The organism is Streptomyces sp. FXJ1.172 (genome assembly GCF_001636945.3).
Taxonomy (GTDB): Bacteria; Actinomycetota; Actinomycetes; order Streptomycetales; family Streptomycetaceae; genus Streptomyces.
Window position 1 is genome coordinate 8,129,192 of sequence record NZ_CP119133.2, and the last position, 57,046, is coordinate 8,186,237.

49 protein-coding genes and 4 pseudogenes (2 of these 53 cut by a window edge) are annotated in these 57,046 nt (G+C 69.7%); 31 read left to right on the forward strand and 22 right to left on the reverse strand.

Annotated features, from left to right (window positions below; translation table 11 throughout):
* Positions 1-1,527: the 5' portion of an ATP-binding cassette domain-containing protein gene (locus A6P39_RS36750; protein ID WP_067051848.1), read on the reverse strand. The gene continues 423 nt to the left of window position 1, outside the view; only the first 1,527 of its 1,950 coding nucleotides appear in the window; the start codon lies at positions 1,525-1,527; its stop codon lies beyond the left edge, outside the window.
* A 617-nt stretch (positions 1,528-2,144) separates the two neighbouring features.
* On the opposite strand from A6P39_RS36750, the gene A6P39_RS36755 reads away from it, so the two are divergent.
* The gene (locus tag A6P39_RS36755; RefSeq protein ID WP_234379104.1) at positions 2,145-2,618 is read left to right on the forward strand and encodes an STAS domain-containing protein; all 474 of its coding nucleotides are present in this window, start codon (positions 2,145-2,147) and stop codon (positions 2,616-2,618) included.
* Between the two features lie 266 nt (positions 2,619-2,884).
* Positions 2,885-4,189 carry an ANTAR domain-containing protein gene (locus tag A6P39_RS36760; protein ID WP_234379102.1) on the forward strand — a complete coding sequence of 435 codons (1,305 nt, stop codon included), beginning with the start codon at positions 2,885-2,887 and terminating at the stop codon, positions 4,187-4,189.
* A 274-nt stretch (positions 4,190-4,463) separates the two neighbouring features.
* Here A6P39_RS36760 and A6P39_RS36765 read toward each other — a convergent pair whose 3' ends face one another.
* Complete coding sequence (locus A6P39_RS36765) at positions 4,464-5,711, reverse strand: S53 family peptidase (RefSeq protein ID WP_067051844.1); 1,248 nt, start codon at positions 5,709-5,711, stop codon at positions 4,464-4,466.
* A 1,079-nt stretch (positions 5,712-6,790) separates the two neighbouring features.
* Between A6P39_RS36765 and A6P39_RS36770 the strand changes: the two genes are divergently transcribed.
* From A6P39_RS36770 to A6P39_RS36780, 3 genes are all read left to right on the forward strand, one after another.
* On the forward strand, positions 6,791-7,933 hold the full coding sequence (locus A6P39_RS36770; RefSeq protein ID WP_067052124.1) for a globin domain-containing protein: 1,143 nt from the start codon (positions 6,791-6,793) through the stop codon (positions 7,931-7,933).
* Between the two features lie 173 nt (positions 7,934-8,106).
* Positions 8,107-9,240 carry a nitric oxide synthase oxygenase gene (locus tag A6P39_RS36775; protein WP_079133634.1) on the forward strand — a complete coding sequence of 378 codons (1,134 nt, stop codon included), beginning with the start codon at positions 8,107-8,109 and terminating at the stop codon, positions 9,238-9,240.
* Between the two features lie 122 nt (positions 9,241-9,362).
* Positions 9,363-9,818, forward strand: coding sequence for an RpiB/LacA/LacB family sugar-phosphate isomerase (locus A6P39_RS36780; RefSeq protein WP_067051843.1), 456 nt, complete (start codon positions 9,363-9,365; stop codon positions 9,816-9,818).
* Between the two features lie 130 nt (positions 9,819-9,948).
* On the opposite strand, the gene A6P39_RS36785 is transcribed toward A6P39_RS36780, so the two are convergent.
* Positions 9,949-10,314 (reverse strand): DUF6479 family protein, encoded by a 366-nt coding sequence (locus A6P39_RS36785; RefSeq protein WP_067051842.1) that lies wholly within the window; start codon positions 10,312-10,314, stop codon positions 9,949-9,951.
* 188 nt (positions 10,315-10,502) lie between these two features.
* On the opposite strand from A6P39_RS36785, the gene A6P39_RS36790 reads away from it, so the two are divergent.
* Entirely contained in the window at positions 10,503-11,681 is a 1,179-nt protein-coding gene (locus tag A6P39_RS36790; protein ID WP_067051840.1) for an acyl-CoA dehydrogenase family protein, read from the forward strand.
* Positions 11,682-11,804: 123 nt separating this feature from the next.
* On the opposite strand, the gene A6P39_RS36795 is transcribed toward A6P39_RS36790, so the two are convergent.
* Positions 11,805-13,040 carry a ThiF family adenylyltransferase gene (locus tag A6P39_RS36795; protein WP_199840922.1) on the reverse strand — a complete coding sequence of 412 codons (1,236 nt, stop codon included), beginning with the start codon at positions 13,038-13,040 and terminating at the stop codon, positions 11,805-11,807.
* 289 nt (positions 13,041-13,329) lie between these two features.
* Between A6P39_RS36795 and A6P39_RS36800 the strand changes: the two genes are divergently transcribed.
* The gene (locus A6P39_RS36800) at positions 13,330-13,755 is read left to right on the forward strand and encodes a hypothetical protein (protein ID WP_267893360.1); all 426 of its coding nucleotides are present in this window, start codon (positions 13,330-13,332) and stop codon (positions 13,753-13,755) included.
* 42 nt (positions 13,756-13,797) lie between these two features.
* Here A6P39_RS36800 and A6P39_RS36805 read toward each other — a convergent pair whose 3' ends face one another.
* The 3 genes from A6P39_RS36805 to A6P39_RS36815 form a co-directional block, all read right to left on the reverse strand.
* On the reverse strand, positions 13,798-14,430 hold the full coding sequence (locus A6P39_RS36805) for a UbiX family flavin prenyltransferase (protein ID WP_067051830.1): 633 nt from the start codon (positions 14,428-14,430) through the stop codon (positions 13,798-13,800).
* A gap of 308 nt (positions 14,431-14,738) precedes the next feature.
* Positions 14,739-16,241: a UbiD family decarboxylase gene (locus A6P39_RS36810; protein WP_067051828.1), complete on the reverse strand. Its 1,503-nt coding sequence runs from the start codon at positions 16,239-16,241 to the stop codon at positions 14,739-14,741.
* On the reverse strand, positions 16,241-16,840 hold the full coding sequence (locus A6P39_RS36815) for a non-oxidative hydroxyarylic acid decarboxylases subunit B (protein ID WP_079133631.1): 600 nt from the start codon (positions 16,838-16,840) through the stop codon (positions 16,241-16,243). Before A6P39_RS36815 ends, A6P39_RS36810 begins: the two co-directional genes overlap by 1 nt.
* 114 nt (positions 16,841-16,954) lie before the next feature.
* Here A6P39_RS36815 and A6P39_RS36820 point away from each other — a divergent pair, with 114 nt between their 5' ends.
* The 3 genes from A6P39_RS36820 to A6P39_RS36830 all read left to right on the forward strand — a co-directional run bounded on the left by A6P39_RS36820 (position 16,955) and on the right by A6P39_RS36830 (position 18,625).
* Positions 16,955-17,404, forward strand: coding sequence for a MarR family winged helix-turn-helix transcriptional regulator (locus tag A6P39_RS36820; protein WP_067051826.1), 450 nt, complete (start codon positions 16,955-16,957; stop codon positions 17,402-17,404).
* Positions 17,405-17,478: 74 nt separating this feature from the next.
* Positions 17,479-17,616, forward strand: a complete 138-nt coding sequence (locus tag A6P39_RS36825) for a hypothetical protein (protein ID WP_158916921.1) — start codon at positions 17,479-17,481, stop codon at positions 17,614-17,616.
* Positions 17,617-18,043: 427 nt separating this feature from the next.
* On the forward strand, positions 18,044-18,625 hold the full coding sequence (locus A6P39_RS36830; RefSeq protein WP_079133630.1) for a UbiX family flavin prenyltransferase: 582 nt from the start codon (positions 18,044-18,046) through the stop codon (positions 18,623-18,625).
* A 226-nt stretch (positions 18,626-18,851) separates the two neighbouring features.
* Here A6P39_RS36830 and A6P39_RS36835 read toward each other — a convergent pair whose 3' ends face one another.
* From A6P39_RS36835 to A6P39_RS36850, 4 genes are all read right to left on the reverse strand, one after another.
* Complete coding sequence (locus tag A6P39_RS36835) at positions 18,852-21,677, reverse strand: helix-turn-helix transcriptional regulator (RefSeq protein WP_067051824.1); 2,826 nt, start codon at positions 21,675-21,677, stop codon at positions 18,852-18,854.
* Positions 21,678-21,885: 208 nt separating this feature from the next.
* Positions 21,886-22,647 (reverse strand): SDR family oxidoreductase, encoded by a 762-nt coding sequence (locus A6P39_RS36840; protein ID WP_067051822.1) that lies wholly within the window; start codon positions 22,645-22,647, stop codon positions 21,886-21,888.
* Positions 22,648-22,699: 52 nt separating this feature from the next.
* On the reverse strand, positions 22,700-24,310 hold the full coding sequence (gene mdlC, locus A6P39_RS36845) for a benzoylformate decarboxylase (protein WP_067051820.1): 1,611 nt from the start codon (positions 24,308-24,310) through the stop codon (positions 22,700-22,702).
* Positions 24,311-24,599: 289 nt separating this feature from the next.
* The gene (locus A6P39_RS36850) at positions 24,600-25,760 is read right to left on the reverse strand and encodes an alpha-hydroxy-acid oxidizing protein (RefSeq protein ID WP_067051818.1); all 1,161 of its coding nucleotides are present in this window, start codon (positions 25,758-25,760) and stop codon (positions 24,600-24,602) included.
* A 107-nt stretch (positions 25,761-25,867) separates the two neighbouring features.
* Here A6P39_RS36850 and A6P39_RS36855 point away from each other — a divergent pair, with 107 nt between their 5' ends.
* The gene (locus A6P39_RS36855; protein ID WP_067051817.1) at positions 25,868-26,902 is read left to right on the forward strand and encodes an Lrp/AsnC family transcriptional regulator; all 1,035 of its coding nucleotides are present in this window, start codon (positions 25,868-25,870) and stop codon (positions 26,900-26,902) included.
* 362 nt (positions 26,903-27,264) lie between these two features.
* Here the strand turns inward: A6P39_RS36855 and A6P39_RS36860 are convergent, their stop codons facing one another.
* The 5 genes from A6P39_RS36860 to A6P39_RS36880 form a co-directional block, all read right to left on the reverse strand.
* The gene (locus A6P39_RS36860) at positions 27,265-28,194 is read right to left on the reverse strand and encodes an NAD(P)H-binding protein (protein ID WP_067051816.1); all 930 of its coding nucleotides are present in this window, start codon (positions 28,192-28,194) and stop codon (positions 27,265-27,267) included.
* A gap of 156 nt (positions 28,195-28,350) precedes the next feature.
* On the reverse strand, positions 28,351-28,650 hold the full coding sequence (locus tag A6P39_RS36865; RefSeq protein ID WP_234379100.1) for a hypothetical protein: 300 nt from the start codon (positions 28,648-28,650) through the stop codon (positions 28,351-28,353).
* 247 nt (positions 28,651-28,897) lie between these two features.
* The gene (locus tag A6P39_RS36870; protein ID WP_067051815.1) at positions 28,898-29,353 is read right to left on the reverse strand and encodes a hypothetical protein; all 456 of its coding nucleotides are present in this window, start codon (positions 29,351-29,353) and stop codon (positions 28,898-28,900) included.
* Complete coding sequence (locus A6P39_RS36875) at positions 29,350-30,351, reverse strand: metallophosphoesterase family protein (protein WP_067051813.1); 1,002 nt, start codon at positions 30,349-30,351, stop codon at positions 29,350-29,352. Before A6P39_RS36875 ends, A6P39_RS36870 begins: the two co-directional genes overlap by 4 nt.
* Positions 30,348-30,644, reverse strand: coding sequence for a plastocyanin/azurin family copper-binding protein (locus tag A6P39_RS36880; RefSeq protein WP_067051812.1), 297 nt, complete (start codon positions 30,642-30,644; stop codon positions 30,348-30,350). Before A6P39_RS36880 ends, A6P39_RS36875 begins: the two co-directional genes overlap by 4 nt.
* Positions 30,645-31,648: 1,004 nt before the next feature.
* On the opposite strand from A6P39_RS36880, the gene A6P39_RS36885 reads away from it, so the two are divergent.
* From A6P39_RS36885 to A6P39_RS36935, 12 genes and pseudogenes are all read left to right on the forward strand, one after another.
* On the forward strand, positions 31,649-32,251 hold the full coding sequence (locus A6P39_RS36885) for a sigma-70 family RNA polymerase sigma factor (protein WP_079133628.1): 603 nt from the start codon (positions 31,649-31,651) through the stop codon (positions 32,249-32,251).
* 25 nt (positions 32,252-32,276) lie between these two features.
* Positions 32,277-33,068, forward strand: coding sequence for an anti-sigma factor (locus A6P39_RS36890; protein WP_067051810.1), 792 nt, complete (start codon positions 32,277-32,279; stop codon positions 33,066-33,068).
* A gap of 349 nt (positions 33,069-33,417) precedes the next feature.
* Positions 33,418-33,609, forward strand: a complete 192-nt coding sequence (locus tag A6P39_RS36895) for a hypothetical protein (RefSeq protein WP_067051807.1) — start codon at positions 33,418-33,420, stop codon at positions 33,607-33,609.
* Between the two features lie 838 nt (positions 33,610-34,447).
* Positions 34,448-34,870 (forward strand): ATP-binding protein, encoded by a 423-nt coding sequence (locus tag A6P39_RS36900; protein WP_228623664.1) that lies wholly within the window; start codon positions 34,448-34,450, stop codon positions 34,868-34,870.
* A 578-nt stretch (positions 34,871-35,448) separates the two neighbouring features.
* Entirely contained in the window at positions 35,449-36,789 is a 1,341-nt protein-coding gene (locus A6P39_RS36905) for a vanadium-dependent haloperoxidase (protein WP_199840929.1), read from the forward strand.
* Positions 36,790-37,165: 376 nt separating this feature from the next.
* Positions 37,166-37,294, forward strand: a pseudogene (locus A6P39_RS45630) (carboxylesterase family protein); the annotation flags it as partial.
* A 503-nt stretch (positions 37,295-37,797) separates the two neighbouring features.
* Positions 37,798-38,199: a carboxylesterase family protein gene (locus A6P39_RS36910; protein ID WP_067051805.1), complete on the forward strand. Its 402-nt coding sequence runs from the start codon at positions 37,798-37,800 to the stop codon at positions 38,197-38,199.
* 458 nt (positions 38,200-38,657) lie between these two features.
* Positions 38,658-39,398, forward strand: coding sequence for an SDR family NAD(P)-dependent oxidoreductase (locus tag A6P39_RS36915; RefSeq protein WP_067052109.1), 741 nt, complete (start codon positions 38,658-38,660; stop codon positions 39,396-39,398).
* Positions 39,399-39,876: 478 nt separating this feature from the next.
* Positions 39,877-40,092, forward strand: a complete 216-nt coding sequence (locus A6P39_RS36920; RefSeq protein ID WP_067051804.1) for a ferredoxin — start codon at positions 39,877-39,879, stop codon at positions 40,090-40,092.
* On the forward strand, positions 40,076-41,458 hold the full coding sequence (locus tag A6P39_RS36925) for an NAD(P)/FAD-dependent oxidoreductase (protein WP_067051803.1): 1,383 nt from the start codon (positions 40,076-40,078) through the stop codon (positions 41,456-41,458). The genes A6P39_RS36920 and A6P39_RS36925 overlap by 17 nt, the downstream gene beginning before the upstream one ends.
* A gap of 35 nt (positions 41,459-41,493) precedes the next feature.
* Complete coding sequence (locus A6P39_RS36930; protein WP_067051802.1) at positions 41,494-42,711, forward strand: cytochrome P450; 1,218 nt, start codon at positions 41,494-41,496, stop codon at positions 42,709-42,711.
* A 232-nt stretch (positions 42,712-42,943) separates the two neighbouring features.
* The gene (locus A6P39_RS36935) at positions 42,944-44,134 is read left to right on the forward strand and encodes a Gfo/Idh/MocA family oxidoreductase (RefSeq protein WP_234379098.1); all 1,191 of its coding nucleotides are present in this window, start codon (positions 42,944-42,946) and stop codon (positions 44,132-44,134) included.
* Between the two features lie 81 nt (positions 44,135-44,215).
* On the opposite strand, the gene A6P39_RS36940 is transcribed toward A6P39_RS36935, so the two are convergent.
* Positions 44,216-45,172, reverse strand: coding sequence for an Lrp/AsnC family transcriptional regulator (locus A6P39_RS36940; RefSeq protein WP_331454175.1), 957 nt, complete (start codon positions 45,170-45,172; stop codon positions 44,216-44,218).
* A gap of 135 nt (positions 45,173-45,307) precedes the next feature.
* Between A6P39_RS36940 and A6P39_RS36945 the strand changes: the two genes are divergently transcribed.
* The 7 genes and pseudogenes from A6P39_RS36945 to A6P39_RS36975 all read left to right on the forward strand — a co-directional run bounded on the left by A6P39_RS36945 (position 45,308) and on the right by A6P39_RS36975 (position 50,913).
* Positions 45,308-46,762, forward strand: coding sequence for a carboxylesterase/lipase family protein (locus A6P39_RS36945; protein ID WP_067051797.1), 1,455 nt, complete (start codon positions 45,308-45,310; stop codon positions 46,760-46,762).
* A gap of 14 nt (positions 46,763-46,776) precedes the next feature.
* The gene (locus A6P39_RS36950; RefSeq protein WP_067051792.1) at positions 46,777-47,031 is read left to right on the forward strand and encodes a hypothetical protein; all 255 of its coding nucleotides are present in this window, start codon (positions 46,777-46,779) and stop codon (positions 47,029-47,031) included.
* A gap of 96 nt (positions 47,032-47,127) precedes the next feature.
* A complete protein-coding gene (locus tag A6P39_RS36955) occupies positions 47,128-47,673 on the forward strand; it encodes a hypothetical protein (RefSeq protein ID WP_234379096.1) in 546 nt (181 codons plus the stop codon).
* 22 nt (positions 47,674-47,695) lie between these two features.
* Positions 47,696-47,896, forward strand: a pseudogene (locus tag A6P39_RS36960) (alpha/beta fold hydrolase); the annotation flags it as partial.
* A gap of 586 nt (positions 47,897-48,482) precedes the next feature.
* The gene (locus A6P39_RS36965) at positions 48,483-50,102 is read left to right on the forward strand and encodes an amidohydrolase (RefSeq protein WP_067051786.1); all 1,620 of its coding nucleotides are present in this window, start codon (positions 48,483-48,485) and stop codon (positions 50,100-50,102) included.
* A 201-nt stretch (positions 50,103-50,303) separates the two neighbouring features.
* Positions 50,304-50,390, forward strand: a pseudogene (locus A6P39_RS36970) (phenazine biosynthesis protein PhzF); the annotation flags it as partial.
* A gap of 19 nt (positions 50,391-50,409) precedes the next feature.
* The gene (locus tag A6P39_RS36975; RefSeq protein ID WP_067051784.1) at positions 50,410-50,913 is read left to right on the forward strand and encodes a PhzF family phenazine biosynthesis protein; all 504 of its coding nucleotides are present in this window, start codon (positions 50,410-50,412) and stop codon (positions 50,911-50,913) included.
* Between the two features lie 329 nt (positions 50,914-51,242).
* Here the strand turns inward: A6P39_RS36975 and A6P39_RS36980 are convergent, their stop codons facing one another.
* Positions 51,243-51,767, reverse strand: coding sequence for a MarR family winged helix-turn-helix transcriptional regulator (locus tag A6P39_RS36980; RefSeq protein WP_234379095.1), 525 nt, complete (start codon positions 51,765-51,767; stop codon positions 51,243-51,245).
* Positions 51,768-51,937: 170 nt separating this feature from the next.
* Here A6P39_RS36980 and A6P39_RS36985 point away from each other — a divergent pair, with 170 nt between their 5' ends.
* Entirely contained in the window at positions 51,938-52,564 is a 627-nt protein-coding gene (locus A6P39_RS36985; protein WP_067051780.1) for an isochorismatase family protein, read from the forward strand.
* A 335-nt stretch (positions 52,565-52,899) separates the two neighbouring features.
* Here the strand turns inward: A6P39_RS36985 and A6P39_RS36990 are convergent, their stop codons facing one another.
* From A6P39_RS36990 to A6P39_RS37005, 4 genes and pseudogenes are all read right to left on the reverse strand, one after another.
* Positions 52,900-53,667 (reverse strand): NPP1 family protein, encoded by a 768-nt coding sequence (locus A6P39_RS36990; RefSeq protein ID WP_107304450.1) that lies wholly within the window; start codon positions 53,665-53,667, stop codon positions 52,900-52,902.
* Between the two features lie 27 nt (positions 53,668-53,694).
* Entirely contained in the window at positions 53,695-54,801 is a 1,107-nt protein-coding gene (locus A6P39_RS36995; protein WP_067051778.1) for a lectin, read from the reverse strand.
* A gap of 408 nt (positions 54,802-55,209) precedes the next feature.
* Positions 55,210-56,565, reverse strand: coding sequence for a beta-1,3-glucanase family protein (locus A6P39_RS37000; protein ID WP_067051776.1), 1,356 nt, complete (start codon positions 56,563-56,565; stop codon positions 55,210-55,212).
* Between the two features lie 298 nt (positions 56,566-56,863).
* Positions 56,864-57,046: pseudogene (locus tag A6P39_RS37005) on the reverse strand (substrate-binding domain-containing protein) (its annotated part continues 228 nt past the right edge of the window); the annotation flags it as partial.

A 57,046-nucleotide genomic window follows, 5' to 3' on the forward strand; every position in this document is an offset into this window, starting at 1 on the left:
CAGTTTCGCGACGACCGGACCGGCTCCCGCGTAGTCGACGGACGGCTGGAGGTCCTCGGGGCCGGCGTCCTGGCCGGGCCGGCCGATCCGGATGTTCAACGCCGCTGTCACGGGCCAGCGTTGGAAGTCCTGGGTGAGCAGCGCGACCCGGTCGAAGACTGCGGAGCGGTCCAGGGAGGCGACGTCGGCATCACCCCACCACACGGTCCCGCTCTGCGGCAGCAACAGCCCCGACAACACCTTCATCAAAGTGCTCTTGCCGGAGCCGTTCTCGCCGACCACGGCGGTCACCGAGCCCATGGGCAGGGTCAGTGACACCCCGTCCAGGGCGGGAACTTCGCGGTCCGGATAGCGGTAGCCGACCCGGTCGAGGACGACCTGTCTCACCTGCGCCGGCACGGGAGCACCCCCGCTGGGAATGGTGCGCCGCGCCGCCTCGTCCAGGAACCGGGCGTGGTCGCGGACGTAGAGGGACTCCTCGTGCAGCTGGTTCACGTTCATCACCAGCGCGCCCAGGCTCGCCGAGCCTGACCGGACGGCGACGACGGCGGTCCCGGCCACGGCCAGATTCATGTGCCCGGTCATGATCAGCAGGAACATGGCCCCGTACGTCGCCGCCATGGCGAGTCCGGACAGCGCGGCGGCCACCCACTCGGTGACGGCCTTGCTGGAGGCCAGCCGCTCCTGCTCGGCCTCGGCGCTCTCGGCCATACGCTCGTAGCGGCTGAGCAGGAACGGCCCGACGGCGTGGATGCGCACCTCCTGTGCGGCGGTCCGCTCCGTGAGCAGGTTGCCGATGAGGCGGCCGGCCCGCACGTGCTCGATCCAGCTCATCACCGACACATAGCGTTCCTGCGCCACCCGCATCGCGCCCCAGCCGCGTGGCGCCGCGATCAGGACCAGCATCGGCAGGAGGACCGGGTGCAGGATGGTGAGCACGCCCGCCGTGGAGACCAGGGAGATGGTCCCGTTCAGCGCGGCCACGCACGCGCCGATCATGCGGCGGGCGGATCCGGCACCGTACTGCGCGACGTCGATCAGCCGCCGGAACTCCGGGTCCTCGATGGCCTCCAGCTCGACTGACGCCGCGGCGGCGAGGTACTGGGTGGTGGCGATCCGCTCGACCAGCGGCTCCAGCCGGCCCGCCCGCGAGGTGGACCAGCCGGACAGGGCCGAGTTGACCACGGCTGCTGCCGCGGCTGCGAGCAAGCCCGGCAGCACTGCCTGCAACCGATGTGCGGGGGTGCCCGAGCCGAGCAGCGCCTGCATGACGGCGTTGACCGCGAGCAGACCGATCGCAGCGGCGAACCCCTGCCCGATCTCGCTGATCGCGACCGTGACCAAGGCCCGGCGGTCCGCGTGCCACGCCATCCGCAAGGTCGCCCCGACCAGCCTCGGCATGGAGCGCAGAGCGGACGTCATCGTCAGGTCGAGCGAGGCACCCTCGTGTTCGGACCAGCCGAAGTCATAGCGCAAAGGACCGCCGAACAGCTCCTGCTCGGCGTCCGAGACCGGGGGCTCGGCCATCCGCACACGTCGGAAGAACCTCTTCACAAGGCGCCTCCAGGACCGGGCCGGTTCAGCGCCCTGCACGAGGGGCCGTGGGTGTGCAGCTGGAAGGCGGTGGTGCCCGAGATGCCGGGAGCCGGCTGTTCTCCTGTGCTGTCCGCAGTCAACGTGGTCCCCCTTGACGGTCACACGGCTGGTTCGTGGGGTTCAACGACCCAGCCAGAATTTCGAACACATGTGTTTCGGCCGGGCTTGGAACCTTGGAATTGGGCGCGCACGGAAGCATGTGGGCTGCACCGACCCTTGCCGCGCAAGGTGCCAGGCCGGTGGCGGCGGTGGCCGAAACGCCGAGAGCGCGGCGGGCGGTCTTCGGTGACGACCGGACCGGTCTCCGTTCAACTCCCTTGCTGTCCCAACCCGTTGACCGGCCGACCGGACGCTCCCGGCACCGCCGCGCCGTCGGACCCGCTCCGGGCTCGGTGCCGGACCTTCCCCGTACGGCGGTGTGCCGAGCAGAGCCGCAGGCGTGCGACACGCCCGGGGAAAGTCGTTGCATCGCAGGGGCGCGCGGAGCACAGTGAAGCCCCGGTCAAGACGCGGCTGGCTGTCCTTCCCGACCCAGGGAGCCCGATCCCATGGATAACGGCCGGCCGTCCCGTGCCCGCGCCCGCCGCCGCGGCTCGGTTCCGCTGCTCCTGCAGACCGTGCACGAGCGGCGGCCCGAAGCCGGCGGGATCAGCGTCCTGAAGGCCAGGGGCACGGTCGACGCCGCCAACGCCATGGAGTTCTCCGAGGTGCTCGCCGCGCACATCGCACACGCCGACCAGGCCGGCGAACACCCCGTGCTGGACATGACCGAGATGTACCTCGCCTGCGCCGCAGCGGTGCGTTCCCTGGACCGGGCGACCGGCTCCCTCGCCTTCTCCGGCCGCGCCCTGCCCGTCGTACAGCCCAGGCCGCATGTCCGGGAGGCGCTGCGGGCCACGGGCCTGCCCGGCGTACGGGTACATGCCACGATGGCGTCCGCCCTGACCGCCCTGGAGGCCCGCCGCGAGGTACTGGAGACGGGAAGAGACCCCCTGACGGCCCGAAGACGGGCGAGCCCATGAGGCCCCCGCCGGACCCGACCGCCGGACAGGCGGCGTCTGCTGAGCCCGCCGGGGCTCCACTCGTCACGCCGCTCCAGTCCGCCACGGCGGCCCCACCGGGCACGCCGGCTCAAGCCGCGGCGCCGGCCGAGTCCGCCACGCCGGCTCAAGCCGCCACGCCGGCTCAAGCCGCGGCGCCGGCCGAGTCCGCCGCGGCGGTCCAGCCTGCCACGCCGGCCCAGTCGGCCGCGGCGGTCCCGTCAGTGACGCCGGCCCAACCTGCCCCCTTGCCCCAGCCGGCCTCCCAGGCCCAACCCTCCACCCCGTTCCCGCTCGTCATCGAGTCGTCCGTCGTCGAGGGGCTGCCCGCCGAGAAGGCGCTGCTGTTGCGTATGTCCGGCAGCCTCGGGGCCGAGGGGGCCGAGGCCTGGTCGGCGGAGCTGGGCGGTCATCTGGCCAAGGCGGACCTCGAAGGGCTGCGGCCCGTCCTCGACATGGCCCATGTGCAGCTCGGCGGTGCCGCCGTGCTGCGCGCGCTCAGCGAGACGACCCGGACGCGCACCGGCCGCCCGGACCTGATCATCGTCCGGGCCCGGCCCGGGGTGCGCGAGGCGGTGCACCTCGCGCGTCTGGACGGCGTACGGCTCTACGCCACCCTCGACGAGGCGCTGCGCGAACTGGCTCGCGCCGCCACCCGCACCGCGGACCTGCCCGCCTGGCGGTCGCAGATGGCGGACCCGCTGCGGCCCAGTTACGAGGACCTGCGCAAGGAGGTCCGCGCGCTGCGTGCCCGGGTGCGCACCGCCCCGGTCATCGGCATGGCACAGGGCCTGATCATGGTCCGCTACGGCCTGCCCGACTCCGGCAGCGCCTTCCAGGCGCTGCGCGAGGTCTCGCAGCGCTTCAACGTGCCGTTGCGCGTCCTCGTCTCCGCAGTGGTGGTCGCCCGGCCCCCGGACGGCCCGGCGTGGTTCCCGGGCCGGCACCCCCTGCCCGTCCCGCCGCTGCGGACCCTGGCCCGCGACGGCCGGGACCCCCGCTACCGGCGGCAGATGATCGACGCCGTACTGCACGAGGCGCTCGCCGTCGGCCGGGCGTCCGCCGGGTATCTGCGGTGCGTCGACCCGGCCGTGAACGCGCTGGTGCTGGAGTCCCACCACGGCTGTGCGGATACGTTTCTGGACCATCTGGTGCGCGGCTGGGAGGAGGGCACGGCCGACGCGGCCGCCCGGCTGCGCGGCCGCCCGGTGAGCGTGCCCGACGTGGCCGCCGACGGTCTCCTGTCCGAGGAGTCCCGGCGCGTCCTGCTGGCCACCGGCGCCCGCGCCCTGCAGAGCATCCCCGTCCTGTCCTCGGCCGGCGCCTGTACCGGTGTGCTCACCCTGCTCTGGCCCGAGGCCGGACACCGCCCGGGCGCCGACCGCACCGAGGCCCTCGGCCTGCTGGCCTGCGACACGGCGGCCTGGCTGAGCTGGTACCACCGCTCGGTCCTCCTCGACGCCCTCGAACACCTCCACCAGCTCCTGACCGGGCGCGTGACCACCCCGGACCCGCGGACCACCGAGGCCCACGACGGTGGATGCCGGAACTGATGCCGAGTTCGGATCGTCGTCGGGAATCCAGGCGTCGGGGTCGTTGGCGCATTTGTGGATGTGTGTTCCACGCCGAAAGGCGTGCGTTGCAACGCCGCCGCGCTCCGACACCGGTGGCAAGACCGTGTGGGTCGAACAGGCAGTCCCGGCCCGGACACCGGGGACCGGGAGTGGGGCCTTCGACCGGCTGGAGGACCGGGACGAGGGAAGGGCCGGGCCCGCGCCGCAGCAGTGCGGCGCGGGCCCAGCCCCCGTCGGTCGGACCGTGCCGCCGTCAGAAGGCGCCGGTGCCGTTGGGCGTACCGAGGCCGGTCGGCCCGTCGTACCCAGGCCCCGCGGTGCACAGGTAAGTGCCTCCGCAGGAGCCGTTGCTGCCCGAGGTGACATCGTTGAGCGCCGACGTGTGGCTGTACGGATACGAGCCGTTGACGACCTGAGAGGTGTTTCCGGCCAGCGCGTAGATGCTCGCGATGATCGGCGACGAGACGCTGGTGCCTCCGACTTCGACCCATCCGTCGGCACCCTGCGCGAGGCTGAGCTGAAGCTCGGTGTCGCACAGCATTCCGCCGCCGCAGTTGTCGTACGTGTCGTAGACCGCCACCCCGGTGCTGGGGTCGGCGACGGCCGACACATCGGCCACGGCGCGATGGGCACATCCGGAGTCATGCTGCCAGGACGGCTTGGCCTCGTACGCCGAGCAGCCCGAGCCCGCGCCGCTCCAGGCGGTCTCGGTCCAGCCGCGCGAGTTGGAGGCCTTCCTCAGCGAGGTGCCGCCCACGGCGGTGACGTACGGGGAGGAGGCGGGCCAGGAGACGCCGTAACCGGAGTCACCCGAACTCGCTGTGATCGCCACGCCGGGGTGCTTGAAGTGGGAGTCGAAGGAGGTGATGGTGTTGTCCTCGGACCCGCCCCAGCTGTTGGAGACGGAGACGACGCCCGGTGTGGTGGCGGCGGTGTCCTCGGCCTTCATGAGATCCGCGACGTTCGTCGAGTTCGCCTCGACCAGGAGGATGTGGCAGCCAGGGCACGTCGCCGAGACCATGTCGAGGTCGAGGCTGATCTCCTCGGCCCATCCGTAGTCACCGGAGGGCAGCGGCGATGCCTGGCCGCTCTGGTTCACCTTGTGGAAGCAGCCATTGGCGGTGGTGCACGAGGGCAGACCGTAGGCACTGCGGTAGGCGGCCAGGTCGGACTCGGCGTTCGGGTCGTCCATGGAGTCGACGATGGCCACCGTCCGGCCGGATCCCGAGGTACCGCCCAGTTTGTAGGCGGAACGCAGATCGGACGGCACGTACCCTGCCGTGGTCGGGGATCCGTTGGTGAACGGCGACAGGCGGCCGGAGGCGGTGCGGTGGGCCTTCAGGACACCGAAACAGCGGGCCTGTCCCGCTTGCGCGGGGTGGGCGCAGCCGAAGCCCGTGGTACCCGCGGAGGTGGACGCGCGCGGGGTGGACGAGAGGGCGGCGGCCGGAACACCGGTGGCCAGACCGATGGTGAGGGCAGTGCCGGTGAGTGTGAGCATCGCGGTGAGGGCAGCTGCAATCCGCCGCCCCCCGCGTCTTGGTTGGTGGCGGTGGATCACCGGGGATCCGGAGGGTATGTCGCGGCGGTGCATCAAGCCTCCGTGCGGTTTGAGGCAGTTGGGAACGTCCACATGGCGAAAAGCAGCATTGACAGACGGTGTGTCAGGTGAGCTGCGGGCCAGACGGATTCACCATGCGGCCGCCGTCGTGCGCTGGTCAAGGCCAGGTCAATGCAGGTCTTGTGAGGCTGCCGCGGTCAGCGAGTGAACCTCCGCTGGTGCCGACGCGTTTGCGGGAGTACTCACTACGGGGCCACGTTGTGCGTGCACCGGTGTGACATGTGGTTTTGAGTCAGGGAATGTGTGCGGGAAATGTGTTTCGAGACGGCGGAAATTCCTTCGCAGCCCAGGAACCCGAGTGTCCAGGTTATCCGGATTTACCGACAGAGATCACGTTCAGCTCTGTGAATTCACCTGGTATTACGCCGTCGTGAGCGATGCCATCTGAATGCACTTCCACACGCTTCCTCCGGCCCTGTGGGGAGAAAGTGCGCGAGTGGCGGCGAGGTCGTGGCCATCCTCTGGTTGACGGGTGAAAATTGTGTATTAGGGTGAATGCGTTCCTGCCGATCGCCGTCGAACGGCAGGACGTCCCAGGGGGTTCCGCCCCGTCCGTTCCCAAGTCGCCCGTGTGCGGCCGAGTTGATCAGTGGCGTCGTATCGCAACGGCACCACAGCTGAATGGCGGACCCTTTCTGGGCGCTGGGGTGGGTATCCGGCACAGCGGAACCCTGTGCCGGCCATCGGCCTGTCCCCGGCGGTCGCGACCGGTTGTGCAGCGGTCGCGGCGGTCCCCGTCCCCGACTGCTCTGACACCGAATTTCCCTCATGGTGATGACGATTCAATCTGAAGCGGGAGGCGCCCGGTGATATTCTCCCGGGCGTCGCGAGGACGCCGTGACGCAGCGGATGCCGCTGCGCAGTCGCCGGAATCAGCAGCGCCTCCCTCCACTCCCTCGCCACCGGCGCCGGGTCCGCTGCCGGACCTCGTGCCGCTGACCGCGGAGGAAATCGCCCTGATGCGTGCGAGCGTGGCCGTGGTCGGCCCGTACGCAGCGGACATGACGGTGTATTTCTACGCCATTCTGTTCGCACGCCATCCCGAGGTGCGCGGACTCTTCCCGGACAACCTGGACGTCCAGCGCGACCGCTTGCTGCGCGGGCTGCTGCAGATCGTCGACCTCGTCGACGACCCGGAGAACCTGATCCGGTTCTGCGGCCGGCTCGGCCGCGACCACCGCAAGTTCGGGGCGCTGGACGGCCACTACCCCGCGGTGGGCGAGTGTCTGCTCGCATCCCTGGCCCGCTACGCCGGCCCGGCGTGGAGCCCGGAGCTGGCCGCCGCGTGGACGCACGGATACGACGTCGTCGCGCAGGTGATGACCCACGCCGCGAGGGAGGACGCCCGCACGGCGCCCGCGGTGTGGGAGGCGGAGATCATCCACCACCTGCACCGCGGCCACGGCATCGCGGAGATCACCGTGCGGCCCGACGCGCCCTACCCGTACACGGCAGGCCAGTACGCGAGCGTGGAGACGCCCTGGCACCCCAAGGCGTGGCGCTACTACTCGCCGGCGCACGCGCCGCGGCCGGACAACACCGTGACCTTCCACGTGCGTGCGATCGCCAAGGGCCAGGTCAGCCAGGGCCTGGTCTACAGCGCCAAGCCCGGGGACGTGGTGCGGCTCGGACCCACGCAGGGCGACATGACGCTCGACCCGCGCACCGACCGGGATCTGGTGTGCGTGGCCGGCGGGACCGGCATGGCCCCCATCAAGGCCCTGGTCGAGGACGCGGCCCGCACCGGGACGGAGCGCTACGTCGACGTCTTCGTCGGCGCGCGGACCGCCGAGGAACTCTACGGCCTGGACGACATGCTCAGGATGTCCCAGCGGCACCACTGGCTCTCCGTGCGGGCCGCGGTGTCGCACGAGCGCATCGCGGGGCTGGAGGGCACCCTGCCGCGGGTGCTGAACGAGTTCGGGCCGTGGTACCGGCACGAGGCGTTCCTCTCCGGGCCGGTGGACATGGTCACGCAGGCCAGCGCCGCCCTGGCCCGGCAGGGCATCCCGCAGGAGCGGATCCACTACGACCCCTTCGACGTGCCCGCACTCGAGGCCGCGTTGCTGCCCCGGCAGTTGCGGGAACCACCCGAGGACTGAGCGTCCGGCCCGATCCGGCCGACCCGGCCCCGGCCGTGCGGACACACGCCTGCCGCGCCCGCCCGCCCGCCGGACCCGGCCTCGACCCGTCCGCTCCCGGCCGGGCGGCCGCCGGACCACCGCCGGCCCGCCGGGCCCGTGTGAGAACCAGACCCCGAGCAGGAGAGAATCCGGTGCAACTCCCCCCTTCGTCCGACCCGGCTCGGCGCCGCCCGCCGGCGCACGAGGCCGTCCTGGCGGCCGCCGAGGTGTTCATCCGCCAGTACGCCGCCGAGAACCCGGGCGACGGGGATCCGCGCCGGCGGCTCGCGGAGGTCACGGCGGAGGTGGAGCGCTTCGGCACGTACGAACACACCCCGGCGGAGGTGGCGTTCGGCGCGCGGGTGGCCTGGCGCAACGCGGCGCGCTGCATAGGCCGGCTCTACTGGAACAACCTGATCGTGCGGGACCTGCGGCACGTCACGCATCCCGACGACATCGCCAGTGAGTGCTTCGAGCATCTGCGGATCGCGACCAACGGAGGCCGTATCCGGCCGGTCATCAGCGTCTTCGCCCCCGACCGCCCCGGCCGCCTCGCCGCCACGCTGCTGGGCGAGCAGTTGGTGCGCTACGCCGACGACCCACGCAGCGCCCACCGGGTGGCGCTGGCCAGGGACTTGGGCTGGAAGGGCGGCGAAACCCCCTTCGAGGTACTGCCGTTGCTGGTGCAGCCCGGCCCCGGCCTGACCCCCGAGTTCTACGAGGTGCCCGAGGACGCCGTGCTGGAGGTGCCGTTGACGCATCCGCGCCATCCCGGCTTCGCGGACCTCGGTCTGCGCTGGTACGCGGTGCCGGCCGTCAGCGACATGTCGCTGGAGATCGGCGGGGTCACGTACCCGGCCGCGCCCTTCAACGGCTGGTACATGGGCACCGAGATCGGCTCGCGCAACCTCGCCGACACCGACCGCTACAACCTGCTGCCGGCCGTCGCCGAGCTGTTCGGCCTCGACACCCGCAACGAGCGCACCCTGTGGCGCGACCGTGCCCTGGTCGAACTCAACCTGGCGGTCCTGCATTCCTACGAGCAGGCGGGGGTGAGCATGGCCGACCACCACACGGAGTCGCGGCGGTTCCTCGCGCACGTGGACCGCGAGAGGCGGCACGGGCGCCCGGTGCCCACCGACTGGAGCTGGATCGTCCCGCCCCTGTCCGGAGGGGCGACCGCGGTGTTCCACCGCTACTACGACCCCGAGGATCCCGACCTGCGGCCGGCCTTCGTGCACCGGACCGCAAGGGCGCCGGAGGGATGCCCCTACGGCGCGGCCTGAGAGGGCAGAGCCGGTGCCCGTGCCGGGCTGCGGTGACCGCGAACACGGCCACGTCGAGGAACATCGCCCGCAGCGCACCGTCTCGTGGGAAGTTCTCCCGCCGGCGCGTAACGTGAAGCGGCATGAAGATCTCCGTCTCCTCCGACATGGACGAACCCGTTGCCCGGCTCCTCCTCGCCGAGCTGGAAGAACGCGGGCACGAGGTGCGCGCGCACGGTGCACTGCAGGCCGGGGCCGACCCCCAGTGGGCGGTCTGCTCGGAGGCGGCCGCCCGGGACGTGGCCGACGGCGCCGCCGACCAGGCGGTGGTGTGCTGCTGGACCGGCACCGGCGCGTCCATCGCGGCCAACAAGGTGCCCGGCGTCCGCGCGGCCCTGTGCACGGACGCCGTGACGGCGGACGGCGCCCGCCGCTGGAACGACGCCAACGTCCTCGCCCTGAGCCTGCGCCTGACCTCCGGGCCGCTGCTGAAGGAGATCCTCGACGCCTGGTTCGCCGCCGAGCCGAGCCAGGACCCCGAGGACCGGCAGAACGTGGCCCGCGTCGGCCGCCTGGACGCCGCCCGGAAGGACTCCTGAGGACTCCTGAGGGCGGTGTACGGCGGCCGGCGCGGGCCGGGCTGCCAGGTGAACGGGGTTCGCTGACCGGGATCAGCGGGCCGGTGGGCGGATCAGGGTCTGCGGGGACCGGGGGCTGGGGATCGGGGGATCAGTGGGCGCCCAGGCCGCCGCCGCCGAACGAGCCGCTGGACCCCCTGCTCCAGCGCGGGCGGTCCTTCGATGCGCTCGGCCGGGTGTCCATGTTGCTCAGCTCGTACGGGGTGAGCGGGCGGCCGCCCTCGGGCATGACGGGAACCTCCTGGGATTCCCTGTTCTCGCGGACTTCGCCCACCGGCCCTTCCGGCGGCAGTGTGGGCTGTTCCTCGGGGCGAGGCCGGGGGGACTCGCTGTACTTCACGCGGGACGTCATCCAGAAGCCGCCGGCGAGCAGCGCCAGGACACCCACGGCCACGATGAACAGGACAAGGCTCATCAGGCCGCTCGCTGCGGCCAGCTGCGTCGATGCGGTACTCATAGGAAAGGAATACCCCGCTCAAACTCGGACGAACCGGACACTATGGGTAACCGGTGGTGGACAGGCGGCGACATCGCCGCCCGATGAGGAGGACGCCTCAATTCATCCGGGGCACGTCATTCCCTATTTCTGAAACACGTTCTACGGTGTGCGCCGTCAGGACCGCCCTTGGGGAGCCTGGAGGCGCCGTGCATCTCGACCACACGCCCGAGCAGCAGCGACTGCGCGCGGAGCTGCGCGCCTACTTCGCCGAGCTGGTCCCCGACCACGCCTACGCCCGGTACTCCGACCCGGCCGCGCAGAAGCGGTTCTACCGCGACACCATCCGCCGCCTCGGCACCGACGGCTGGCTCGGCGTGGGCTGGCCGAAGGAGTACGGCGGGCGCGGCATGACGGCGATGGAACAGTTCATCTTCTTCGACGAGGCCGCGCAGGCCGGCGTACCGCTGCCGCTGATGGCGCTGAACACGGTCGGCCCGACGCTCATGCGGTACGGCACCGAGGAGCAGAAGGCGTACTTCCTGCCCCGCATCCTCTGCGGTGAGATCGACTTCGCGATCGGCTACAGCGAGCCCGACGCCGGCACAGACCTGGCCGCGCTGAGGACCAGGGCCGTACGCGACGGCGACACGTACGTCGTCGACGGGCAGAAGATCTGGACGACGAACGGCGACACCGCGGACTGGGTGTGGCTGGCCACCCGTACCGACCCCGCCGCCCCGCCGCACAAGGGCATCACCATGCTGCTGGTGCCGACCTCCGACCCCGGCTACTCCTGCACCGTGATCAACACCCTCGCCTCGCACGACACCACCGCGAGCTACTACGAGAGCATCCGCGTCCCCGTCTCCCGCCGCGTCGGCGAGGAGAACCAGGGCTGGCGGCTGATCACCAACCAGCTCAACCACGAACGCGTCACCCTCGCCGCCCACGGCACCATGGCCATCCGCGCCCTGCACGACGTGCAGCGCTGGGCCATGGAGACCAAGCTCGCCGACGGCCGCCGGGTCGCCGACCTGCCCTGGGTGCGCCGGCTGCTCGCCCGCACCCACACCCGGCTCGACGCCATGAAGCTCATGAACTGGCAGATGGTCACGGCCGTCCAGGAGGGCACGCTCACCCCGCAGGACGCCTCCGCCGTCAAGGTCTACGGCTCCGAGGCCCGCCGGGACGCGTACGCCTGGCTCATGGAGATCGTCGGCGCGGCCGGACCGCTGAAGGAGGGCTCGGCGGGTGCCGTGCTCCACGGCGAACTGGAGCGCGGCTACCGTTCGGCGGTCATCTTCACCTTCGGCGGCGGCAACAACGAGATCCAGCGCGAGATCATCTCCTGGATCGGTCTGGGGATGCCGAGGGTGCGGCGTTAGCGAGATGTGACGAGGATTTTTAGTTGGCACAAAAGAGGGATAGTTGGCACCGGCATTAGCTGGGATCGAGACCGGCCGGCCGATCCGCGACACGGCATTTGGCGCGGCAAGGGCGGTCCCAGTTCACACTCGAATGGTTGACGCCTGCCGGGCCGCGAGTTCTCCGTTGGCGCCGCGTCCGAGGTTCCCCGTGGACGTACACCAGCGGCAGTGGGCGTTCTGGCGGGGATCTTGGAGATGTCGTTCGCGAGTTCGAGGGCGGTGGATGACTGATCCGAGATCGTCGTTGGTCTCGTGCAGGCCGGCGGATGCGAGAAGGAAGTGGGTCACGGCCTCGCCGACGGCGAGTGTGTTGAAGGGCATCACGCTGGGTGCGGGTACACCGAGGACGTACCGGGCCTGCTCACGCTCGGCCTCGGGGTGCATCTCGATAGCGAGTTCGGTCGGGTCGATGAGCCCGTTGCACCACATGCAGCCGATGCCGGGGGCGATCAAGCGAGTGGCGGTGTGTATCTGTCCGATGCTGCCATCTCGGGAGATGGGGATCTTGACACCGACTTGAGTCGCTGGGACAAGGAACTCGTGGACGACGGCGTTGACCCAGTGCCGGGCCGAATGGCTGTCGGCGGCCAGGAAGATCCAGTCGCACAGCACCAGTTCACGCAGTGCCTCGGGGTTTTCAACTCGTCGCGGGATCTTGGTCAGACGGATCTGTGGATTCGCTCGGCTTGCGTTGCGGGCGGCGAGATCGGTTTTTGGCTTCCCGATATCAGTGCGTTCGGCTGCGAGCAGCCGCGGGAGATTGGTTGCATCGACGGTTTCGCTGTCGATCAGGACAAGTTGTCCGACGCCCAAGCGGGCGAGTTCCTCGACGAGGATGCTGCCGACACCGCCAAGGCCGACGACGGCGACGCGTAGCCGGGCAAGTGTTTCTTGTCCACGGTTCCCCAGAAGCCGCGCCTGTCGGTCCCATACGGGGTCCGAGGCTGCGGGCGGCGCGGGACTCGGCCGCAGCCGAAGCATGTTCCCGGCAGGAACGACGGTCTCGCTCAGCGAGGTCCTGCTGCCGTCGGGAAGCCACAGGTCGCCTGCGGCGGCGTGCGGGGTGACGACGAGGCCGCCGACCGCCTGCCCGCTGATCTGCCGCAGAGTGGCGTATCCGCGTTCGTGGCTGGCCAGGTCAACGCGGGAGAACTGGACCCGGTCGAGGCCGAAGTGGCAGTGAACGGCGAGGTAGGACAGCTGTTCATCCCGGGCGCGGATGATTGCGTCGCGGACGCATGTCGGAGACAGCGCCCGATGGCCCCTCTCGCCGGGGCCGTAGTGCTCATCGTCGCGGGCGACAAGGGCACATGGCAATGAGTCGGGGAAGCGGGGCCCAGTCCGTACGCACGCGGCAGGCGGCGCGCAGCGCCCAGTCTGCGACCGCGAGCCGGTCAGGGCGGGCCGGGCATTGGGCGAAGAGCCCGATGTCGAGGAGTTGGATGACTTCTGCGCGTGAGTTGGAGTGCGACGCGGACAGGGTTGAGCGTAGCCATCGCGCCTGGTGGAGCTCCCGCCAAGAATCCGTGGCAGGTCCCAAGCGAAGGCTGCGCAGTACCCCGAGCGGAAACCGGACTTGAGCTGAGTCGTTCATGCGCAAGGCGCATTGCAGGGCGATCAGTCTGGCGGCAGCTCCGGTCTCAGCCGGCAGCGCGGAAGCGAGGTAGTTGAGCATCTCCCGTACCCGTGTCTGTCTGTCCGGGCCCTCGTCGCCCGGCCGGATTTGATGCGCCTGCGACTATGGAAACTGCTGGAGCGCCCCACCGCCACCGGACCCGAGGCCGAGGCCTTCGGTCACAAGACGGCCGAAGTGGCCGACGCGCAGCAGCGTGGTGACCTCGCCCGGGAGATGGAGCCTGCCGATCTCCTGACCATGGTTCTCGCCGCTGCCCAGGCGTGGCTCTGGGCCGCCGAGGGCGTCGACCCCAAGGAGGCCGGCCAGTCCTGGTCGGCACAGCGGCTGGCCCTGCACCGCGCGGCGGTCGTTGAGGCCGCCCGCCGTATCAGCGAACCCAGGACCGCTGGTGAGTAGCAACGGGAGACAAACGCGCCCGAAGCTGCCGGCCACGGTCCGCTACCGCGCCTGAGTGCGCTCGCGTCGCGCTGTGGTGTCGGTGCCGTCCCACTGGTAGCGATCGGTGCCGGGCAGGCCCAGGAACTGCAGGACGCGTTCGACGAACTCGTCCCGCAGTTGCGCGAGTGTCTCCGGCACGTTGTAGTACGTAGGGATCATCGGGTACACGGTGGCTCCCGCCTCCGTGACAGCGACCATGTTGCGCAGGTGGATGAGATTCAGCGGTGCTTCCCGGAGACAGAGGACGAGTTTGCGCCGTTGCTTCAGCATCACGTCCGCGGCTCGCTCGATGAGGCTCTCGGTCTGGCCGTGAGCGATGCGTCCGAGTACGCCGGCGGCACACGGCAGGATGATCATGGCGTCGGTGGGGTAGCTGCCGCTGGTCACCGGTCCTGACATGTCGGCCGGATCGAGGAAGCGGACTTTCGTCGACGTGGCCTCCAGGGCCTGGACCACCGAGTCCGGATCTTCGCCGGTCTGGAATTCGAAAGCCACCAGCTTGCGCCCGTTGGCCGACACGAGAAGGTTGACGTGGCCGACCCGGTCGTCTCTCTGAAGTGAGGCGAGCAAGGCTTTGGCCACTCCGGTGCCGCCTGCCCCCGTGACAGCAACTGTCACATTCTGCTGGGTCACGTCTGTCCCCTTCTTGACGCATCGGGCTGGCGGCCGCACCTTCTCGTGCCTGACGGATGGAGGTCTCGAGGCCGTCGTTGAGGACCGCTGTCCGCGTCGGTCCGACACGCAGGCTGATCGGTACCTCGTCACGCGGTCGCCAAATCCCATGGTTCACTCGGCCGGCGGCTTGTAGTGATGACTCATTCACCCAGGCGGTGGCAGCCAACGGCCCCGAGCGGGAGGGTTCCTCGGGGCCGGCGGCCGAGCATGCCGGTCGGGAGACGGCCACCTGGTGGATACCTCCCGCGATCCGCGGCACCCAGGCGTCAGCGCGATGCGGCAGAGCCGGTGTCGCCTGCCGACTCGGATTCGGCGGCGAGGACCTTGGCGCGCACATCTGCCGGGAAGACGCCGTCGAACGTTGCGGGCGGTACGCGTCCGCTTCCCACCGCCGGGAGCAGGGCGTCGTGCACGACGATGGCTCCCCAGCCGTTGTGCAGTTCCTCCTCGGTGAAGCACGGGTACCACGGCATGATCGGTCCGTGCCACTGCTCCTGGCGGAGGGACGGGTGCACCCTGGTGGCCAGTGCCCACAGCAGATCCGAGTCGTTCGACGGATCCACGTCGTCGTCGAGGACGTAGACGACGGGGGAGAGCCGCCCCACCCGGGTGCCGTTCAGCACCTCGCCGATGCGGTGCACGAAGCGCGCGGTGTCCATCCCCGGCAGCGAGTCGCGCCAGTTCTGCGGGACGGTGATCACCGTCCAGAAGCAGGCGGCACCGAGCGGGAGCCAGGCCGTCGTGATCGGCAGTCCCGCCTTCCGCAGGACGGCGACGACCTCTGTGGAGATGCCGGCAGCCGGTGCGACGTGCGAGTCGTCGACAGGCCGGCCGGCGGCGGCCAGCGGCCAGATCGGGTCGTCCCGGTAGGTGATCGCCTCGATGCTGAAAAGCGGCTGCGGCGACGTCTCGGGCAGTGCCCAGCCGTGGAACTCCGCGAACGGACCCTCCACGGCGTCGCGGGTCGCGGACAGGTGTCCCTCGATGACGACCTCGGCGGAGGCCGGCACGTCCAGATCGTTCGTCTCGCACTTCACGACGTCGACCGGCTTGCCCAGCACCGCTCCGAGATACGCGCCCTCGTCGACCTCGGTCGGGACGGTCATTCCGCCGACGACGGCAATGCCCGGGTCGCCTCCCTGCACGAGGGCGTAGGGCATCGGCTCACCGATGGCCTCCCACTCGCGCCAGATCATGCCGAGGTGCTGGCTCGGCAGCACCAGTCCGGTCATGTGCTGGTCGTCGATCTTCATGATTCGGGAGATGGACCAGTTCGTCCATCGGCCGTCCGGCGTCCTGGCGATGATCACGCCCCAGGTGTTGACGTAGGGGCCGCCGTCGTCCTGGTGCACGCGTGGAATGGGGAACCGGTCGAGCCGGGCTTCGTCACCCGTCAGGATGTTCTGCTTGCAGGGCGCCGAGTCGGCTGCCACCCGCCGAGGTGGGAGCAGTTCCTTGGTGCCTGCTTCCCTGAGGTGTTCGACCAGTTCGGCTGCGGTCGTCGTGTGCGGCAGACCGAGAGAGAGGGAGACCCGCGCCAGCGGATGCCCGGGAATGCTCGACAGGGCACCCGGGGCGCCGATCATGCGGAACCCCTTGTCGACTCCGCTGAGGTGCTCGAAGAACGGGGCGGGCCTGCCGTTCTCGGTGGACCGACGGGTGATGGCCGACGCTTCCAGGTTCGGATCGATCACGCGTGAGATCCGTTGAATGTCCCCCAGCTCTTCGAGCGCGGAGATGTAGGACCGGAAGTCATTGATTTCAGACATCAGTTGGTTACGCCTTTCAGTTCGGAGGGGCGCGGCATTCCGTCCCAGCGCTGCGCCGAAGCCACCTGGATATCGAGTTGGTCCAGGACTCGGACAACGACATGCTCAACGAGCTCGTCAATGGATTTCGGACGGCTGTAGAAGGCCGGCATCGGCGGCACGATCCTCGCTCCCATGCGCGAGAGCGCCAGCATGTTCTCGAGATGGATCTCGCTGAGCGGAGTCTCCCTCGGTACGAGCACCAAGGGGCGGCGCTCCTTCAGCGTGACGTCGGCAGCTCGGGGGATGAGACCGTCGGCATATCCGGTTCGGATGCCGGCGAGGGTCTTCATGCTGCACGGCGCGACAATCATTCCGTCCACGCGGAATGAACCTGATGAGATTGCCGCCCCTTGGTCGTTCCACGTATAGGTCGCGTCGGCCAGGTCGGTGACTTCGCGGACCGACAGGTCGGTCTCCAGATGGATGGTCGCCCTGGCCCATTGGGACAGAACGAGATGAGTCTCCACATCCGGCTGCTCCCGCAGCCGGCGAAGCAGTTCGACACCGAAGACGGCGCCGGTCGCTCCGGTCATCCCCAAGATCACACGTCGGGACATGGGATCAACCTTCCGTACACGGTAAGTCCGTACACGGAACAATGTAGCTGTCGAAGCTTCCGATTGCAAACAGTCCGTGTACCGACTGACCGTATACGGAGGTAGCCTGTACTCATGACGACCGGAGCGCGATACGACGGGACGCTGGAAGACGGCATGGCCCACCAGCTGCGACGCGCCTCGCAGGCGGTGAACGCCTCGTGGCAGCTGCGCAGCGGTGACCTCACACCTCCGCAATTCGCGGTGCTTCACGTCCTGGACGAGCGTGGAAGCCTCGACCAGAAGACGCTGGGCGCCCTCGCCGCGGTCGACCGGTCGACGCTCACCCCACTTCTCGACCGGCTCGTGGCCCGCGGCCTGATCACCAAGAGCACGGACCCCGGCAACCGCCGCCGGCAACTGGTCTCCCTGACTCCTGCCGGGCACGAACGAGCGGCCCTGGGCCGCCAGCAGGCACAGGAGACAAGCCGCTGGATCGAGGAGCTGCTCGGACCTGAGCGGCTCGCGACCCTGACCCTGCTGCTCAAGGAACTCGGAGACGCAGGCCGCGACCAGCAGCCGTAGTGAGGGAGCCAGGAAAGGGGCGTCGCGTCGTGCTGTCCCCGTTTCCGGGGCCGGGGCGCGGAGCCGATGGTTTCGTGGCGGCTGGTCGCGAGCTGTTCGTGACCCGCGGCTCGATCGGAATCGAAAGTACCGGCGCGCCGGCCGCGGGGGACACGGTCCGCTTCGCCGCGAGCGGCGGCCGGCGGATCGGTGTCCGGCGCCCGCTGCACTGATCGTCCGGGAGATGAACACGGCCTCGCGATCTGTCCCTGCGAGGAGGCAGCGCCGGGTACCGGCCCGCGCGGTCCAGCGCCGGACGGCCGATGGCGCGCGCATCCCGAGACCGCGCGGGATCCTTGCCGCCATCAAGCGATCACCCTCACACCATTCAGAAGCGAGTGGTTCTGGGCGGCGCCGATGTCGAAACTACGTCGCGGCTCACGGCCTCGTCTTCGGTCGGTTGACTGCATGCACGTCAGTCGGTTGCCTCCCTGCCCGACCGCTCCCGGATTGTTCAGTCATCTGACGCATGCGGAACGGCCCCGCCGCGTGGTGAGAATCGGTCGCAGCCAGTTTCGAGCGGCTCGTTCGCACTCAGGACCTTCACGATGTGTGGGTAGTTCCGCTCGAAGTGATCGCGTGCGGAGGCGGTGGATACCCATGCCACGGAGAATGATCGTGGGGATGACGGGGGTGACCGGAGCCGTGTTCGGTGTCGAATTGTTGCGCCGACTGCGGCAGCAGCCGGATGTGGAGACCCATCTGGTGTTGTCCCCGTGGGCCAGGTCGACCGTGCGACGGGAGACCGGATTGTCGGCGCACGAGGTCATCGACCTCGCGGACGCGACGTACGCGTGGAACGACCAGGGCGCGCCGATCTCGTCGGGGTCGTTCCGGGGAGACGCCATGGTCATCGCGCCGTGCAGCCTGAAGACGCTGGCCGGAATATGCACCGGCTGTGCCGAGGGGCTCATTTCCCGTGCGGCCGACGTGACGCTGAAGGCCGGGCGCCGATTGGTACTCGTGGCACGGGACCCGCTCAGCGAGAGTCACCTGGACAACATGCTGGCGCTCACGCGTATGGGGGCTCGGATCGTCCCGCCGATGCCGGCCTGCTACTACCGTCCCGAGACGATCGGGGATCCGGTCAGCCATGTCGTCGTCCGCGTCCTGGACCAGTTGGACATTCACGTGCCGTCGGCACAGTGCTGGAACGGCATGTCCCACTCGCCGGCGCTGTAGGGAACCAGCACCGATGTCCGCGATTACCGACCTCCGGACCCACCTTTGTGAACTCGAAGCGCTCGGGACACCCGCCACGGCCTCGCCTACGAGCGCGGCTCACCAAGCCACCGCTTCCGCCGCCGCGGGTGGACGCCGCCTCCCCGCCCTGCAAACACGACACCCGACCCGCGGACCGGCTCGTGGCCGACGAAGCCGTCGTACCGGAGGTGTAGGCCGCGCGCGTCTACGACTGGAATTGACCCTCGGAATGGGCTTCGTGGGCGCCGGCTTCCAGTGCGGCGCGCAGCGCGGCGCGGGTGGTGATGCCGAGTTTCGGGAAGATCCGGTGCAGGTGGGAGCCGACCGTGCGGTGGGACAGGAACAGACGGGCGCCGATCTCCTTATTGGTGAGCCCGGTGGCGGCCAGTTCGGCGATCTGCCGTTCCTGGGCGGTCAGTTCGGGTGCCGCCGGGTCGGAACGCGCAGCGGCTACGCCGGTGGCGCGCAGTTCGTTGCGGGCGCGCTGCACCATCGCTCGCGCGCCGATCCGGTCGAAGGTCTCCATGGCGGCACGCAGCTGGATACGTGCGCGGGCGGTGTCCCGGGTGCGGCGCAGCCACTGTCCGTAGGCGAACTGGATACGTGCCTGCTCCCAGGGATAGCGGGCGGCTTCGGGCAGGGCCAGGGCCGCCTCGAACAGGGCGCCGGCCTTGTCGTCGTCCGCGGCCACGGCCGCGGCTCCGGCCGTGATGATCGCGATGCGCGTGCCGATGCGGTGGAGCCCGGCCTGCTGGGCGGCGACGACGTGTGCGCGGGCCTCCTCGCGGCGGCCGGTACGCATCGCCGCCTCGACCAGGTCGAGCACCACCCACCGGTTGGGGATGTCTGCGCTGGGGGCGCTGGGCGGGTCGATCTGCGCCACCTGGGTGTGGGCTTCCTCGAAGTCGCCTTGGCCCATGGCCGCGAGATGGCCGGCCGAGCGGGCGTACCCCATGGTGACGCCCATGCCCCGGGGCGCCGCCCAGGTGGTGGTCTCCTTGCTGCGGGCGCGGGCCAGGTCCACATCGCCGCGCAGCGCGGCACCGGAGGCCAGCACGGCCCGGATCTGCCGCTCCCAGAACGAGTAGCCATAGCCCGTCGCCAACTCCAGCCCCTGCTGCGCGAGGTTCTCGGCCTCGTCCCACCGGCCGTGTACGTAGGAGTCCTGGCAGAGCAGCATCAGCGCGGGCACCACCATGGCGATGGCGCCGCCGTCGCGTTCCCGCTCGATCATGCCGCGGACCGCGTAGCGGTAGTCGGACAGGGTGTCCATCGCGACCGCGGCGAAGGCCAGCGGAATCACTTCCCAGGGCGCAGCGGCCCGCGGGAGCGCGGCGAAGGCGCGGGCCAGGCCCTCCCGGATGGCGTCCGAGGCCCGGGTGGGATCGACGTACGCGTCGTAACACAGCTGGAACGGGACGACCTGCTCAGGCTCGAAGCGGACCATGGCCTTCCTGAGCAGCTCCCACGGCTCCGGCCGCAGGGCGTAGAGGCTGACCAGCAGCAGCGCGTAGAGGATGCCGTACCTGTCCCAGGATTCCGGCCCGGCATCCTCGCCGGCGTCGAGCGCCCGGGTCAGCAGCCGGTACGCGGCGGAAACGTCGCCTTCGTCGTTCGTGAGCAGGTGGGCGGTGGCGGCGAAGACCAGCGCATCCGGGCTCTGCGGGGTCTGCCCGGCGTCCGCCAGCAGCCAGGTGACCTGGTCGAGCTGTCCGGCCATGGTGGCGAGGTGGGCGGCCTCGACCAGGCGCCGGGAGCGGTCTCCGGGGTGCGGGCTGAGTTCAGCCGCGCGCACCAGGGTGGCCACCGCGGTCGAGGCACGGCCGCGGTGCCGCGCGAGCATGGCCGCCTTGTCCAGCGCCCGGGCCACCGTCTCGTCGGGTCCGGTGCTGGCCGCGGCCAGATGGCACGCCTGGCGCTCGGGGTCGAAGGCCAGGGCCTCGGCGAGTGCCCGGTGCGCGGCCCGGCGCTCGCCCGGCGGGGCCAGGTACACAACCGCCGAGCGGGTCAGCGGATGGCTGAAGGTGACCTGTCCGGAGGCGGTGTCGGCGTGGACCAGCCGGGCCCGCTGTGCCGGGGCCAGGTCGTCCAGGTCCAGCGAGCATCGGGTCGTGACCCTGATGGTGTCCAGGTCGTCGTCGGCCGCCAGTGCGGCGAGCAGGAGTGCCTTTCTGGTCGCGCCGGGCAGCTGGTCGAGCTCGGGGGCGAAGGTGTCCAGCAGCCGCTCGGACAGGGGCAGCACGCTGGGCACCGGCTGTGCGCCGGAGCGCTGCCGGTCGTTCAGAGTCGTCGGTAGCTCTTGGAGGGCCAGCGGGTTACCCGCGGCCTGGGCCAGCAGCCGGCGCCGCACGGTCGGCGCCAGGCCCGGCCACCGGGCCTCCACAAGCTCCGCCGCCGACTGGTCGTCCAGGGGCGGCACCGTCCGTTCCGGCAGCCCCACCTGGTGGAGAAGCCCTTTCAGCCCGGTACGGGCGGCGGCCAGCAGGGCCACAGGGGCTTGGCCCAGCCGACGCATGGCGAAGGCCAGTACCGTGGCGCTGGCCGGGTCGATCCACGGTGCGTCATCGGCCACCAGCAGCAGCGGGCATTCGTCGGCGGCAGCGCCGAGCAGGGAGAGTACGGCTGTGCCGGCGGTCAGCGGGTCCGGGAGAGCTGCCGGCGTCAGGTCGAAGAGCCGGCAGAGGACATCGCGCTGCGGGCCGGGCAGGAGATCGGCGTCCGCGCGCAGTGGGTAGAGCATCTGGTGGATCATGGCGAAACTGATCCCGGCCTCGAACTGCGCGCCGCAGGCGCGCAGCACACGCCTGCCGGCGGCACTCGCCCGGGCCGCGGCGACGTCGAGCAGCGCGGTCTTCCCGACCCCTGGGTCACCACGCAGCAGCAACCTGCGGCCGACGGGGCCGTACCCGGTGCGATCCTGATCGGCGAACAGCGAGTCGATCAGCACCAGCTCGTCCGCGCGCCCCACGAGACCGCCGAAGTCGCAACCGGCGGGCTGCGCGGGATACCTCCGGCTCTCGGAAGTCGCCACAGTGGTGAGGATAGGTTCCGCTCGTAGCACGGCACAACGCCGACCGCGCGCGTACCGCCCACCTTACGGGGTGTGCTCAGGCCGATGGCGTGCTTGTTTTCACCGCTGTACGGCGCTTGCGGCGAAGGGCGGCCATACGGTCTCGGTGCTTCCCCGGCGACCGCCCTAGCGTGAACCCGCTCGATTCGCGGTCTTGACCGCGGAGACTCTAGAAGCCTTTGCGTACGCCGCCGTCGACCGACAGCATCACGCCCGTGAGGTACGACGCTGCGGGCGAGAGCAGGAAGGCGGCGCTGCGGCCGAACTCGTCCGGGGTTCCGTAGCGGCGCAGGGGGACGCCGGCGGCGGCGCCTTCGCGGGCGGCGTCGGCGTCACCGTGCCGTGCGTCGAGTTCGCGTACCCGGTCGGTCTCGATGTGGGCGGGCACGAGGCCGACGACGCGGATGCCTCGGGGGCCCAGCTCGTTGGCGAGGTTCTTCGCGTAGCCGGCCAGGCCCGGCCGCAGGGCGTTGGAGATCGCGAGGCCGGGAATGGGCTCGTACACGGAGCTGGAGAGGACGAAGCCGATGGCACCTCCCTCGCCCAGCTCGGCGGCGACGGCGCGGGAGAGCCGCACCGCGCCGAGGAAGACCGACTCGAAGGAGGCGCGCCACTGGTCGTCGTCGATGGTGTCCGAGGTGCCTGCCGGGGGCCCGCCGACGCTGATGAGCACTCCGTCCAGGCGCTTGAACGCGTCACGGGCCGCGGCGATCAGCCGCTCCGGAGTGTCGGCGTCGGCGTTGTCGGCCACGACGCCGACTGCCTGCCCTGGGCCGCCGAGGTCCGCCTGTGCGGCGGCGACCGACTTCTCGTCGCGGCCGCTGACGACCACCCGCGCGCCGTCCGCCACCAGTTCGCGCGCGGCGGCCATGCCCAGCCCGCGGGTGCCGCCGGTGACTATGTACACCCGGTCCTTCAGTCCGAAGTCCATGTTTGTTGTCCTCTCTCCGCTGTTCCTTCTTCGACCGCCCGATCCGCGCGGCCTACAACATCGCCTTCTGGGGCTGCGTGGCGACGACGATGACGGTGGTGGTGCCGGCGGTCAGGGCCGACTTGAACTCGCGCTCCAGGTCCTCGGTGGTATCCACGTCGACCGCGCGGCATCCGAAGCCGCGGGCGACGGAGGCGATGTCGAGCCCGGGCAGGTCGAGCCCGGGCACCCCGGGGGTCTCCTCCAGCACGGCGAACGACTTGAGGATGGAGTACTCCTGGTTGCGCATGACGACGTAGACGATCGGGAGGTTGTGCTGGGCGGCCGTGTAGATGGCCTGCACGGAGTACTGGAAGGAGCCGTCGCCGATCAGGCCGATCACCGGCCGTTCGGCGCCCCTGTCCCAGTCGCCGAGCGCGACGCCCACGGCGGCCGGGGTGCCCCAGCCGATGCCTCCGCTGGCCGTGGCGAAGAACGATCCGGTCCGGTTGGTGGGGAGCCACTCGATCTGCTGCGCCATCGTGGAGGTCGACTCGTTGACGATGACCGCGTCGGCCGGCCGGACCCTGCTGAGGGTGGCGTACACCTCCGGCGGGGTGAGCGGGGTGTTCGGCGCCTGGGGGAGCTCGCGGGGCCGCGGCATCGGTTCCGGCGCGGTCCGCGCCGAACCCTCAGCGACCATGTCCAGGAGCAGCTCGATCGCCGTCTTGGGATCGCCCAGGAGGCTGTCGCCGACGCGCGCCCCCGCGGCCACCGCCGGGTTGCCGGTGATCTGCAGCAGCTCCGTGCCCTCCGGCAGGTACGGCCCGGGCACGTAGGGGTAGTAGCGGAACACCTCCGCGCCGATCACGACCACCAGGTCGTGGCCCGTCAACCGATCGCTGATGGTCTTGACCGACATGCCGAGCGGGCCGCCGAAGAGGGGGTGGTCCTCGGGGAAGGAAGCCCGGTCCAGCAGCGGGGCGCCGTAGACGGCCGCGCGCAGCTTCTCCGCCAGCGCGACGGCCGCGTCCCAGCCACCGGCCCGGTCCACCTCCGGACCGAAGACCAGCGCGGGACGACGGCTGGCCGAGATGCGATCGGCGAACATGCGCAGCCGAGCGGTGTCGGGGGCGACGCGGTCGCTGACCGTCCGCACCCGGGTGAAGCCGGACAGGGGCCGCTTCCAGTCGTCCATCGGAATCGACAGGTACACCGGGCCCGTCGGCGGCTGCAGCGCCTCCGCGTAGGCCCGCATGAAGGCTTCGGGTACATCTTCGGCGCGAGCGGGTTCGTACGACCATTTCACCCACGGCTTGGGCAGCGTGACGGCCTCTCGGTTGCCGAGATACGGGTCGCCGATCACCAGCTCCCGGTGCTGCTGGCCGGAGGTGATGATCAGGGGTGTGTTGCCGTGGTAGGCCGCCACCAGGTTGCCCACCGCGTTTCCCATCCCGGCCGAGGAGTGCAGGTTGACCAGCGCGGGTCGGCCGGTGACTTGGGCGAAGGTGTCGGCCATCGCGATGACGGAAGCCTCCTGCAGTGCCAGGACGTAGGTGAAGTCCTCGGGGAATTCCTGCAGGAACGGCTGCTCGGTGGAACCGGGGTTACCGAAGACCGTGGTGAGTTTCAGGGTTCGCAGCAGGTCGTAGGTCACGCTGCGGACGGTGGACTTCTCAGTCATGGTTGCCATCGACTCCTTGCTGGGGCTGGGTTTCTGGTGCGACGGGTCTGGTGGAGGGGTGCGCGCTATTCCATGCGGTGCCGAGTGCCGTCTTCGGCGTCGTGGGGTGCCGGAAGCGTGCGCCAATCCGATCCTGCTGCACAAATAGGTACTTGTCATGACATATATACCGTCCGGTGACGAGCCTGATGGGGGGCTGGGCCCAGGTCGCTGAGGGCGTGGACCATGGCCGACCACTCGGTGAGCGAGGTACCGCCGATGCGTCCGTCCCGCGACTGGTCGGCGGCTGTCAGGTGAGGCGGCGGAGGGCCTCGGGAGCGAGGTCGGCGAGGGTGGGATAGCCGTCGACGGCCATGATCAGGTCTGCTTCGGCGAGCAGGGACCTCAGGACGTGGACGACGCCGGCCTCGCCGCCGTAGGCGAGGCCGTACGCGTAGGGGCGGCCAATGCCGACGGCGGTGGCGCCCAGGGCGATGGCCTTGATGATGTCGGCTCCCGTGCGGACACCGGAGTCGAACAGGACGGGCGTGTCGTCGGCGGCCTGTACCACGCCGGGCAGGACGTCGAGGGCGGGCAGGCCGCCGTTGGCCTGGCGACCGCCGTGGTTGGAGCAGTAGATGCCGTCCACGCCGCCGTCCTTGGCGCGGCGGACTTCGTCCGGGTGGCAGATGCCCTTCAGGATCAGCGGCAGGTCGGTGATCGAGCGCAGCCAGGACAGGTCGTCCCAGGTGAGCGGGTTGCCGAAGATCCGCACCCATTCGGCGACCGCGGCCGCCGGGTCGTCCTCCGGGCTGCGGGCGAGGCGGGCGCGGAAGACGGGGTCGCTGGTGTAGTTGGTCAGGCAGTTCCCGCGCAGCTGGGGGAAGTTGCTGACGGCGAGGTCGCGGGGGCGCCAGCCGGTGATCCAGGTGTCCAGGGTGACCACGATGCCCTTGAAGCCGGCCTTCTCGGCCCGGTGCACCAGGCTCTCGGCCAGCTCCCGGTCGGTGGGCGTGTAGAGCTGGAAGAAGCCCGGGGTGGCGCCGAACTCGGCGGCGACCTCCTCCAGCGGATCGACGGTCAGGGTGGAGGCGACCATCGGCACGCCGGTGCGGGCGGCGGCACGGGCCGTGGCGAGATCGCCGTGGCCGTCCTGCGCGCACAGCCCGATCACGCCGACCGGGGCCATGAACAGCGGTGAGGGCAGGCGCATCCCGAACAGGTCGACGGACAGATCCCGGTCCGTGGCCCCCACCATCATCCGCGGGACGAGGCCCCAGCGTTCGAACGCGGTGACGTTGGCCCGCTGAGTGCGCTCGTCGCCGGCTCCGGCCATGACGTAGGAGCGCACGGAGGCGGGCATCGCGGCCTGAGCCAGCGGCTCCAGCTCGTCGTAGGTCATCGGGAAGCGCGGCACCACCCCGCGCAGCCCGTCCATGTAGATCTCGTCCTGATAGTCGCCGTACGCCATGGTCCGGCCCTCCTCACGCTCGACAGGTGCGGGCCCCTGAAGTCCACAATGGGAGAGTGACGCGTGAAAGCCGCCAAACGCAGGATTCTGCCTCGCGGGAGGGGACCATGCAGGATGATGCACCAGCGCTGCTGACAGAGGACGACCTGGCACTGATCAACGCCCTGCAGCTGCAGCCGCGGGCCTCATGGACCGAGCTCGGGCGTGCCCTGGAGGTCGACCCGGTCACCGTCGCCCGCCGCTTCGGCCGCCTGTCCGAGCAGGGCGCCGCCTGGGTGGGATTCTCACCCGGCCCACGCCTGTTCGAGCAGATCTGTGTGGCCTTCGTCGTGATCGACTGCGCTCCCGGCGCCACCACCGGGGTCGCCCAGGCACTGAGCGCCCACCCCCACATGCTCACGATCGAGCGCGCGGCCGCCGGCCACGACATCCTCGCCATCGCCGCCACCCGCGACCTGCCGGCCCTCTCCCGCTACACCCTCGACCTGCTCCCGCACCTTCCCGGCATCACCGCCGTGGAAGTCCGGATCGTCACCCACATGTTCACCGAGGGCGGCCGGTGGCGCATCGCCGCCCTGGACCCCGCCCAGCGTGCCCAGCTGACCGGCCCGCCCCCGGCCCAGACCCCTGTCGCCCCGGGCGAGATCACGCCCTTCGACCGCGCCCTCATCACCCGGATCGCCCACGACGGCCGCGCGCCCTATCAGACTCTGGCGAGCGACCTCGGCGTCAGCCTCAACACCGCAAAACGCCGCACCGAACAGCTCACCCGACGCGGCCTGCTGCGGTTCCGCTGCGACTTCGCCCGCCCCCTCGGAGGCTGGCCCGTCGCGGCCACCCTCTGGGCCAGAGTCCCGCCCGCCGATCTCCCCGAGATCGGCCACGCCCTCGTCCGCCTGCCCGAGACCCGTAACTGCGCCGCCGTCAGCGGCCCTCACAACCTCATCCTCCAGGCCAGCCTGCACTCCGTCAGCGACGTCCTGCGCCTGGAGACCCAGCTCGCCACCGCCCACCCGAGCCTCGACATCGTCGACCGCGTCATCGCCCTTCGCCAGGACAAGCTGATGGGGCGCCTCCTGGACCCCCACGGCCGCTCCGTCGGTATCGTCCCGCCCGACTTCTGGTCGGAGCCGGAGAGGTGACTCACACGGTGCCCCGAGCCGCCGACTCCTCCACGTTCGTCAGGGCCCAGCGTGCCTACGGGCATGTCGCGCTGAAAGCGCCAACAGGGCGAGGGATTTGACCCAACCAGTTCGCTGCGGGAGTAGATGCGGAGCTTCGAGTAGACGTGCGTGAGGTGGTATTGGACGGCACCCGGCTCACTGGGACAGCAGAAGACAATGAGCGACCTGGTCTCGGATGCCCTCGAAGCCCATGGCGGCGTGGAGCGGTGGCGGCCACGCGCCGAGGGCTCCGTCGTGACCGCCCCAGCTGCCCAGTATCTGTACGACTTCGCGGAAGCGTCCTCTGACATCTACGCGACCCGCGCCGCGAGGACTCGGCTTCAGGGACTGAGCAGGCCGGGGTTCTCACGGACGTATTCAGTGACCCCGGTCGGAGGCCGTCCGATGACCTGCTCGACGCCGTCCGCCCTGCGGTCGTATCGGTTCTCCGCGTGAAGGCGAGCCATGGTGGAGATGTGCTGGAAGACGTGGTCCGGCAGCCCCAGCGGTCTGAGGTCGTCGTCGATCCATTCCTGCAGGCCGACGTCGGTGTAACTGACCGGCTGGCCCAGAGCTGTGGAAACCTCCTCCGCCATGGCGGAGATGTCCTCCGAGCGGGGGCCGGTCAGCCCATAGACGCGGCCGGTGTGCGGGGCCGGATCGGCCAGGATCTCTGCCACGACCGCGGCGACGTCCCCGGCTGCCACGGGGGAGGTTTTCGCCTGGCCGAAGGGCAGTCTGATGCTTCCGTCCTTCGCGATCGAGGAGAAGCCGACACGGAACAGCGGGTTCTCCATGAACACGGTGGGCCTGATCTGGACGACGGGCAGGCCTGACCAGCCGAGGACCTGCTCCACCAGCCAGTGGTGCCGCTGCTGCACAGACTCGGAGGTGCTGGTGAGGTCCATCTCGGAGACGGTCAGCTGCGACATGTTCACGAACGCTTCCAGGCGCCCGTACGCACGCGCGACGGCCGCCACCGTCATGGCAGCCTCCAGATACTGCGCCGATACGCCCATGCCGAAGTACATCCGCCCGCAACCGGACAGGGCGTCAGCCACATCGCCCGCACGCGTGAGGTCTCCGACGACGACCTCGGCACCCGTCGCACGCAGCGCCTCCGCCCGTTCGTCGTCGCGACGCACCATGGCCCGCACGGGCAGGTCCCGTTGCCGGAGAATTTCGACCACGGTTCGGCCGACGGCGCCGACGCTACCCGCCGCGCCCGGCACCAGTATGGGCAGCAAACTGCCTTCTGGGGGGCGGTCCATACGAGCAGCGTGCGGTGCACGTCGCCGGGGCGCAACCGGAGCCCGATGAGCCGATACGCCCGGTGGCAGTGGGTCGCGTAGCCCGTGACACGGACGCGAGCCGGTCACCGCTCGGCAGATGCGCGCCGTGGGCCCGGGGTGTCCCATCCGAAACAGCTACCAAGGGCGTACGAGGACGGTGCCGACCTTGCCGGGCCCTACTGCGTGTTCGACGGCGTCGGTCAGTGCGCCGAGGCCGTACGTGGCGGCCACTTCGAACTGGTCCTTGAACGTCAGCGCGATCAGCTTCGCGGTGGCGACGTCGGATGCCCGCCTCTCGGCGGAGACCTCGGACAGCCACCGGCCGATGTTCTTGCCCTGCAGCGTCAGCGATTTGTGCAGCAGCTTCGACGCGTGCACCGAGATCGGCTCCTGGGCGATCTGCCCGTAGCTGACCAGCTTCCCGCCCGGCGTCAACAGGTCCAGAAGGCTCTACGCCAGCTACCTGCCGATCGGGTCGTGGCCACACTCACCGGGCGGTCGGCGGCCGCCTCGAGGACCTCGTCGGCCCAGCGTGGATGCTCGGTCGACATGACCGGAACGTTCGGGAACCGCTTGCGTAGCTCGGCGGCGCCTCGGTCGCTGCGGACGACGTTGATGAGGCCGAGGCCGTGGAGTTCGCCGAACGATTTACTGTCCCGACGTGACCCGTCGTGGTGGTGGTTCAGTTGGGTGGTGTACGGGTGATGGATCGGTTCCGGATGGATGTACTGACGGGCGGTCGGGCAGCGCGGCGTTGTCTGGTCGCGCTCACTTGCCAGATGGCGAGGAGCAGCAGCGTGCCGGTTTCAGCGAGGAGGCTGAGGACGGCTTGTGGTGCCGGTTGCAGACCGCGCTCGGTGAATCCGAACACGCCAACGGTGCGCGAAGCGGTGAAGCCGCCGAGGGCGCCGAGCGCGACGCCTGCCTCGGAGATCCTCAGCAGCGGGGGTGGTGTCCCGATCAGCAGCAGGGCAGCGAGGGCGAAGGATGCGCTGGCCTGGAGCAGGAACAGGGGGCCGATGATGTGGATGAAGCGGTACCCGTCGATGTAGAGCTGGGCGTGGATGTATCCGCCGGCGGCGAGGGTTGCGGCGGTCGCCGCCCGTAGGGTAGGGACGAGGAATCTTTGGGTGTTCATGCCAGCCTCTGGTCCTTGATGGCCAGTTCGCGGTCGCCTTGGCGGTAGCCGACGCTGCGGATGCCGAGTGCGTCCTTGAGCTGCCGGGCAGGGACGACCTGGGGCGTGGGGGCGGGGGCGCGGCCCGGTTTGGGCAGGGGGTAGGCGGTGGTGGTGGCGGAGTGGAAGGTGATGTTGCCCTCTGTCTTGGTGAACAGTTGGTGGACGTGTCCGTTGAGACAGGTGACGGAGGAGAAGCGGCGCAGGAGGGCGATGACCTTGAGGGCGTCGTCGGTGCTCCAGCCCCACTTCGGGTACATGGCGAAGAGCGGGATGTGGCTGAAGACCACGATGGGGGTGTCCGATGGCAGTCCCGCCAGGTCTTTGCGTACGAAGTCGATCTGCGTGTTGCCGAGGTGCCCGAGTTTCTCCAGGCTCAGGGTGTTGACCAGGGCGATGAAGTGCACGCCATGGGTGTCGAAGCTGTACCAGCCGTCGCCGAGCGTGCCCTTGCCGAAGGTCTGCCGGTAGGCGCGGCCTGCGTCGCCGATGGAGTCGTGTTCGCCCGGTACGGTGAAGACGCGGTCTGTCTGCATTCCGGTCATCATCTGCTTGACCTGGTCGAACTGCCCGGCCGTGGACAGGTGGGTCAGGTCGCCGCTGTGCATGACGAAGTCCGGTCTGAATCCAAGTGAGTTGACCTGGTTGATCGCTTCGGTGAATGAGCCGGCCACGTCCATGTTCGCCGGGCCCTGGAACCCGATATGGCTGTCGGAGACCTGGACGAACCGCAGCGTGCCGCTTCCCGCTGCGACGGCCTCGGCGGCAGCCCCGGCGTTGGTGTCCCGGGAGTCCGCGATGTGGCTGATCACCTCTCCGCTGGCCACGGTCAGCACCACCGCGCCGCCGAACCATCCGGCGTGACGCATGAGTTGACGCCGGGTCATACCGTGTTCGGTTTCATGCTGGCCGGCGTCGTCGGCCGGTGCTCCGTCGTGACGGTCGTAGTAGTCGGTCATTGGGTCACCTCCACGGTGGCGGTCATGAACGGATGGATGGTGCAGATGTAGGCGTAGGTGCCGGGCTTGGTGAACGTGTAGCTGTAGGTGGCGTGGGTGGCCAGGGCGGCCGAGCGCAGGGGGCCACCCGATGCGGCGCTGGTGACGGTGTGGGCGTCGGTGTCCTGGTTGGTCCAGGTCACCGTCGTGCCCGCTTTGACCTGCAACGTGGCCGGAGAGAATGCGAAGTTCTTGATCGCGACGGCATTCCCGGTCACCGGCGCGGCCGCCGCGCCCGTGCTCGAGGTACTCATGGGCATGCTCATGCTGGGCATCGGGGAGGCGCCGGGAGCGGAGCCCGCCGCTTTCCCCGACCCCGTGGCACCGGGCATCCCGGGGGTCTGGTGCTGACCCGGACCGGGCGTGATGACGCCGGCTCCGGAGGACGAGGGATGCGACGACGGGCCGCATGAGCTGAGGAGCCCCAGCGCACCGGCGGTGGCGATGGTGGCGACGGCCAGCCCGGCCGCAGCACGGGATCGCCGAGTTGGTGGGCGAAGGTTCACGTACATGGTGTGCGTTCCTCACTGATCAGGCGGAGACGGGAACTGCGCCGGCTCGGGCGCACGCAACCGCAGGGATGTGGTGGATGCCGCGTTCACGGGCACGCGTCCCTCACGGACCCGGCGAGCGAGCCTGAGTGCCCCCGTGCCGGCTGCCCGCCTCGAGGTGCTCCGCGCTGCGCATCCGCCCTGCCGCGCCACGAGGATGAAGGCGACACGCGGCAGTTCGCCCGAGCAGGCAGCCGCGAGCGACTCGGGGCAGGTCGGCGTCGCCCATACGGGTGATGGGCACACTGGCCCGGATGGAGTTCTGCCCCGGTCGCCGCTCAGCCGCCGATCACTGTGCGTAGCGCCATCGGCGTGGTGTGTGCTGGACATCGGTCGGGGCTGCAGAGTGGCACCGGCTTCGATGCACGGGGGCGGGGGAGCCGGGCCGGGCGAGAGCGCGTGCGTCGCGTGGTGCATTTCGGTCACCCCTGTTCCACCCCTTGCCGCAGGGGAAGCGATGAGGAGTTGCGCGTAAGCCGGTTCTTGTTCGCCTCCACGGACGGCATGGCTGCAGCGGTTCGATTGATACGCACCTTTTGTGGGACTTCATGGGATCGCTGCAGTTCAGTCGGTCCGGACCCGCGCATGCTTGACCATGGCGAGGTCGTAACGCCGCAAGGGCGTACCACCTGCAGCACTCACAGTGCGTGACCCGTGCCGAGCTGTTCGTGCAGGACAAAGCGGCGCATATGCCTGATGATCGTGGTATGCCCTGGAGTTCCCGAAAACGTGGTTCAAGGACCGATCCGGATCGCTCCGCGCACCGTGTCTCTGATAGAGGGACCCTTTCGACCGCGGATGAGGAACTGCTGCGCACGCTGTACGCGGAGCACTCAGGAGCCCTGTTCCACTACGTGCTGCGACTGACCTCAGGAGACTGGCAATGGGCAGAGGACGTGGTACAGGAGACACTGCTGCGAGCGTGGCAGCATCCCGCCGCGTTCGACCCCGCACGCGGTCCGGCCCGGGCATGGCTGTGTACGGTCGCTCGACACCTGGTCATCGACGCCCACCGGGCCCGGCAGTCCAGGCCGGCCGAGGCCGGCGGCGATGTGCTGGAGCGAGCCGCCGAGCAGAAGCCGGGCAAGGACGAGATCGAGCAGGCACTGCAGAGCTGGGCGGTTGCCGAAGCCGTCCGGTCACTGTCCCCGGACCACCGCGCCGTCCTGCTGGAGACCTACTACCGGGGCCGGACCATGGCGGAGGCCGCACAGGTGCTGGGCGTCCCGCTGGGCACAGTGAAGTCGCGGACGTACTACGCCCTGCACGCCCTGCGGCTGGCGCTGCAGGAACGGGGGATCGAGCCATGACCGTGGCGGGCAGGAGGCGGCGACCATGAGTCCGGAGCACGACGCCCTCCGGCTGACGCTGGGAGGTTACGTCTTGGGCACGCTGCCCTCGGCGGAAATGGAACAGGTGCGCATCCACCTCGCGGCATGCACCGAATGCCGGGCCGAACACGCCCAGCTGGCGGGATTGCCTGCGCTGCTGGCGACGGTGACCGAAGCCGAAGCCTCGGGCCAGACGGTGCTGGCGGCCGAAACGGATTTGACCGACCGACTGATGGTACGGGCAGCCGAAAGCGCGCAGGGCTCCCCGCTCCCCGAACGGCCCGCCGCGCCCGCGGTGTCGAAGACCCCAGAGGGGGGTGTGCTGGAGAGGCTGCTCCAGCAGGCTGCGGCCAGGCGCCGCAGGTCTTGGCGCCTGCAACTGGCCGGCGCTGCAGTCTCGCTGACGTTCATCGCGGCAGCGGCCGGTGGCACATGGCTGGCGGCAATCGGATCCGTGGGCAGTCAGGCGAGGCCGCCCGGGCCGACCGCGCCGACTGTCTGGCGCACCTTCTCCGGGAGCGATCCCGCCACCGGCGTCTCCGCCTCGGTGAAGGTCTCGCCCTCTGCCTGGGGCAGTGTCCTGCAGATCTCCGCAGGAGGGGCACCCGCCGGAATCACCTGTCGGCTGCAGGCGGTCGGGCCCGGCGGGGCCAGGACGGACGGCGCTACCTGGCGGGCAGGCGAGTACCCTCCCGGCACCACGATCCCAGGAGCGGTCGCCATGGCTCCGGGAGCCATCGAGCACTTCGAGATCCTCGCGGGCAACGGTCAGAAGCTGGTCACCATCCGAGCGTGAGGCCAGACCATGGCGGTCATGTCACTGGGCGGCCGGTCGCCCAGTGGCATGACGGCAGCAGCAGGGCGTGAGGATTGGTGGCACAAGAGGCCAAGACGACGTCGCCTTCGAAAGGCCGGGCGCTCCGCGGCGAGGGACCCCGATCATTCGACAAGCACCGGGCCGCCTCAAGACCTGGGTGGACCGAGCTGGAGGGGCGCGCACAGGACGTCCAGCTGATGGCCATGGAAGAGGTTTCTGCCCGTGACACCGGCTGGACGGGCACGCTCGTGATCACCGTAGCCCCTCGATCCCGCCGCGCCGCGTGGCTCCGGGATCGGCGCGGCCGTCCGACAAGGGCTCGCGGCCGATGAGTGTGGCGGCCTCGGAGGCCGACACCGGCACCTGTATGACCGAGGGGCTGAGCGGCAGCCAGCGCGCGGAGGCGGCTGATGGTCGAGTCGGCCGCCGCCAGCCGGGAAGGATCACCCCGGCCAGGTTGATCAAGGTGAAGCCCGTCCGGGTACGCGACCAGCAGGTCGAGGGTCGAGAGGTGGGTTGAAGCAGCCATCCGATCGATCTGTCCGCGGTGGTGCCACACATCGCGGGGCCGGTCAGCTGCGGCGGCTGCTTCCCCTGCACGACCTGTCTCGGGCGGCTGTGTCGGTACCGGGGCAGTTCTGGAACTCGGTCGTGGGGCTCTGGCCTGCTTCCGTCACGCGACCTCCGCAGGGGCCGGTCGGCCATCCCGCGCCGGGCCCCGCGGGTGCCGACCGCGTACACGGGCGGGCACGGCTGTGCGAAAGGGGTGCGGCGGCATACATCTCCGCTTCCGCCGGAGGAGGCGAAAACCGACACCCTGGCCCTTCCCACGACGCGCCGACGGTTTCCGGGCCCTGGTCACTCTCGCCCCCGCTCCGTCGAACCGGCCCAGTCCGCAGCTGACTTCATGCATGAGCGGGCCGACGGGGCGCGCACGACTCTTCTTTTTCCTGAAGTCCGTACAACCCGGAGAAGAGGATCCATCACGTCTGCACGCGGAGGACCGCGATCCAGCCGAAATGTAGGCACGTCCGTCCCGGTCTACGGCGCGACGCTTCCACGGGGTCGTCCGGAAGACCACGGGCGAGGGGACCGAGCTGCCGGTGCCCAGTCCGACCGCGCAACAGCCAGCTCTGGACAGAGGCAGCTGAGCCCAGACAGGCGCCGACATTGACATGACGCGCAGGAATCGGAACAAAAAAGGCAAATAGCTCGAACCATCCGGCATGTGTCGTCCGTGGAACTGATTGAGCGCGCCCACGCAGGATCAGGCTCCGGCCTACCGACCACCCCCGATTGCTTGCGGTCACCCCGTTCCGGTCTCCGCACATCGACAGAAGAGCCAGAAGACCATGTTCGTGACCGATTCCCCCAGCCCGACTTCACTGCTCGGCCGGCCCTGCCGCCGCCATGCACTGCTCACCCTGCCGGCGCAGGAGGCGCACGTCTCCGCCGCTCGTCACTTCGCAGCCGATTTGCTGGAGACCTGGAGTGTGCCCGCGGGTGAGCGGGACTCCGCCATTCTCATCGTTGACGAACTCGCCGCCAACGCTGCCCAGTACGGCCATGAGCGCATGACCCTGCTGCTCGCCCTCGATCACGAAACTCTGCACATCGTGGTCACCGACTCCGGCGCGGCCGTGGAGCGTCATCGCCCCGGCATCGCCTCCGACGAACACGGCCGTGGCACCGGCATCGTCCAGTTCCTCGCCCAGTCGACCGAGATTCGTCAGACACGCAGCGGCCGCGAAGTCCGCGCCTGCCTGAGGTGCTCGCCATGACCGGGCCGGACGCTCCGCAGGAGCTGCGACCCCCTGCCGGGGCCGGCGCCGCAGCACAGCGACGGACCACCGGGGGCGGCCGCGGCGAAGGGCCACCCGACACCCCCGCCGAGTGGTCCTTCGCGACCCACAAGCCGTGTCCCATCGACGGCTGCCCGGGCCCGGCCCAGGTGCCCATGCGGTCCGCGGCCCGCCCATCGGCACTCGATCGCGGCGGCCCCCACCACAACACGGTGCTGTGTCAACGCTGCGGCGCCGGCCCCTGCGTACCGGCGGAGGTGTGAGCGTGGACGTCACCCCGAACAGCGGCAAGGGCATCGACGCCCCGCCCCCGCACGAGGCATACGCATGCGCCAGATCTGCGCCGCGAGATGGACCCAGTGCTGGCCCCCGGAGCCGAACGCGCCTGGCTGCTACGCCGGAAGGCCCTCGTGGACCGGAGGGCCCTGGACTACCCCGGCCCCGTCGCAGCTGCCGCGGAACCCGCCGAGCAACTCGTCCTCCACGACCGCCGCCATCTCGACCTGGCTGCCGGCCCGCACCACCCCGACACCATCACGCTCGCGTGGCCGACCCAGATGAGCCACGCGGATGACCGCCAGTTGTCACAGCCCGCCACCAGCGACAAGGAGCTACAGAACATGGGTGGAAAGCAGAAGACACTCGCCATACTTGCCGGAGCCGCGCTGGCAGCCGGACTCGCCGGCCCGGCCTTCGGGTCCACCACCGCTCACTCGCCGGCCCTGCGCACCGCCGCGACGGGGGCAGGGATGTCGGTCGTGGAGTGGAACCGCGAGCTCGTCACCATCCTCAGCAATCCGAAGGCGCAGCCGTCCACCGTCCAACCCACGCGCAGCTTCGCGCTTCTGCAGGCTGCCGAGTACGACGCGGTGGTATCGATCACCCGTGCCGGCCCCGCCTACGTGTTCTCGGTGACGGCGCCAAGAGGTGCTCGTGCGGACGCCGCAGCGGACCAGGCAGCCCACGATGTGCTGGTCGCCCTTTACCCGGCCAAGCGCGCAGGCGTGGACCAGCGGCTGAGCAGCCAATTGTCCGCGATTCCGGGCGGCCCGGGCAAGCAGGCGGGTATTGGTGTGGGAGCTGAGGTCGCCCGCAGGCTGATCACCCTGCGGTCCAATGACGGATCCTCAGCCAAGCCGCAGCGGTTCCGCCCCGGCGACAAAGCCGGTGACTACCGGCCCACCCCTCCCAATTTCCCGACACCGGTGTTCACCGACTGGGGCTCGGTCAAGCCGTTCGTACTGGCCGACGGACGGCAGTTCCGCCCGGCACCGCCGCCGGCCGTGAGCAGCGCCGCGTACGCCACCGCCTTGAACGAGGTCAAGAGCCTGGGGAGCAAGACCAGCACCACCCGCACTTCCGATCAGACGGCAGCCGCGAAGTTCTGGGCGGCGGCGCCCGTCTGGAACGTCTGGAACCAGGTCGCGCAGGGCCTTGTCACCTCCCAGAACGCGAACCTGGAGAAGGCGGTGAAGGTCTTCGCCCGGCTCGACCTGTCCCTCGCCGACACCGCGATCGCGATGTATGACGCCAAGTACGCCTACCGCGTATGGCGGCCCGTGACGGCCATCCGGCTCGGCGGTACGCACTACAACCCGAGCATCGTCGGGGATCCCAGCTGGACCCCTCTGCTGCCGACCGCACCGGATCCGTCCTATCCCGGCGCTCACGGCGCTCTCAGCCAGGCTGCGGCAACGACGCTCGCCGGACTCTACGGGGCGGGGCATCATTTTGCGGTGACCTCGAAGGGCGTCACTCGAACCTTCACCGGCTTTCAGGACGCCGCCACCGAAGCGTGGCTCAGCCGGATCTGGTCCGGCCAGCACACCTCCCTTGACAACCACGCGGGCCAGCAACTCGGCACCCAGGTGGCCGACTTCGTGGCAGGTCGGCTCTGACCGCACCGCCACGCTACAACCACGCACATGGTAGGGCCGAGAAGCCAGTGGTCCCGGCGCATCGGGTACCACTGGCTCGGGCCACGATCAGAGGGCGGCCATCCTCCGCGCCGAGGGCCCGCAGTTGCTGGCCGGCAGGCCGGACGTCTGCCCGCAGGAAGTCCTAGCTTCCTGTCACCGCGACGCACTGACTGAATGACTGTCGCGGTCGGGCCCACCCGGTCGCCCAGGTCGCTGAGCGCGGGCTCGCCCATGTCACTGTCGGCGGACCCGCAGTCGGGGGCCTCGCTCGAGTCCCCGTGGGTACCTCAACACCTGTGGGTCTGCAGGAGGTTCGAACCGCCGATCGGATCGCCCGACCAGTCGGTCGGACGCCGTAATCGTCGTCTCGGTCGACTACCGGCTCGGCGCTTTCGGCTGTCTGCGCTCCCCGGGGATCCCCGAGGGCAACCTCGGCGTCTCCGACCAGTTGGCGGCGCTGCGGTGGGTGCGGGACGGCATCGCCTCGTTCGGCGGGGCACACCGGCCATGTCACCCTGGCCGGCCGGCCCGCGAGCGCCCACAGCGTGCAGTGCCTGTTGGGCATGCCCGGGACCGAGGGCCTGTTCCACGGTGCCATCGTGAACAGCACCTCGGCAGGGCTGAGCCTCGGCGAGGCCGACTGCGCCAAGCGCGCCGCCGAGCGTTTCCTCTCCCGGCTCGGCACGAATCCGCACGGTGCCCCGGTGTCGGACACCCTGGGCGCCCAGAGCGCCGTCGCCCGAGAGGCCGCCGGCAGGCTCCGGCTCAACTCCGTCCACCGTTCGTGCCGGTCGGGGGCGTCGGCCCGCTCCCGGACGGCGCGGCTTGGACCGACGTTCTCACCCGCCGGGAACCCGGCCTGGACGTCACCATCGGCATCACCATCGGCATCACCGAACGGGAGATGGCCGCCTTCAACGCCGTGAACCCGGTGCCGCGCCGGGTGCGCGAGGTCCCGTCCCGGGCTCCGCGCTCGCCGCCGACGGCGTGGAACACGCCGCGAGGGAGTTCGCCTTCGCCCGTCCCTCCCGTAAGCCGGCCGTCCATCTCAGTGAGGCGGGCGCCCGCGTATGGGCCTACCGGTTCGACGCCGCCGCCCCCGACTCCGTCTTCGGCGCCGCCCACTGCATCGAACTGCGCTTCCTCTTCGACACCGACGCCGACTGGGCCGACGCCCCCATGCTCGCCGGCGCCCGCCCGCAGGACATCGAGTCCCTCGGCCGCCGTGTGTGCACCGCCTGGCTCGGCTTCATCCGCACCGGCACCCCCACCACCGACACCCCCTGGCCGCAGCACACAGCGCACTCCTCCTCCACTTACCACTGGCAAGCTGAAGCCCCACGGTCACGGGACACGTGCCCGATGCACCGCCGACGTCTGCGGACGTGAAGCGAGGCTCGCAGCCGCACCGAGTGCCTGGTGCGCACACACGCCGCCCGGCCCCATGGCCGTCGCGCGAGAGCCGTATGCCGGACTGCTATGGGCGAGTTCCGGCGGGACGTCGAGCAGCCGCGCCAGGCGCCCGAGCGGGGCCGTCACGCTCGCCGGCCGGGTACCCGGAAGTCTGCGTCACCGTCAGGGCCGGGGCATTGGCACGCCGGACAGCGGGGGTGGCGCCTCCACCCCCCGGCGGCAGTACGGCGCGTACCAGTCGCCCGCGGACGTGATCAGCGAAGGCGAGCTCGCCGGCCTCCCAAGACCGCCTGGGCCACGGCCCCGGGCTGGACCATGATCAACGATCTGTCCGGCGTGGGTCCGTCGTCGCCATGGCATGAACCATCAGGATCATCAGTTACACGAGGAACAACCGACAGCATGTCGTTCCTCTCGGCTTGGAGGAGCTTTTCATGGCTGCAGAACTGGACGGATCCACCGCTCTTGTCACCGGCGCTACCGCCGGCATCGGCCGGGCCGTGGCCCTGCGCCTGGCAGCGTCGGGGGCCTCGGTCATCGTCCACGGGCGGGACGAGCAGCGGGGTGCGGAGACCGTCAAAGAGATCGCTGCCGCAGGCGGGAAGGCTCGGTTCGTTGCTGCGGATCTGAGTAGCTCTGAAGATGTCCTGCGTCTTGCCGCTGAAGCAGGCGAGGTGGACGTTCTGATCAACAACGCCGGTATCTATCGGTTCGCCAGTACGCCGGACACTACCGCCGAGATGTTCGACGCTCAGATGGCCGTCAACTCACGCGCGCCGATGCTCCTGGTCGGTGCTCTCGCTCCGGGAATGGCTGAGCGGGGGCGTGGCGTCATCGTGAATGTGAGTACAGCGGCGGCTACCACGCCGGTGCGGGAATCGGGCGCTTACGGGGCCTCCAAAGCTGCACTCGAACTTCTCACACGAGTATGGGCTGACGAGTTCGGCGCCCAGGGCGTCCGCGTGAACGCCGTGGCTCCGGGCCCTGTCCATACCCCCGGGACGGAGGAGATGGGAGGTGAAACCCTCCAGGTGATCGGGCGAACTACCGTACTGGGGCGGGTCGCAGACCCTGAAGAAATCGCGGAAGCGGTTCTGTTCCTTGTTTCGTCCCGCGCCAGCTACATCACCGGCGCGGTTCTCGAGGCACGCGGCGGACAGCTCGCGATCGGATGACTTTGGGCTGGGCCGCGATGGATATGCCAAACCCGACGCCCATGCCCACGATGTCTGCCTCGACCCGCAAAGAAGCTGTTTCTGATCCTGGCGTGAGCGGTTGACGCGGTGTAGTTACGGCAGCAGCAGGCGAGAGGATGACCGCTTCCCAAAGCATCCGGTGGCCGTGCCGGCCACTGTCGGTCTGCATTCATCGGCGTGCGGTCAGGGCCCGTCTGGGCGAGGCTGACGTGATGGTAGAGCTCTGTGTGATCGTGTACCTGCGGTCGGGTCGGCGCCGGTGATCCCCACACTCATCCCTTTCGCAGCGCCTCCGTTCCTGGTGCCCGATCGCAGCCTCATTCCGGCCCACCTGCGCGTTCTCGAACACCCTTGCCCGCTGGATCCGGCCCCGACGGAGTAGTCGGGCTGGCACCTGGCGCGTTCCGGAGCCTAAAAAGAGACAGAGGGCTCGAGGCGACGGAGGGAGAGGCCTGGGATGCGGATCGTCGTGGACCTCACCCGCTGCCAGGCCTATGCGCAGTGCGTGTTTCTCGCACCGGAGATGTTCGAGCTGCATGGCGAGGAAGCGCTGCTGTACCGCCAGGAAGTCCCGGACGAGCAGCTGGAGCGCGTGCGCCAGGCCGCTGCAGCGTGCCCGGTCCAGGCGATCCTCGTGGGTGAGGCGGTGACCGCCGGTGCCCGGGCCCGGTGACCTTCGGGAGGGCCCCATCGTCATCGTCGGCGCGTCGCTGGCCGGGTTGCGGGCCGCTGAGGCACTGCGCGAGAGGGGCTTCACCGGCTCCCTGACCGTGGTCGGGGACGAGCCCCACCCGCCCTACGACAGACCGCCGCTGTCCAAGCAGGTTTTGCTCGGTGTGTCGGCGGCGGACACTACCGGGCTGCCGATGCGCCGCGACCCGGACGCCGACTGGCGCCTCGGAGTGCGTGCCACGGGGCTCGACCCGGTCGGCCGTCAGGTCCTGCTGGCCGACGGCGAGTCCCTGCCCTACGACCGGCTGCTGATCGCCACCGGAACCCGGGCGCGCCCCTGGCCCCGACCGGAGCAGGCTGCCCTGGACGGAGTCTTCACCCTGCGAACGCGTGACGACGCCGGGTGCCTGGCCGAGCGGCTGGCCGCCGGGCCGCGCCGGGTGCTGGTCATCGGCGCTGGCTTCACCGGTTCGGAGATCGCCTCGGCCTGCCGGGAGCGGGGCATCGAGGTCACGGTTGCAGAACGTGGTACCGCACCGCTGGTGGGCGCCCTCGGCGGCACGCTGGCGAGGTTCGCGGCCGGCCTGCAGCGGGCCCACGGCGTGGACCTGCGCTGCGGAGTGACGGTCACCGCGCTGTGCGGGAACGACGGCGGGCGGTTCACCGGAGCCGATCTCTCCGACGGCAGCCACATCGACGCGGACGTGTGCGTCATCGCCATGGGTGCGGTCCGCAACGTCGAGTGGCTGGCGGATTCCGGGCTGGCGGCGGGCCCGCACGGGGTCGCCTGTGACGCGGGGTGCCGCGCCTTCGACATGTACGGGATCGTCACCGACGACGTGTTCGTGGCGGGTGACGTCTCCCGCTTCCCCCATCCGCTCTTCGACTACCAGATGCTCTCCTTGGAGCACTGGGGCAACGCGGTCGCGCAGGCCGAGGTGGCGGCCCACAACATGATCAGTTCCGGGCCGCCGCGGCGTCCCCACCTCGCGGTTCCGGTCTTCTGGTCGAGTCAGTTCGGGGTCAACATCAAGTCCGTGGGTGTCCCTACCTACTCCGACCAGGTGGTCATTGCCCAGGGCTCGCTCAGTGAACGCCGTCTGGTGGCGGTCTACGGTTACCGGGGCCGCATCACTGCCGCCGTCACCGTCAACATGGCCAAGTGGCTGGAGTACTACCAGGGCCTGATCGAGGCCGCCGCCCCGTTCCCGCCCGCGCCCGGCGCGGCCGACGGCCATCCGCTGGTGACCGAATTCGCGCTTCCCTCCGACGTGCCGGATCCAAGGGGGCTGTCCCACGGCCCCACCGTCGCGCTGACCGGTCACCTGCCGGACCGCCGGCTGACCGTGGTCCGGGCCGCCGGCTGACCCTTCCGTTCTTCCCTGTCACGAGGAGCCCGTCGATGGCTGTCGACACCCTGCTGGAGCGGATCACCGACTACGCCAACCGCCCCGACCCGTACCCGCTGTACGCGGAACTCCGCGAGGCGGGCGTGGCGCGGCAGACGGACGGCAGCTACCTGGTTGGCGGGTACTACGACATTGTCGCCCTGTTCCACAACCCACGGCTCAGCTCGGACCGCCGCAACCGCGCCGGCACGTACAGCGGCCTGCCTGCGGATGAGGAAGAGCCCCGCCCTTTCATCCGGCTCGATGACCCCGAACACCGCAGGCTGCGCAGTCTGGCCACACGGCCGTTCGGTCCCCCGCACAGTCCGGGCAGGATCGACGCGATGCGAGACGAGATCACCCGGATCACCGACGAACTGATCGAGTCGCTCCAGGGCCGTACGCGAGTCGACGTCGTCGACGACTTCGCCTATCCCCTGCCCGTCTCCGTCATCTGCCGACTCCTTGGTGTACCGCGCGAAGACGAGCCGACCTTCCGCGAGTGGTCCAACGCCATCATCGACTCCGGCGACATCCGGCCCGGTGAGGACCTCGGCACGAGCCAACGGGCCGGCAACCAGGCCCGGGCGCAGATGGGCCGCTACCTGGTGGACCTCGCCGAGCAGCGCCGCGGCCGCCCGGGTGACGACATGCTGTCCGCGTTCGTCAACGACCCGGACCCGAGCGGAGGGCTCACCCGCGAGGAACTGGCGGCCACCGCCGTGCTGCTGCTCGTCGCTGGACACGAGACCACGGTCAATCTGATCACCAACGGCGTCCTCACCCTGCTGCGCCACCCCGACCAGCTGGCGCGCCTGCGCCATGAACCCGACCTGCTTCCTGGCGCAGTGGAGGAACTGCTGCGCTACGAGCCCCCCGTCCACTTGCTGGAGCGTATTCCCCTCACCCACGTCGACGTCGCCGGCACGACCATCCCCAAGGGCGTACCCGTGCTACTCGTGTTGGCCTCGGGCAACCGTGACCCCAAGCGATTCCGCGATCCCGACCGGTTCGACCCCACCCGCCGGGACAACCAGCACCTCGGATTCGGCAGCGGCATCCACATCTGCTACGGCGCACCCCTCGCCCGGGTCGAAGCCCAGATCGCCCTGGGAGCACTCCTTCCCCATCTCACCACCGCAACTCTGGTCGAAGACCCTCCTCCCTACCGGAACAGCGCCGTGTTGCGGGGCCCCCGGCACCTTCCCATCGAGCTGGCCCCGTCGCCGTAGACGCGATGAACCGCCTCGCCCCAGGACGCGAAGTAGAGCAGCGCCGGTCGTTCGTTCGGTTGTTCCTCGGCCGGTTCGGAGGCACCGACGTGCCGCTGGGCAGGGCGCGGCGGAGCGAGCTCGCTGAGTGAGGTTCCGCTGTAACGAACGGCAAGCCGATCGACGTGTAACTGACCGTGTTGCTCAGACCGTGTCCTCCATGGCTATGGGCCGCTTTGAGATGAGAGAGCAGATGACCGCGAACGCCGGGGCGCACATGACGTCCACTTCCCCTCATCGGGAGCCGATCCGCGTCGGTGTCGTGGGTCTGAGCGCGAGCGGCGGGTGGGCGGCCGCTGCCCATGTGCCGGCACTGGCCGGGCTCGATGGATACGAGTTGCGGGCGCTGAGCGCCAGCAGCGCCGAATCCGCGCGTGCGGCCGGCGAGAAGTATGCGGTGCCGCTGGCCTACGGCAGCGCGGAGGAGCTGGCCCGCAGTGAGGAAGTCGATCTCGTGGTGGTGACGGTGAAGGTTCCGCATCACCTGGAGCTCATCCGTCCCGCGCTGGAAGCGGGAAAGATGGTGTTCAGCGAGTGGCCGCTCGGTGCCGACCTCGCGCAGGCCGAGGAGTTGGCCGGCCTCGCGCATCGCAGGAGTGTGCTCACGGCCGTCGGCCTGCAGGCCCGGTCGGCTCCGCCACTGCGGTATCTGCGGGACCTGGTCGCCGACGGCTACGTGGGGCGGGTGCTGTCGACCAGCATGCTCGGGTCGGGCTGGATCGGCGGCGCCACCTACGACGACAACTATGCGTACGTGCTGGACGTCACCAGCGGCGCCACGCTGCTGTCGATCCCCTTCGGGCACTCGGTCGACGCGCTGACCATGGTGCTCGGGGAGTTCCGTGAGGTGTCGGCTCTCATCGAAAACCTGCGCCCGGAGGTCACCCACGTCACGAGCGGGGCGGTCGCGGCCAAGACTGCAGAGGACCAGATCGCCGTCACCGGGGTGCTGGAGTCGGGGGCCGTAGCCGCAATGCACATCCGCGGTGGGACCTCACGCGCCACCGCGTTTTACTGGGAGATCAACGGCACGGACGGCGATCTCGTCGTCAAGGCCGACCAGGCTCAGTGGTGGTACGGGGGGCTGCGGCTCAGCGGAGCCCGGGGAGAGGACGGCACGTTGGCCGAGCTAGCGGTTCCCGCCCGCTATCAGCGGTCGCTGACGCAATGGACCGAGCGATCCACCGAGCCCGCCTGCAACGTCGCCCACGAGTACGCGCTTCTGCGCGACCAGATCACCGGGAACCTTGCGCCAGATGAGGAGGGCGTTCCCGACTTCCGGCACGCCGTCCGGCGACACCGCATGCTGGAGCGGATCCGAGAGGCGGCGCGCGCGGGCCGGAAGGTCACACTCGCAGAGCAAGGCTCGCAGGCTCCGAAGTGAGTCGGGTCGGGAGCTCGACCGTTTTGCCCCTCGAGAGAATGCCACGGTTCCGGTGGTGCCTACCCGGAACCTGTGATCGGCTCAGAGGCTGCCCGGGCGGACCAGGCCGGTTCTCTTCACACCGGTCAGGATGGGGGTGACCTCAAGGGTGGTGATGTGTTCGAGGGCGCCGATGGTCTCGCTCAGGAAGTGGTAGAGCGCGTCGAGGTCGGTTGCCGCGACGGCCACAAGGAGGTTGGCCGAGCCGGTGGTGGCGGAAGCGAAGCGGACCTGTGGGTGGCGGCTGAGCTGCTGGCCCGTTTCCTCCAGTCCGCCAGGTGCGACGGTGATCCACAGGAGTGCCTCGGTCCGGACGCCCAGCCGGGCCAGATCGACTTCGGTCGCGAGTCTGAGTACCTGGCCGTTGACCAGTGCCTCTACCCGGCGGCGAGCGGTCAGGGCGGTGGTGTTGGCGCGGCGGGCGAGGTCGGTGTAGGGGGCTCGGCCGTCCTCGATCAGTGCGGTGATCAGCTGGTGGTCGAGGGGCTGGAGGACGGGGCGGGTAGGTGCCGCGGACAGGTCGGGCCGCAGGCTGGTCAGTTCGGTCTGTGTCAGCAGGCCGCCGCTCCAGTCGAAGGCGGCCGGGAAGACCCGGAGCAGGACGTGCGAGGTCCAGGACTGGACCGCGGGGGTGGCGGGCAGGTCGCGCAGCAGCAGGTTGTTGCGGGCGTCCGGTCCGTCCAGGAACAGGATGGTGCAGATCTCGTCGCCGCCGCCGAGGACGTCGACCCAGATGGTGTCGGGGCGGCGGGCCAGGGTGGCGGCGATGGCGCTGATCCGGTTGGGCTTGCACCGGATGCGCAGGGCCAGCGGAATCAGCTCGGGGAAGTGCACGGGGTTGCGCACGGCCGTGGCCCGCAGCGTCCCGTCGCCGAACAGTGGTGCAGCCCGGCGTACGACAGTGCGCTCCGAGATGCCCAGGACCCGGCCGACCGTGCGCCACGAGGCGCGTGGTGCGGCCAGCATCGCGGCGGCGATCCGACTGTCCGTTTCATTCAACAGATGGCGCACTCTCTCCACAGACCGAGATCCTATGTCCTTTTTCCTCGATCCAGATGGTCATTTCTGGCTCAGATTCTCGCCTCGGCTTAGAAACGTCTCAGAGCAACCGAGACGAGAGAGCAGGTGAGCACGATGACCGGCATCGAGCACACGGTGGTGGACACCGACCGGGGCAAGGTCAGGGGAGTTGCGGAGGGCGAGGCGGTCTCCTTCCGGGGAATCCCTTACGCCGCGTCGCCGGTCGGCGAGCTGCGGTTCGCGCCGCCGCAGCCGCACCCGGGCTGGACGGACGTGCGGGACGCGGCCAAGGCCGGCCCCTCCGTTCCGCAGGCGGCCTCCCGGCTGGAGAAGGTGCAGGGGCAGCGCGTGCCGGACTGGAACGAGGACGGCAGCCTGACCGTCAACGTCTTCACTCCACGCCGGGCGCTGGCGGACGGTGCGGCCCGACCCGTCCTGCTCTGGTGGCACGGCGGCGGCTTCACCAGCGGCTCCGGCGGCTGGGACTGGTACGACGGCGGCCGCCTCGCCGCGCTGGGCGACATCGTGGTCGTTACCGCCAACTACCGGGTGGGACCGCTGGGTTATCTCTACCTGCCGCAGATCGGCGCAGCCAACCTCGGCCCCCAGGACCAGGCCGCCGTGCTGCGCTGGGTGCAGAACAACATCGCCTCCTTCGGCGGCGACCCGCGCACGGTCACCGTCGGCGGGCAGTCCGCCGGAGCGTACTCGGCCCTATCGCTCGCGCTCGACCCCGAGACGAACGGATCCATCACCCGGGTGCTGCTGCAGAGCGGCCCCTTCGGCCTGAACCCACAGGATCCGCACCAGGCCGCCGAGAACGCCGACGCCTACCTGCGCCTGCTGGACATCCCAGTCGGCACTGATGCCGCGAAGGCCCTGCGTGCCCTGCCGGCCGAGCAACTGCTGGACGCCTACGGCCGCCTCTCCGTCCAGCTCGCGGCTCCGGGTAACGCGGCTCCGCCGATGTACCCGGTCCTCGGTGCCCCCGGCATGCCCCGCACCCGGCAACAGGCGCTCAATGACGGCGCTTTGGAGGGCAAGACCCTGCTGATCGGCACCACCCGCGACGAAGCGACGGCCTTCTTCGCCTTCGACCCCCGCATCCAGAACCTCACCACCGAAACCGCCCTGGACGTCCTCACCGCCCAGGCCGGCCGACACACCGCCCTGGACGTCTACCAGCAGCACGCCGCCCGCCTCCCGCAGGCGACACCGGCGCAGATCTTCATCTCGGTGCAGACCGACGGCCTCTTCCGCGACGGCTCGCTGGAGATCGCCGACCATCACGCGGCCGGCGGCAACACCACCTACGTCTACCAGTTCGACTACGCCCCCGCCGAGGACCCGTACGCCCTGGGCGCCACCCACTGTGCCGAACTGCCCTTCCTCTTCAACACCTTCGACGCCTACCCCGGCAGCCCCGTCCTCGCCGGCGCCGGCGACGCCCAGCGCACCCTGAGCCTCGAATTCGCAACCGCCGTCGCCGAATTCGTCACCACTGGAACGACCAGCGACTGGCTGCCCTACGCGCCCGCGACCGCAGCCCGCATCCGCCACTTCGGCTGAGAGAGGAGACCGTCATGAAGCACATCTTCCGCACGCCGACCATGCCTCACTGGGCCGAGTTCCTCACCTTGCTGGTCACCATCTACTCCTCGGACCGGCTGTACTCCCTGACCATCGGCGACCGTTTCGCGAACTGGAACCAGTGGGTACGCCCATTCCCCTTCACCCTGGCCTCCATCGTGCTCCTCGTCTTCTTCGTGATGCCGGGCGCCGGAAGGCTCTGGAAGACCCTGTACGCCAAGGCCCTGCACACGGCCGCCGCCCACTGAACGCGGCCGATGGCCGGTGTCCCGCACCCGTGGGACGCCGGCCATCGCGTCTTCACAGCGGTGAGAACCCAGGCGGCTATGTGTGACGGGCGTCACATGTTGGGCTTCGTCGACTGGCGTTGGGGTGCGGTCAGCGGGTTCGCCTCGGGGCTGCTGCTCCTGCTCCAGGACCGCCGTCACGGGGTCGACCTCGACGCGCTGATCCTGGAGGCCAGCACCATCGTGTACTTCGTGTTGGTCGGCGCCGTCGCCGTCGCACGGCCGCACTCGTCCCTGTCGCACCACACCGACGTCCTCTCCTTCGCCTGGCTGGCCGCCACGGCCTGGGGGACGCTGGCGATCCGCCGCCCCTTCACGCTGGGCATCGCCAAACGCCAGACGCCGCGTGAGTTCTGGGACATGCCGGAGTTCCTCCGCGTCAACAACCACATCACCAGCGCGTGGGGCACCGGCTTCACGTTCATCGGCGTCAGCCTGGCCGTCGCGGGCGCGGCGGATGCCCCTGCCTGGGTGGGCATCGCCGCCCATGTCATCGGCCTCGTCGGCCCCGCCGTCTTCACGAAGGTCTATCCCGCCCGCGCCGAGGCGCGCCTGCAGGCCGCCCAGGCGCCGGTCACGGTCGTACCGCAGCAGTCGCCGTAGTCCACCGAAGGAGTGCGTACACATGAGCACTGAAGCAAGGAACGTCGTCCTGGTCCACGGCGGGTTCGTCGACGGTTCGGGCTGGAAGGGGGTCTACGACCTGCTGACCGCCGACGGCTACACCGTCACCGTCGTGCAGAACCCCACCCTCTCCCTCGACGGCGACGTCGCCGCCACCAAGCTGATCCTCGACGCCCAGGACGGCCCGACCGTGCTGGTCGGCGTCCTGAGCACGCCGGGCGAACGCTGCCACCCCTTCCCAGCCATGCGGCAGAACCGGGACAAGGGCATCACCCAGCATCTACGCCACGTCGTGGCCAGCCACTCCGTCACCATCTGGGAAATGGACGTCACCAACCCCGTCGGCGTCCCCGATCCCTGCCCGCCGACCCTCGCCTGGCTCATGATCCGCCGCAACAGACGAGTCCAGACACTCCGCGTGGTCTTCCCCCAGCTACAGCGATGAAGGGCCGGCGGATTCAGTAGCGAACGGCGCCAAGCACACCGAGTTGCGCACGCCCGTCGTGCGCAGGCGCGATCGGCGTACAGGGAGTGACGCGACGTACGGCGGTGCGTCCGCGCAGCCCCGGCCGGCCGCACCGCCTCAGGGATCACGGGACGATGCGAGCGGAGCGGCTGCGCTCCTGCGTCCGTCCCGATCGACGTTGGCGCATGATCCGCATATCGGGGTGCACACATGGCGTGTTTCCTGCGCGGTCGATCCAGATATGGCGGCGAATTACCGAACGGCTTCTACAACAGTCTCGTCAGCGACACCTTCGAAACGCTGCGAGCTGAGGGAGAAGACGATGTCTGATCACGGAGCCGACCTGCTGATCCGCGCCGGCGCGGTACACACCCTGGTGCCCGGCCAGGTCCCGCAGCGGGCCCTGGCGGTGCGCGGTGACCGGATCGCGGCCGTGTCCGCCGACCCGCACGGTCTCGACCACCTGGTCACCGAGAAGACCGAGGTCCGCGACCTGCCCGGCGCGACCGTGCTGCCTGCCTTCGACGACACCCACACCCACCTGATCTTCGCCGCGCTCGGCGCCCAGGACGTCCCCGTCCACCAGGCCCGCACCATCCCCGAGTTCCTCGACCTGATCCGGCAGCGGGCCGCGGTCACCCCCGAGGGCGAGTGGATCCGCACCACCACCAACTGGCAGGAACTCAACCTGGCCGAGCGCCGCATGCCCACCGCGGCTGAACTCGACACGGCGACCGAGCGGCACCCGGTCCTGGTCAAGCGCGGCGGCCACAACGACGTCGTCAACAGCTACGCGCTGCGCCTCGCGGGCATCACCGAGGACACCCCCGTACCGCCCGGGGGCACCATCGGCCGTGACGCCGACGGCAAGCTGGACGGCCGGCTGATCGACAACGCCCTGCACCTGGTGGAGCGCCTGGTCCCAGCCCCTGACCGGGCCGAGCGCATCGAAGGACTCCGCATCGCCACCCGCGACTACGCCGCCACCGGCATCGGTACCGTGCGGGACTGCGCGGTCACCCCCGAGGACTACCGGGTGCTCCAAGCCGCCCGCGAGGCGGGCGCGCTGCACATCAGGGTGCGCGCGTTGATCTCGGCGCTCGGCATGACCAGCGCGGCCCAGGTGGAGGACCTCCTCGACACCATGGAGGAGTGGCGCGACAACTCCGACCCATACCTGTCCGTGTGGGGCGTGAAGTTCGGCCTCGACGGCGGCCTGGAGGCCGGCGCCACCGAGGAGCCGTACGCCTGTGACCACTCCTTCTCCGGGATGCTGATCTGGGAGCCGGACGCGCTGGTCGAGGCGGTCGAGGCGGTGGTCCGGCGCGGCTGGCGGGTCGGCACGCACGCCTACGGCGACCGCGCGGTCCGCACCCTCCTCGACGTCTACGAACGCGTCCTGCAGCGCAACCCCGGCCTGCCCGCCGGCAGCCTGGTCATGGAGCACGGCGGCCTCGCCGGCCCCGAGCAGCGCGCCCGCGCCGTCGCCCTCGGCATCCCCGTCACCATCCAGCAGCCCCTGCTGCACGACACCGCCGAGGTCGAGGAGGGCTTCTGGGGCCCGGAACGCGTCGCCCGCCTCTTTCCGGCCCGCGGTTGGATCGACCTGGGTGCCCAGGTCAGCGCGGGTTCCGACTTCCCGGTCGGCCAGTTCGGCGCGATGCGCTCGGTGTGGGGCATGACCACAAGGCAGACGGTCATCGGAGTGAAGGGTCCCGAGCACGCGATCTCGTACGACGAGGCCCTCACCCTGCACACCACCCGGGCGGCCCACCTCACGGGCGAGTCCCATCTGCGCGGCACCTTGACCCCGGGCCGCTGGGCTGACTTCACGATCTGGGACCAAGAGCCCGCCCACTGCCCCGGCGATGCCCTGCGCGACCTGCACCCCACCCACACCTTCGTCGGCGGTCGCCTGGTCGCTCCCTCCGGAACCCGATAGGCGGGGGAGCATGTGCCGGCCCCCGAGCCCCTGGCTACCGCGGGCACAAGCGCCCGCGGTAGCCAACTGCCCGTGATGATCAGTCCACTTTGTGTCAGTGGCCATGTCCCGGCCGCGCGCGTGCCCGTTGGATGAACCCACCTGCTTCCGCCGGGCGCGAGACGCACAGAATCCGCCGCAGCCGCTACCGGGAGGCCCTCGATGACCACGCCGCGCACTCGCTCGTTCGCACAGGTCGACGTGTTCTCCACGATCCCCTACGGCGGCAATCCGGTCGCGGTGGTCCTGGACGGGACCGGCTTGAGCGATGAGGAGATGCAGCGCCTGGCGCGACCAGCTAGCCACGGCCAAGGAGGTCCTCGGCCTCGAACCCGACCTCTCCCTCATCCCGGACGCCATGGTCGGCGCGATCGGGGCCTATCCCGAGGGATCCGAGTACGACTTCGAGCTGCGCATCTTCGCCCCCGGAGCCGGTGTGCACGAGGACCCGGCGTGCGGCAGCATGAACGCCGCCGTCGGGCAGTGGCTCACCCTTCTGCGCGCCGACGACCTGACCGTCTTCCCGGTCACTGACCCGGCTGGCACCATCGTCAGCGTCGGCCGTCCCGGCCTGGTGGACACCGTTCTCGTCGCCAGCCGCGTGGTCAAACGCGACGGCGCGCTGGTGGACGTGGACCTCCCGGCGCTAAAGACCCGAATCCTTGAATCGCGCGACCGGATCGCCACGGCCGCCGGAATCCCGCTCGACGGCACATGGGATCCGCAGCCGGGATCGGAGTACCCCGGCTGTATCAGCGGTCGGCGCGGGTGACGAAGTCGCTGAGGCGGGCCCACATCGGCGGTGCGTTGGAGTACAGGGGAAGTGCGCGCAGTGGCTGAGCTCGGCGATGCGGCGCCGCCTTCGGCCAGTGTCGGGGGCACGATTGAGAGTTGTTCTGCTCCCCGTACATGAACATCTGCGACGCGCACAGTTCGAGGAAGCGGTCCAGCACCTTTCCGTGGTTGGAGAGCTCGACGACGGACTCGAAGAGCGGTCACGAGCCGCCGGGGCCAGGGGAGGCGACCTCACCGCACCTTCGTGGCGGCTCTCATCGCAGGCGCCGATGAACGTGGTGCCGAGACCAGCCGTCGACTGGTCGTTCAGCCGTCCTGACGGCCCCCCGGTGCCTGATGGTCGTGCTCGACCTCGCGCTGGAATTCGGCGACGCGAAGGAGGGCCTGCTTGAAAGTGGCGTACTCCTGTGTGCCCAGAGCGCTGGCGTGGCGTTCCTCGATCGTGCGCATGATGGAGGCGGCGGCCTCCATCTGGAGCAGGCCGCGTTCTGTGGGACAGATCAGTTTGGCCCGGCGGTCCGCGGGGTCGGGTTTGCGTTCGACGTAGCCCAGGCGTTCGAGGTCGTCGATGACGGTGCCGATGACCTGCTTGTGCTGTCCGGAGGCGCGGGCGAGCTCGCTGGCACGGATGCCGTCGGTGCGTAGATAGGCGAGGACGGCGCCGGTGCGGGGCGGGATGTCATCGAAGCCCTGCTCGGCGAGCGCGGAGAACAGCTCGCGCTGGACGGAGAGGAGGACCCGGGCGGCGAGCATGCCGAGGTCCGGTTCCGTGGTGTGGTGCCCGTCCAACGCCTCTCCTGTCCCGGCGCGTCCGCCGCTGTGCTGGGTCACCAGCGATTTTATTCACCTGCCTCAGGGCTCGGACGGCGTCACGCGAATCCCGCATGACCGACCGGCGCTTGCGCTGCGAAAGGCCGGGGCGTAGCGTCAAAGTAGTCACTGATATTGACTATCAACACTGATGACTAAATCCACTGCGGCCCTACCCGAAGGAGCGGAAGATGAGCGCGCATAGCAAGTTTCTGGAACCGATCACCCGGGAGAACGCCGCCGTGGTGCTCGTCGACCACCAGGTGGGCCTTCTGTCCGGCGTCCGGGACATCCCGCTCGGCGAACTGAAGCACAACGTGGTGGCCATGGCGCGGGCGGCGACTGTCCTGGGCATCCCGCTGGTCGTCACCACCACCGCTGCGGAGAGCATGTGGGGGCCGACCATCCCGGAGCTGGTCAAGGCACTGCCGGCCGGATACAAGATCATCGATCGCAGCACGGTCAACGCCTGGCACGACGATCGGGTCCGCGAGGCCATCGAGGCCACCGGTCGGCGGAAACTGATCTTCGCCGGGGTGTCTCTCGAGGTGTGCGCGGCGCTGCCCGCCATCTCCGCGACGGCCGCCGGGTACGACGCGTACGTTGCCGTGGACGCCTCCGGTACCTTCAGCCAGGCCAAGCGCGAGGCGGGACTGCTGCGCATGCAGCAGGCGGGGGTCATCGTCTCCGACTATGCCACCCTCATGGTCGAGGCCCTCGCGGACAACGCGGCCCCGGAGTCCGCTGCCGTCTACGGCGCCCTCGACATGCCCTTCGCCGTCCTGGTCGGCCAGATCTCCGCGGCCTACCGGGCCTAGAAGCTCGTTCCGGTCGCAAGTGCGGCTGCGCGATGCCGGTCAGGTTGCCTTGGGGACGAGGACCTCACGCCGGTCAGGCCCGTCGAGGCGGGCCGCGTAGGCGCTGTCGCCCAGCGCAGGTGAAGTAGAAACGTCCGAAGAAGGGTCGCTCGGGTCCATGCGTTGCGGTGGGCGTTCGTGCACTGGCCGATGGTGGGCTCCGTTGCTTGAGCGTCGGTGCGGGAGGACGGAGCCCTTGGTGTCAGCCACGTTGTGCCTTGGGGATTCAACTTGCGGACGCCCAGGAAGCTGGATGCGGCGCTACCGGCCCGGTTGCAATCCCCCTGTTCCGCAGGTCAGGCGTTGGGATCGAAGGGGATGCCCGAGGGCATGGAGTGTGCCAGCGCGTAGGCGAAGTCGCCGTTCTTGATCTTGAGGGTGGCTTCGCCGAAGTCGGCGCTCATCAGCTTGTCCCGGAAGTCGGCTGGGTAGCCGTTCCAGCCCACCAGGCGGGGGTAGAACCAGCCGCCGGTCACGTTCTCGGGAGGCTCGTCGTTGCTGTTGGCGAAGCGGAAGTCGTGGGTGGAGAGGCCGTCCTTGTGGTAGACGATCTTCGGGTGGGTGCCGTCGAAGCGGACTGAGGAGCGGGCGGCCACCTGGTAGCTGGTGTGCTGGGACACCGAGACGTACTGGACCTCGTTGTTGTTGATCCACACCACGACGTGCTCCCAGTCGTGGGTGTGCCCGATGGCGGCCGGGCCGTAGGTCGCCTGGTCCTTCTCGAAGTAGCTGGCGTACATGACGGCACACCAGCCGTTGTTGCACTTCTCACGTGAGTAGGTGTTGGCGTTGGCGAGTTGGGCGTAGTCGTGGCAGTGGCCGTTGACGTCGCCGCCGAGTTTCAGACCGGGGTTGATGGTGCCGTCGGCGCCGATGGCGGCGGTGGCATAGCAGCCGTCGCCATCGTAGTCATAGGCGGGGGAGAAGGTCTGTTCCAGGCCGTCGGCGTTCTCCGGCAGCAACTGCACGACGTTCGCGTGCGCGCTCGCCGGAACGGCCACGACGAGCGTCATCGCACCGAGCGCTGCGAGCAGGCCCTTGGCAAGGGACTTCACGTTGGGCATTACGGCTCCTTGTCGGGGCGGCCGGCGTCAGCAGTACAGGTTGCTGCCCGGTGAGACCCCGAGGATCTGTGTGAAGCGCTGGTAGGCGTCCACGCGGCTCTGCACCTGGGCCGGGTTCTTGCCGTCACATTCGAGGGAGCCGTTGATGCTGCGGATGGTCTGGCCGAATCCGGCGCTGTTGACCATGGCGTTGTGCGGGGTCATGCTGCCTGGTCCCGATTGGGTGTTCCAGTACCACAGGCCGGTCTTCCAGGCGACGGAGGCGTTGTTCTCCACCTGCCAGGGGTTGTTGAGCAGGTCGATGCCGAGCGCGTCACCCGCCGCCTTGTAGTTGAAGTTCCAGCTGAGCTGGAGCGGTCCGCGGCCGTAGTAGGCGGCCTGCCCGGCGGGGCAGCCGTATGGCTGGCTCCAGTCGCAGTAGGTGGGGTAGTTGGCGGTGTTCTGCTCGACGACATAGACCAGTCCGCCGGTCTCGTGGCTGACGTTGGCGAGGAAGGCGGCGGCCTCCTGCTTCCTGACCGCGTCGCTGCCGGTGTTCGCGAAGCCGGGGTAGGCGCTGAGGGCCGCGGTGAGTCCGCTGTAGGTGTAGAAGGAGTTCCGGTTCGGGAACATCTGGTTGAACTGCGCCTCGCTCACCACGAAGCCGGACGGAGTGCTGTCGCCGCCGCTCGCGGGTGCGTTCCACTTCTGGTTGGCGCCGCCGCTGCAGCTCCAGATCTGTGCACGGGTGCCGTTGGCGGAGTTGTTGTCGGTGACGTCCAGGCACTTGTTCGCCTGGGGGTTGACGATGTCGTGGGCGGCGGTGACGGTCCACTTCTGGTTCGCGCCGCCGGTACAGGACCACAGCTGCACCTTGGCGCCGTCGGCGGTCGAATTGCCGGTCACGTCGAGGCACTTGCCGAGGGCGCGGATGGTGCCGTCGCTGCCGACCGTCCACTGCTGGGCGTTCGTGCCGTTGCAGTCGTAGAGCTGGACGGGCGTGCCGTCGGCCGAGTTGGCCCCGGCGACGTCGAGGCACTTGCCGGCGAGCCCGGTGATGGTGCCGGTGTCGGCCTGGGCGGGGGCTGCGGTGAGCAGGCACGCGGAGAGACCCAGTGCGGCGGTGAGGGCGGCTGTGGAAAGGGATCGGGCCATGAGAGGGGGGTGGCCTTTCACATGGGGGGTGGCGGCCGACGCCTCACCTCATGAACGGAGGGAGGCGTCGTACAACGCGTGGCTGACCCGAGAACCTAAAGGGGGGCGACTGCTTTCGTCAAGTAGTGAAGTAAGCCTAGTGAAAAGGTAGTTGACAGGCAGACGGCCAAGAGCCGCGGTCGCGCCGACGGTGGCGCCGAGAGCGCGGAAGCCTCTGCGACTCGGGCGGTTGTCGGGCGATCTGGTGTGATCGGTGTGCTGGGTGGTCCCACCTTGCGCCCTCCGTCCGGGGAACGGGGCATGCGGGGGCGACGGATACGGGGCCGTCGGGTTCGGCGGGGTCGTGCGACCCGCCGGACCCGCCAGTCAGGGATCAGCATGCGTTCGGTGTCCGTGCCACCGGATCGGCTACCAGCCGACGGCGACCAGGAGCCATTGCGGATCGGCGTGGGAGATGAAGGAGGACTGGCCCGCCACGTCGTCGTAGGGGAAGCCGTAGGCGAGGTGGTTGATGGCGTTGTCGTGCCAGAACTTGGCGTAGTAGTTGGCTGGTGCCGCCGTGTAGAACTGGGCCGGGTCGGACTGCTCGGAGGCCGGCAGGGTGGCGACGTGGCGGTTGAGGGCGGCACACATGTCGGGGTTGCCCGCCAGCGAGGCGGCGCAGCCGAAGATGTCGGAGGTGGCCGCGTTCACGCCCACTGACTGGGCGTAGGCGGTGAAGTAGTTCGCGTTGGCGCCGCCCGCGCGGAAACTGGGGTCGCTGCCGGGCGCGATGATCCGGTACGGGGCCTGGGTCTGGGCCAGGACCTTGAACTGGTCCGGAACGGCGTCGGTGAAGCGTTGGAAGGTGGTGGCGCGGTCCTCGGCGAAGGTCTGCCGGTTCTCGCCGACCTCGACGTCGTAACCGTCCTTGCTGTGCAGGCGCATGGCCAGCTTGAGGCCGAAGGCGTCGACCCGGGTGGTGTTGCCGTTGAAGACATTGTTGCCGACGGTGAACTCGATGAAGTCGTAGTACGGGCTGTTGGGCGAACCGAGGTAGAAGTACATGCGGCCCGCGGAGTTGGCCGGCATGTCGAGGTAGGGCTGCTCGGCGATGGAGTGCACCTGCCCGTTGAAGCTCCAGTACACCTGGCTGTCGGGGTACTTGCCGTTGGTGCGGTTGAGGATCTTCACCTCGACGGCGTTGCTCGCCGGGGGGATGTCGCTGGTGCTGCCCCAGAAGTCGTCCGGCGGGGTGGTGCCGCCGGGGCCGTAGACCTGGAACTCCCACAGGGAGTAGCCGTACGGGGTGCCCCGCGCGGTGCCGTAGAGGCGGACGTAGCGGCCACTGCCGGAGATGGCGATGTCCTGCGTTCCGCCGGTGGCGGTGGTGGTGGAGTAGACGGTGGTCCAGGTGCTGGCGTCGGTGGAGGTCTGGATCTGGAAGGCGGTCGCGTAGGCGGCCTCCCAGTTCAGGGTGACACGGCTGAGCTGCTGGACGGATCCGAGGTCGACCCGCAGCCATTGCGGGTCGGAGAAGGCCGAGGACCAGCGGGTGCCTGTGTTGCCGTCGACCGCCGCGCTTGCGGGGAAGGAGCCGTTCTCGGTCGAGGAGGCGGTGGCGGGCCTGCCCTGGGACAGTAACTGGTCGGCGGCGCGCGCGGGCGTCGGTGCCAGGACTGCGAAGCAGGCGGCGATCAGGGCGACGACCAGGCCGAGGGCCGCGCGTGGGCGTGCGGCGGCGACAGGCGGTCTGCGGGTGGGTGCGCTGGCGGAACTCTGCATGTGGGGTCTCCTCAAGCCGGTCCGGCATGCGTGGGGATGGAGCAACAGCAGACATGAGAGCGCTCTCTCGGGTTGTAGTCCTACCGGTGTCAGCCGTCAACAACTGAAGCCGAAATCAGTCGGGTTTGCGGCCCTGTCGACGACACGGCACTGATCTCGCCTCCGGTGTCGCGTGTGGCGCGTCCGGCGCATTCGGCTTCCGACCGCCCGATCAGCCCCAAGTCGGGCTCTGCTTACATCCCTTGACGCATCCGCTATGGACCTGACCGCACCGTCACGCCGACTCGCGACCCACAAGTCAGGGCTCGGAGACGACCGGCGTCGCGTCTGTGAGTGCGCCGTGGGTGTGCTCGTCGAGCAAGCGGGTCAGCTCCGCCGCCCTCTCCTCAACCGGCTGGCGGACGTGGTCAGTCGAGAACGGCAGGTGACAGCGATACCGGAGTCGTCGAAGCCGACGACGGCCACGTCCTCGGGCACCCGG

Excerpts from the sequence above, each read along its gene's own strand:
- A6P39_RS36755 (WP_234379104.1), top strand. The coding sequence starts at position 2,145 with ATGGATAACGGCCGGCCGTCCCGTGCCCGCGCCCGCCGCCGCGGCTCG.
- A6P39_RS36765 (WP_067051844.1), bottom strand. The coding sequence starts at position 5,711 with ATGCTCACACTCACCGGCACTGCCCTCACCATCGGTCTGGCCACCGGT.
- A6P39_RS36770 (WP_067052124.1), top strand. The coding sequence starts at position 6,791 with ATGCGTGCGAGCGTGGCCGTGGTCGGCCCGTACGCAGCGGACATGACG.
- A6P39_RS36780 (WP_067051843.1), top strand. The coding sequence starts at position 9,363 with ATGAAGATCTCCGTCTCCTCCGACATGGACGAACCCGTTGCCCGGCTC.
- A6P39_RS36785 (WP_067051842.1), bottom strand. The coding sequence starts at position 10,314 with ATGAGTACCGCATCGACGCAGCTGGCCGCAGCGAGCGGCCTGATGAGC.
- A6P39_RS36810 (WP_067051828.1), bottom strand. The coding sequence starts at position 16,241 with ATGTCTGAAATCAATGACTTCCGGTCCTACATCTCCGCGCTCGAAGAG.
- A6P39_RS36815 (WP_079133631.1), bottom strand. The coding sequence starts at position 16,840 with ATGTCCCGACGTGTGATCTTGGGGATGACCGGAGCGACCGGCGCCGTC.
- A6P39_RS36820 (WP_067051826.1), top strand. The coding sequence starts at position 16,955 with ATGACGACCGGAGCGCGATACGACGGGACGCTGGAAGACGGCATGGCC.
- A6P39_RS36830 (WP_079133630.1), top strand. The coding sequence starts at position 18,044 with ATGCCACGGAGAATGATCGTGGGGATGACGGGGGTGACCGGAGCCGTG.
- A6P39_RS36840 (WP_067051822.1), bottom strand. The coding sequence starts at position 22,647 with ATGGACTTCGGACTGAAGGACCGGGTGTACATAGTCACCGGCGGCACC.
- mdlC (WP_067051820.1), bottom strand. The coding sequence starts at position 24,310 with ATGACTGAGAAGTCCACCGTCCGCAGCGTGACCTACGACCTGCTGCGA.
- A6P39_RS36850 (WP_067051818.1), bottom strand. The coding sequence starts at position 25,760 with ATGGCGTACGGCGACTATCAGGACGAGATCTACATGGACGGGCTGCGC.
- A6P39_RS36855 (WP_067051817.1), top strand. The coding sequence starts at position 25,868 with ATGCAGGATGATGCACCAGCGCTGCTGACAGAGGACGACCTGGCACTG.
- A6P39_RS36860 (WP_067051816.1), bottom strand. The coding sequence starts at position 28,194 with ATGGACCGCCCCCCAGAAGGCAGTTTGCTGCCCATACTGGTGCCGGGC.
- A6P39_RS36870 (WP_067051815.1), bottom strand. The coding sequence starts at position 29,353 with ATGAACACCCAAAGATTCCTCGTCCCTACCCTACGGGCGGCGACCGCC.
- A6P39_RS36875 (WP_067051813.1), bottom strand. The coding sequence starts at position 30,351 with ATGACCGACTACTACGACCGTCACGACGGAGCACCGGCCGACGACGCC.
- A6P39_RS36880 (WP_067051812.1), bottom strand. The coding sequence starts at position 30,644 with ATGAGTACCTCGAGCACGGGCGCGGCGGCCGCGCCGGTGACCGGGAAT.
- A6P39_RS36885 (WP_079133628.1), top strand. The coding sequence starts at position 31,649 with ATGCCCTGGAGTTCCCGAAAACGTGGTTCAAGGACCGATCCGGATCGC.
- A6P39_RS36890 (WP_067051810.1), top strand. The coding sequence starts at position 32,277 with ATGAGTCCGGAGCACGACGCCCTCCGGCTGACGCTGGGAGGTTACGTC.
- A6P39_RS36895 (WP_067051807.1), top strand. The coding sequence starts at position 33,418 with ATGAGTGTGGCGGCCTCGGAGGCCGACACCGGCACCTGTATGACCGAG.
- A6P39_RS36905 (WP_199840929.1), top strand. The coding sequence starts at position 35,449 with ATGAGCCACGCGGATGACCGCCAGTTGTCACAGCCCGCCACCAGCGAC.
- A6P39_RS36915 (WP_067052109.1), top strand. The coding sequence starts at position 38,658 with ATGGCTGCAGAACTGGACGGATCCACCGCTCTTGTCACCGGCGCTACC.
- A6P39_RS36920 (WP_067051804.1), top strand. The coding sequence starts at position 39,877 with ATGCGGATCGTCGTGGACCTCACCCGCTGCCAGGCCTATGCGCAGTGC.
- A6P39_RS36930 (WP_067051802.1), top strand. The coding sequence starts at position 41,494 with ATGGCTGTCGACACCCTGCTGGAGCGGATCACCGACTACGCCAACCGC.
- A6P39_RS36935 (WP_234379098.1), top strand. The coding sequence starts at position 42,944 with ATGACCGCGAACGCCGGGGCGCACATGACGTCCACTTCCCCTCATCGG.
- A6P39_RS36945 (WP_067051797.1), top strand. The coding sequence starts at position 45,308 with ATGACCGGCATCGAGCACACGGTGGTGGACACCGACCGGGGCAAGGTC.
- A6P39_RS36950 (WP_067051792.1), top strand. The coding sequence starts at position 46,777 with ATGAAGCACATCTTCCGCACGCCGACCATGCCTCACTGGGCCGAGTTC.
- A6P39_RS36955 (WP_234379096.1), top strand. The coding sequence starts at position 47,128 with ATGTTGGGCTTCGTCGACTGGCGTTGGGGTGCGGTCAGCGGGTTCGCC.
- A6P39_RS36965 (WP_067051786.1), top strand. The coding sequence starts at position 48,483 with ATGTCTGATCACGGAGCCGACCTGCTGATCCGCGCCGGCGCGGTACAC.
- A6P39_RS36975 (WP_067051784.1), top strand. The coding sequence starts at position 50,410 with ATGAGGAGATGCAGCGCCTGGCGCGACCAGCTAGCCACGGCCAAGGAG.
- A6P39_RS36985 (WP_067051780.1), top strand. The coding sequence starts at position 51,938 with ATGAGCGCGCATAGCAAGTTTCTGGAACCGATCACCCGGGAGAACGCC.
- A6P39_RS36990 (WP_107304450.1), bottom strand. The coding sequence starts at position 53,667 with ATGCCCAACGTGAAGTCCCTTGCCAAGGGCCTGCTCGCAGCGCTCGGT.
- A6P39_RS36995 (WP_067051778.1), bottom strand. The coding sequence starts at position 54,801 with ATGGCCCGATCCCTTTCCACAGCCGCCCTCACCGCCGCACTGGGTCTC.
- A6P39_RS37000 (WP_067051776.1), bottom strand. The coding sequence starts at position 56,565 with ATGCAGAGTTCCGCCAGCGCACCCACCCGCAGACCGCCTGTCGCCGCC.